Below are 55,460 nucleotides of genomic sequence, written 5' to 3'. Positions count from 1 at the left end.
GGGTTCATGGGGCGGATACGGTATAGATAGATTTAAAGCCTTTAGCTAGCGCGTTATTTCGCTGTAAGAGCTAAAGGCTTTAATGTTGAAGTGATATTTATAAAAGACAACTACTCAGAAGCGCCAAGCCCCTCTTTGGCTCGTTCAAAGTCATAATTATCTAACGCACTTTGAACATCTTTAAGAACAACAGAATGTGGATACTGTGCCAGTAACTCAGTCACATATTGAGTTGCATCGTTATCATACGCATCCAGCAGTGATAGCAACTGAGCATGCTGTTCTGACGTGATGCTCGGTGAGTCAGAGGTATCAGCAAGACTCACATCGGCTACTTCAGAACTTGTCGTATTAGATCCTTTGGCACCAGGCACATCAAAGCTGATCTCAACTGCTTTAATCAGTTCAATTAACCCAAGCTCACCTTGTTTAAGATCCTCTTCATCACACGCCTTGTTATGAGCTTTGCTTTCTAAATCACTGAGTAACTCTGCCAATCGCAACCCACCAATCGAAGCTGCCATGCTTTTTAAGGTATGTAGATTACGCTCTAACGTCTCCCATTCGCCTTGTACTAAGCTATCAAAAGCATCCGACATCATGTCTGGTGATCCTTTGCAGAACCTATCAAGCATTTTGGCTTGCAGTTTCACATCATGATAAGTCAGTTGCTCAAACCTCGACTGAGAGAAAACAGGCGGTTTTATGTGAGTATCAGAGTGTAATTCCGCACTCTCATCAGAATCACCTGTCTGTATCGCATCTGAATGCGTTCTACCTTCAACTAATACCTCAGGAACAATGTATCGAGTAATCAGAGACATCGCTTTATCAATAACAATAGGCTTGTCTAAGAAGTCCGTGACACCCGCTTCCCTCGCTCGTTGTTTCGCATCAGCAAAAACATTGGCTGACATTGCAATAATCGGTACATCTATATCGAATTCACGAATCAAACGGGTAGCTTCAAAGCCGTCCATAATCGGCATTTGAAGATCCATGAAGATTATTTCGTAGTCGTTGTTTTTAGCTAACTCCAGCGCTTCCTTTCCGTTTTCAGCAAGATCGGCATTTAATTTAGAGCGACTGAAAAATGCTAAGGCTAGATCTTGGTTCAGCTCATTGTCTTCAACCAATAACACTCTTTGGCCTTTGAACTCTATCTGGTAATCCAGTTGCAGTTCTTGGGCTTTGAAGTCGGCTAACGCATCCGAGCTTGATCGTGGCAATGTCAGTACAAAGGAGAACTCACTGCCTTGCCCGTAAACACTCTCCACCGTAATTTGACTGCCCATCGCATGAACTAATTTCTGGCTAATGTTGAGCCCAAGCCCTGTACCGCCAAACCGACGTGTCGTTGTGGTATCCGCTTGGCTAAAGGCTTCAAACAGCTTGTGACGGTTCTCATCCAAAATGCCTATCCCGGTATCCATCACACTCACTCTCATGGTTAGGCTGCTGTCGTTCGAGTCAACATGCTCCACCGTTAATGCTACGCTGCCTTGTTCCGTAAACTTAATCGCGTTGCCCACAAGGTTGAGTATGACTTGGAACAACCTCAAGGGATCGCCTTGCAGTGGCGTGTCTAACTCTGGGTCGATGACCATCGACAAATTGAGTTGTTTCTCAGCTGCTTTCGATTCCATCAACTCAATCACATCTTTAAAAGTCGTTGCGGGATCAAACGGGACGTTATCAATAACAAGTTGCCCAGCTTCTATCTTTGAAAAATCAAGGATGTCATTGATGATACCGAGTAACGAATGGCCAGAACGGTGCACTTTCTCAATATAATTTCGAGCGACAGGATTAGATATTTCGCCAATCGCCAGATAAGACAAGCCAATAATGGCGTTCATTGGGGTTCTTATCTCATGGCTCATATTGGCTAAGAATTCCGATTTAGCTTGGCTCGCCAAATCGGCTCTCTGTTTCTCTTCTTCCAATTGTTCGTTAAGGCGCTTCATTTCTGAAATATCGAATGCCCAAAATAGTGTGGCGACTTCACCATCAATCTCAAAAAGATAGTAACTGACCAAAGCAACAAATCGGGTTCCATCAGACTTTCTGAGTACTAACTCCCTATTTTCAACTTTACCGTTAAGGTCGAGCTCTTCATGCACGCCATCACGAACGCTCAGCGAGTCATGGATAGCGGCAACGTCGATAGAAGACAACGCCTGATCTTCCACGCCAAACAAACGTTTTGCCGTATCGTTCGCGTAACGAACCTCTTCTTCAAATACCACACTAGCTGCAATTGGAGAGCTATTTAGCATGTTGTAGAGTTGGTTCTGCGCCTTTTCCAGAGCTTCGGTCGCTTCCTTAGCAATACTGATCTGCTTCGCTAATTTACGATTCCAGAAAATAATAAGAAGAAGGATCACCAGAGAAAAAACCGAAATAGTGTAAACCAATTGATAATCAACTCTTTCTATCGCTTTGGGCGCCGCCCACTTCGCCGATATCTTTTGATGTTCTTCAGCAGAAATACTCTCAATCGCCTTATTCACAATCGAATAAAGCAAAGGTTCAGATTTGATGACATGCAGAGTTGGCGACAGGAAGAAGTCTAACCGGCCGATGATACCAACCCCTCGATAGCCAAATGAATCAATGAGGTAATTGAGGACATCAACAGTGTCGACCATGCCGTCTAAGGTTTTATCATCCAATCGGTTGAGCCCATCGGCCGTGGATTCTACCTCTACCCACTCAACGTTCGGGTACTTATCTAAAATCGCGTTAGTATTTGCCGCATTCTTCAATATACCGATTTTCCAACCATCAGCTTCTTCAAGTACCAAGCTACTAACGTCTCTTCTCGATGCAATGGCCAAACGACTTGAAAACAAGCTTTTAGCTGCTTTGACGTTATCTCCTAACGAACGATTCTCTTGAGCTGCTGAGACCAGTTCCACTTCATGATGATCAACCAAGCTTCGGGTCTCAGACCAATTCGCCACGTCAACATGCTGAATACTTAGCCCTGTTTTTTGTTCAATCAGCGTTAGATAATCATCAATCATCCCGATGTATTCACCGGTATTGGATACCGCTTCATAAGGTAACGAATTCGGATCGATACCTATACGTACATCCGGATTATCTTTAATCCACGCCCTCTCTTTTTGGCTTAGATTTAGGATCTCTCCAGTCAAGTTACTCGCTTGATAAACATCCGCAATATAGCGTTTCACCGCATCTCCGAATGAACTAAATTGTTCGACAGATGGAAAATAAACATGGTTCCGCTCTAACGAATTAACATCAAAGTAGAAAGTCATCGAACCAGAGTTGATACTCCCTCCCTTGGTCCTATAATTCGCCACCTTGGTGACTGATGAAAAGTGAGAGGTATTTTTCTTCTCTCCATATTGATCAACTAGGTTGCCTATGTACCAAGATTTGATCGGGCGACTATTGTTATCCGCTTGTGCGGTGATCACCTGAAAAGAACTGTCCGTGTCGAAAATTTCAAACACTTCCGTCAACTCTTCAAAGCGGTCGTTGACGATAAAATACGCAGATATTTGCGCGATAATATTCGCTTTTTTAAGGACTAGGCTTAAATCACTCTGAACCTGCATCTCGATAATTTGGTTTAAGCCGTCATCCTCCTGTTTAAGCCTTTTAATTGCGGCATTGAAGCTATCTCTGATTTCTTCACTCTTAAAGTCCACATAGATCGGATACTCAACTTTATACTCGTCATGTAGCGTTAGCTCTGCCATTTCAATAAAACGAGTGTTGGTGATAAACCACTCTAGCACTCTTCGTTCAACCATTAGCAGGTCAACATTTTGAGCCCTCAACTGCGAGAATGCTGATTCAAGATCTTCGTAATCTTCAATACGATCAATGTCTAACTTACTCTTCAGAACTTCAACAGAGTTTTTAATTGTGGATGTTTCGTCGAACAATAACGCCCCTAATGATAGGTCTTTTGGGGATTGAAGTTGGAGTTTGCGGCGAGTTAGTGAAACAGGAACAAACTCAACATTAAAAACGTTATCACTTAAAAAGTGCGCATTAGGATCATCAAACTGAACACCAGAAACAAAGGCTATAGAATTATTGTTATCGATGGCTTTTTTAGCGGCGCTAGGTGGAAGTGTGACAACGTCACCTAGTTTATATCCCATGTCATTCAGTGCACGCTGAAGAATGTCGTACTGTAGCCCGACTGCGGTGCTGTCTGGGTAAATATACGGAGGGTTACCAAAGCCAAACACGCCTTTTAGCGGCACTCGATAGGGGGAACTGTCTAGCCACTTCGATAAAATCTTGTTCTTGTTATCAACGTCGAAGGTTTCAATCTGTTTGTTGATTAGCGTCAGCAGTTCTGGTTCATCGGTTCGAATCACCATTGATGCTTCAAACCTTTTCCAATGCTCCAGAACATAATTTACCGCTAAATCATGAACGCCAATCTTTTTCGCAAGATCCATAGTGGTGATAGGTTCACCGACCATGCCTTCGACATCCCCGGCCCCTAACGCACGTACTGCATCAATAACGTTATCAAAATTCACTCGCTCAATAGAACTCAATTTGACACCGGCTCGCTCCAAATCGATATTTTCGTTAACCATCGCAATACGGCGTTTATTATTTTGATCTAGGTTTCCATCGAGTTTGTTGTCGATGGGAACAATCACTGCGACCTGATAAGGAATATAGGGAGCACTCGCAAGAAAACGGCCACCTTCACTTGGGTCGAACTGTTGGAATGGAAATACATCGCCTCGCCCGTCGACTAACGCGGCTTTAGCCTCGACACGCGAGTTAACTGTGACAAACCGAACATGAACACCAAAACGCTGTTCAAGATCTAATGTCCAATCTTTGATGATCCCAGAAACCTGCCCATCATCATCGATGAATGAGTAAGGATAATGGTTGGCCAAGACAACAAAAGTTACCGTTGGTTGGTTTCCCAACCACTGATTTAACTCAGTATCTGTTACCTCAGCAGCATTCGTAGATCGCATTAGCAGCGACCACACCACAAGTGTAATGACCAGAAAAACAACCAAACGATTTAGCGACAACATCAAGCCATCACTCATCTCTAAATTTCTCTTTAATTGCTAGAATCTCAGGTAACTTCAGAAAAAACACATCAACGATAGTTGGATCAAAATGTTTGCCTTTCTGTTCTTCAAACAAGTTCAGCGCCTCATCAATACTCCAAGCTTTTTTATAAGGGCGCTCTGCGGTCAGGGCATCAAACACATCAGCAACAGCCGCAATTCTTCCAACCAATGGGATACCTTCACCAGCTATCTGGTTTGGATAACCACTGCCATCCCATTTTTCGTGATGATATTGCGCCACCTGAATAGCCATACGCATCAGTTTGGAATCACTCTGCCTACCAAGTATATCAACACCATATTCGACATGCTTTTGCATAATTGTCCACTCGTCGGCGTCCAATTTACCCGGCTTGAGTAATACGCTATCAGGAATACCGATCTTGCCAATATCATGCATTGGTGCTGCATCACGCAACGTCTCGGCATCTTCGTCAGTCATTCCCAAGGCTTTAGCTAGCACTTCACAGTAGTGACTCATACGCTTAACGTGCATGCCTGTTTCATTGTCTTTAAATTCAGCAGCTCTACCCAGTATGTTCAGTGTTTCTAGCTTACCGAGATTGATCTCTTGAGTTTTCTCTTTTACCTGACTAAACAACGCGCGTTGTTGGTCATAAAGTGCGATATGCGTTTTCACACGCTGGAGTGCAATTGCAGGGGTTATCGGCTTGGTTAGGTAATCGACAGCCCCCAAGGAGAGTCCTTTTACTTCGGCTTCTGGACCAATTGTGGCGGTCACGAAAATGATAGGAATGTGAGCCGTATTCGGCTGAGCTTTAAGTTGGCGGCACACCTCGTAACCATCGATGTCAGGCATCATGATATCAAGGAGGATAAGGTCTGGCTGCGGCACCATCTTCGCGATCTTGATACCAATTGTGCCGTTAATCGCTACTTTCACTTGATAAGTATCTTTGAGTATTGCCGTTAACACATCCAAGTTACTTGGGGTGTCATCCACGACTAACACTATAGGTTTCCGACTCATTGATACCTCGTATACAAATCAAACAGTTATAACCCTAGTGTAGAACGATTTCCAGAGGTTAAGTAGAAAAAAAAGCAATTGATTTTCAAAAATGAAGAGTAGATCTGTGAGTGACTTCAAACTGGCGTTATTAGAAGTACGACCATTCAATATTACGTCAGTTAAGTTATTATTATACAAGGGGAATTACCTTTGCATTGTAACATTTCACTAACAACACAGATACTATCCGAAAACAAAAAGAGCTCCTCATATGGGAGCTCTTTTCGTTCAACGGCTAGAAAGCAAAACAACCGAGTTATTCAGTAATCTAACGACCAGAATAATACATACAGATTCGAACACCATCGAACTCACGAATCTCAAATGGGATCTCGTAGATAGACTCCATCACTGATTTTTCAACCACTTCCGAAACCTTACCCGACTTAACCACTTTGCCTTTCTTCATCGCAACAATGTTATCTGAGTAACAAGAAGCGAAGTTGATGTCATGAATCACGATAACGACCGCTTTATTGAACTCATGCGCTAAACGACGCAACGTCTTCATAATTTCGACCGAGTGTTTAATATCAAGATTGTTCAGAGGCTCATCTAAGAACACATAATCCGTATCTTGCGCCACAACCATCGCGATAAACGCCATTTGACGCTGACCGCCACTCAACTCATCAAGGTATTTGTTTTGGATGTCAGTAATGCCAAGGTGTTCTAGTGCTGTATCGACGATCTTATGATCTTCGTCTTTCAAGCGACCTTGAGAGTGTGGGAAACGACCAAAACAGACCAATTCACGAATCGTAAATCGCATGTTGATGTTATTTGATTGTCTTAACACGGCAAGGTGCTTCGCTAGCTCTTTGGTATCCCACTCAGCCAGTAACTTATCGCCAATGACCACTTCACCCGCGTCGCTGTCTGTTAAGCGGCTCGCCATTGAAAGCAGTGTACTTTTACCCGCACCATTTGGGCCAATGATAGAAGTCACTTCGCCTTTCGGGAACATAGCACTGGCATCATCAACCACGAGTGACTTGCCATACTTCTTAGTTAAACCTGTTAATTTAATCACTACTTACTACCTTTACTGAATTCTGGTGCGTAACAACAAGAACATAAAATACAAACCACCGACCAAGTTAATGATCACACTCACTGTGGTTTCAAACGCCATTACTTTTTCGATAAACCATTGGCCTGAAACCAATAGAACGACCGCTAACAAACTGCTTGCGATGATAAGCACACGATGTTGATAAGATTTGAATATCTGACGAGCTAAGCTCACGGTGATTAAACCAAAGAACAGCACTGGGCCAACCAAAGCAGTCGATACCGCGACCATCACTGACACAATCACCAAGGTAATCTGAGTCAGTCGTTTGGTGTTCACACCCAAGCTTGTTGCGTTATCAACACCAAGCCAAAGTACATCAAGCTTAGGCGCTAACAACCAAAGGCCAAGCAAGCTCAAACCCAAAGGAATAAGGCTGAGGTAAACCAACTCGCCTTTCACGTTATTGAAACTTGCGAACATCACATTCTGCAGCACCGCGAACTCGTTCGGGTCAATCAACATCGCCAAGAAGTTAGACAAACTCGAGAATACGCTGCCACACACGATGCCTATCAACAGCAGTGTGAATACGTTGTTTCGCTTGCTCTTAAAGTAGAAATGGAACAGAGCAAACGAGAACAAGATCATCACAGTCACAGACATCGAAAAGTTTGCGATCGAGTCAATCACCCAGAAGCTAGCACTGCCAAACACAAACAGAAGTACCGTTTGTACCAGCATATACAAGCTGTCAAAGCCCAAGATGGAGGGGGTTAGAATTCGGTTATTAGTAATGGTTTGGAAAACCAATGACGACGCCGAGATCGCTACCGCCGCCAACACAATCGACAGCAATTTTGGTAGGCGCAGAGACAAGAAGAACTCGTAGTTATCCCACGTCAGCCCCTGCCCGATGAATAGCGCTGTCATACCCAAAGACGCGATAGCCAGAATCGCAATTTTTACTGAATCACGCATTTGACTTGTCTCTCATGATTAGGTAAATAAAAATCATGCCACCAAAGATGCTGATTACCATCGAGATTGGAATCTCATAAGGGAAGATGACGATTCGAGCTAGCAGGTCACAAGCCAACACCAAGATCACCCCCCAGTAGGCAGTCCAAGGCAGAATCTTCTTCATGTTATCGCCCATCATCAGCGACACGATATTCGGCACGATAAGGCCAAGGAATGGAATAACACCAACAATCATCACCACAGAAGAGGCGCAGATAGCAACCAACGCAACACCAATGAAGACGATCTTCTGATAATTCAAACCGATGTTTTTCGCGAAGCTCTCACCGATGCTCGCCGCACTGAACTGGCTCGCGAAATAGTAAGCCAATACACAAGCAGGCACCGCGAGATAAAGGATTTCATAGCTGCCCTGCAACACGCTCGCAAAGTTCGCCATAGTCCATGCCGACATGGTTTGTACTAAGTCGTACTTATAAGCAATAAAGGTTGTTAGAGACGAAACAACGTTGCCATACATAATGCCAATCAAAGGCACCAATATCGCGTTCTTAAACTTGAGGTGTTGTAGGAAGCGAACCAATAGCATGGTGCCAAACACTGCAAACGCGAAGATAAAGCCTAAGTAGCTCCATTGCGCAGCATTGCCTAGCACTAGAATGCCGACTATGTAACCCAACATCGCACAGTCAATGGTGCCCATCGTCGAAGGCGCGGCAAACTTGTTCTGTACGATTTGCTGCATGATCAAGCCAGAAACACTCAATCCCGCTCCGGCAAGCACGATCGCGAGTAGTCGAGGAATCCGACTAACAATATAAATAGAATTGGCGTGTTGGTTGCCATTGAAGAAGTCACTAAAACTGATTTCAGCGACTCCAATCATCAATGACGCAACGCATAACACAACAAGAAATACAGCAGCTGCAATGGGTTTCAACATAGGAATAATACTAAAGATAGGTCTCGGGTAGCCCGTATAAAAAAGTGAAAAAGGGCTTATAAGAACACTCTTATAAGCCCGAAAATCTGATGGTTAGTAACTATTGAATCGTACGTTCAATGTCACTAAGCATTCTATGAATCGCTGTCACACCGCCACCAGCCAAATACCAAGCACTTGAATCAAGGTAAACGATATTGCCGTGCTGCGCTGCAGGTGTTGCCGCAACCAGTGGGTTATCAAACAGTTGTTGTGCGCGTCCTTCTGATTTACCAATCGCTTTTTCGCGGTCAAGCACGTAAAGCACTTCAGGTTTTGCATCAGCTATGTATTCAAAAGAGATTAGGTTGCCGTGTGTTCCTTTAATCGGAGCCACGGTTGCACTCTTTGATTCCACGAAACCAAAGTCATCAAAGATGATAGAGAAACGGCTGCCTTTGTTGAACATCGCAATGTTGTTGCCGTTGTTCATTAGCATCATTGCTGAAGTTTCGTCAGACGCTACTTTGTCGTTTACCGCTGTGATAGAAGCTTGAGTCTCTTTAATGATCGCTTCGACTTCAGCTTGCTTACCAAAGATGTCGCCTAGCACACGCCAGTTTTGCTGAGCATCAGCCCAGTACTTGTCGCCTTCAATAGAAAACATGACAGTAGGAGCAATTTGTGCCAGTTTGTCGTAAACCTTAAGCATGCGGTTTTCCGCGATGATGATGTCAGGCTTCAACATGTAGATAGCTTCAAAATCAGGTTCGCTTAAAGAGCCTGTATTTGCCGTCGTATCTTTGTACGAAGCTAGGTAATCAGGCAGCAAGCTATGAGGCGCGCCAACTGGCTGTACACCAATTTTATCGAGCACGTCTAAGCTACCGTGGCCTAGAACCACCACTCGCTGTGGTACTTCAGTAAACTGCGCTGTGCCTTTCACATGCTCAATGGTGACGGTTTCCGCATGCGCGGTCATCATGAATGATGATGCTAGAACGATGGCAAGCCCGCTCAATAACTGGCGAACTGAATTGATTGTTTTCTTCATGTTTCTTCCTTTGCCATTGATACAAACCACCACTCATGACAATGAAAGTCACATTACTCATAGACGAGCATGGGGCGTACACAACTGCTAAATAACGATAATTTAAAGTCTGTCATTGGATTGACAACAAACTTGTAACGCAAGTGAGAACTATTATCAATTATATTTGCACTAAATTGGCGATACAACAACTTTATTATTCAGAAACGTAAAAGTGAGTATTCATATTTTGCGTAGTCAGGAGAGGTATTAGGAATCAGAAATATCAAAAAGACGCGAAGAGGAAAATACTCATCAACCTGAAGAAAAAAACAGATGGGGAAAGCACCCAAAAACCCTGTAATTACAACGCTGAACCCCAAAATCATGGATTGTAATTTACAATGTAAAGATCATATACAACAGAGACTTAATCATCACCAAATTAGCTGATCAATTAAACCCACTAATGACAACGAATACGAACAGCTGAAAAGCCAAGACTCAGTCAGATATCATGATCAAATCCCTGACCTTCGCTCATTTAACCTTCAGTAACCGATGGTAAATCACCCAAAAATATTTTTGAATTTAATTGAAAATAGGGTTGTAATTTTGAAAACTAGGCGTATAGTTCGCCACCTGGCTCTAATCTATAGAGCTGTTAATGCTAAAGTAAGTCCAAGTTCCACATAGACAGTTCTCGATTCCCTCGTTACACCATCTCTGCGTCAGCTTTCACCCAGATAGTCATTCAATAGCTTTTAAATTCGATCCTACTACCGATCTATCGTCATTTGCTCTTTTGTCAGCGAAGTCAGAATAGATCGAGCACTTAAATACAAATGTAATAAACACAAGGCACAGTTATGTCACGCAGAACAACACGACAAACCCATTGGTATCAACTATCACGCGAAAAAACAGTCAATAAACTAAAAGGTAATAAATGCTCAAGATTAAAATAGATTTACACAAAGAAGAGATTTCATGGGTCACCGAGATTCGACAGCTCAATAGCGATATACTCCACCGCCACATATTGCCCAAGCTACAACATCACAGCTATCTCATCGACTTTGAATTTAATGAACGAGAAAGCATCGGAACTATCGTTTCAGGCAACGGAAACACCCTAGGACATTTCACACTCCTATAGCATTTCCCAAAGGCTACAAAAGAAACACCATCTAGTCCCAAAGATGTAAAAGATGTCACCCTCAATTCGCTCTAGCAGAACAAAATAGAGTAGAAGTAAAACAGATCTGAAACCTAGCCCTTTTTGCATTTCACACGCGGCTAACGCTAGCTAGGTTATCGTACTTCTATTGAAACCAACTTATATCAAACTCTAAATCACCATTGAGTCATTATCAGTGCATTCATGGACTAATAAGTTAACGGCATCGACCTTAACTTCTGATCAAGAGTATATAAGTGTTCTGCAGCTTGCATGTGTTGAGGGTAATCACTGAACTTCTCACGATTCTCCTCATTCATCTTACATGTCTCATCCACCAGCATTAACTTCCAATACAGCTTCGTTGTATGCAACATCGCCAGTAACGGTTTGAACACCTCTTTCTCATAAGCTTGAATCAACTCTTCAATCAACTCGTCACGTTCGTCTTCGCTTGCGATTGAACCCTCGGTTGCCGACAACACTTTTTGATACTTCAGGTTTTGTTGCAGCTTATCCATGACCGTTTGGTTTTCTTCCGCTAAGTCAACAAGCTTCGACTTAACGATGTTTACCCAATTCGCTTGGCTCAGTACTGTGTCATCAACGCTGGTAAAATCTTCTCGTATTTGTCGTTCAACATCTTTTTGAGCTTTCTTTAAAACCGCACGCACCTTTTGGAAAGGCAGCTGATACTCCTTACTTAGCTCGATAATCAGTTTATGAAAACCACCATTTGGAAGGTGTAAGTTTTCTTTAAACGTCGCCATTGCAGCTTCTTGCTGTTCGGTAAGGTGAGTCATTCTGTTTCCTATTCTTTATCACTTATGGTGCTGAGCCCGCGATCATACCATTATTACCCTCGTTTTTTCGGTAACTTGATCAGTTACACCTCGCTATGCCGTTAAATTCTCTCAGCCCTTTCTCTTTTGGCTAGTTATTAACCCACTTGGCATAAAATGGTAAATCTCTATCGGCGAAAGTTCGTACATTACGCGCTCAGGGGATATCGCCAGACAGGAGTCGTTACTTACATATGAAAGACAAGCGCGAGAAATGAGAAAACAGATGACCTATTCAGAATACAAAGAATCCGATTTGCATAAGTGCGTGAGCATTGGTTCAGAAGCAATGGTATCCATTGCCAAGTTTGCCTTTAAAGCCACTACCCTTTTATTTCGATTTTTCCGCTGGCTTGTCGTATCGGCTTATACCTACGTGATGAAGTAATTCTATATGGGAGTCGTTGTTTTCATTACGACTTATCTAAATACCCCAAAGCGCGCCCTATTAGGTCGCGCTTTTTTTGTGCCCAGCTTTATACCTAGCTTGATGCCAAAAGTCCGAGTGCATTTTATATCGTCAGTGGCGCTAAATGGTAAAACTGACCATCGAATAAAAACCATACTACACCTGTTCCAACGAAACAGACTTCTAACTTATACAGGTACTAAAATGAAAAAGATTGCACTTAAAATTGTAGGACTAACGGTTTTGGCTTCTGCGCTAACTGGTTGTATCGGCAGCAACGCCGTAACAGGGAAAGTGATGAAATTTAACGTTGAAGTTGTCGATAACCGCTATGCCCGTGCAGGTGTAAACTTCTTATTAGCGCCTGTATACGGTATTACTACCGCAGCAGACTATGTGGTATTCAACTCACTTGAATTCTGGACAGGTAAAAACCCTATCAGCGGTTCACCACACGTATTTGATACAAAAACAGACACGCACTTCAAAGTGAACGATGAGCTGGACCCAAGCCTGAAAGAAGCCCCTGTCGGCCCAATTTCTAACAATCGCACCATTGAAACGGGTGAGATGATTAAGATCGACGAAAACACGATTCAAATGGACATCGTCTATACATCTGGTGAAACAGCGACTCTAACGGGCATCAAAGACGGTCAAAACGTTACCTATTACATGGATGGTCAGCTTGTATCGCAAACAACTATCGCTGAATTAGAGAAGATTCAAGGCACTGAAGCTTAAGGTTCATCGCCCACACAGAGTTCAAACTTAAAGAGACTTTTGAGCTCATAAAATAGAACAAGCCCGGCGATTGCCGGGCTTGTTTGTATGTGCTCTATTATTTGTAAATGCTCTATTGGGACTGAGACTGTGCAAGTCGAATGCTCACCAAACTCGCCACCATGATAGCTAAGTAAAAGCTGCCGATAATGGATTCCATAAACACAAAGAATTGAGCAATAGGCAGAGCTGGTGATATGTCGCCGTAACCAACCGTAGTCAAGGTGATAAAGCTAAAGTACATCGCATTAAACAAGTTCGTCAGCCAGACTTGCTCTTCTAACCCGTTAAAGGCATTAGGAAAGATCTCTAAAATTAACAAGTAGATGGTCGACCAAGCAAACCCTAGCAACAAGTAAATACAGATGGAGCCGATGATGTGATTGGGTGTCACCGTTTTGGCTTTCATCACCTGCTTCAACGCCGAGTAAATGTGTGAAAACAAGAACACAGCCAACGCCGATAGCGTCACTATCGACAGGTTATAGCCTTCTAAAAATGAAAACACGCCAGACACGAGCGCCGTAATCAATAACAGCCCATACCAAGAGCGATACAAGGCTCGCTCTTTATGAATACCGGCAATTGAACTCGCCAACGTAATAATGATAAGAAATAGGATTGTTTTCTGGCCTTGCGGATAAAACTGCTGCATCACCGCGCAACCAAGAAACAACACCAACAGTGCATAGAATAAGAAGTAGAAGTTGTCGTCTTTAGAGACTGGCTTCATCTATTTTCCCTCGACCTCTGCAGGTTTTTTCTCAGTTTCTTGTTGGTTTTTCTCTTCAAGTCCAAGCCACGCCATCATCAGCTCATAGCTTAAACTCAGTATCACAGCACCGACAAACAGACCGACGATGCCTGACATCGCCATTCCGCCCAGTGCACCCAATAGAATTACCAACATTGGAATGTGAGAGCCACGGCTCAGCAATACTGGCTTTAAGATAGCGTCACTGCCGCTCACCAAAATACACCACACTAAGAACAAGCTCGCCGCCAGTGTCGATTCAACGCTGAACATGTAGATGATCGCCGGTAATAGAGCGAGAATCGGTGGAAGTTGGATTATCGCAATGAGCAGCACAGCTAGCGCCCAAAACGCAGCTGCTGGAACGCCTGCAATCACCAAACCGATTGCCGACATCATGGATTGAATCACAGCCACACCAATCACACCTTGCACAACGCTTCGCACGGTCGATTTAGAGAGCTCTACCAACTCTTCACCTTTACCGCCCGTTAAACGCGCCACTAAGTGAGTCACGCCGGTTTTGCATTTATCGGCATTACTCATGAATGCACCCGCAATGATGGTAGAGATGATGAACTGAATAAAGCCGCCACCTAACGAGCCAAGAACAGAAGCCGCTTTCGTCGCAAACTGTTTAAGTTCATCCGCATACTTTATGAAAGTGCCTTCAATATTGTTGGAGGCGGCAACCAAGGTTGAATAAACCTTCTCACCTATGAATGGAATATCTTGTAAGGACTCTTTCGGTTTAGGCAATGACAATGTGCCATCTTGAAGCCCTGTCATCAGGTCAGTCGCGCTGGTGTAGATACCAGAAGAAAGCGCCGCCAAAGGAATAAATAGAAGAATCACACCAATAAAGCTCAGCAATGCACTGGCTTTACCTTTCGACATCCCGGTTTTATTTGAAATTGCGACCGCCACTGGATACAACGCAGTCGCAATGATCGCACCCCATATCACCAAAAGAATGAATGGGCGCAAAATCGAAAAACACCAATACACGAGCATGGCAATCGCTGCGATCTTGATGGCAGCGTCTATCGCCTGTTTTGAAAAATCATCGGTTAACTTCATGAGACGTCCTTGTTAGACATAATTAAGACTGATTTTGTAGAAACTTCCAATTCCGTGTTTCTAGGAATAGAGAAGCCAAAATCATATATATGCCAATTAACACTAATTGGAATATGCGTATAAGAGTGTTGCTATCGATGTCACCGGAGCTCATCAACGTGCTACCAACCAGTACGAGCAACGTACTAAATGCAGTGGCGAAAATAGGTGCTTTTTCGGGAACCGTGTAGATCTTGGTAGCCATAAGTATGGCAATAAGTCCTATAAACAAAGAATAGAAGACAATGTTGGGTACTATAGAAAGAATTGAAAAAGCAGCAATCGCCAGCAATCCCCCGATACCGTTACTTATCACCAAAAAAGCGCTCAACTTTATCGACTTCTCTGACGTAATCATCAACGATAACAACGCAATGAACATCATTGTCAGTAAAGCTTCAGATATTTGAAAAATAAAGAAAAAGCACACCACAGGATAGGAGATAATCATCGCCCTAAAGGCCGCATACCAACGCTGTTTCTTTTCGAGTGGCGCAGCAGCGAAGCCTGAGAACGCCGATTTTGGCTCAGGGAAAAATACATGCACTAACGCAAAAAGCATGACTGAAACCACACCAGAGGTCGCTAAGCCAGAGGCCAGCATTACTGACACGCCGGGGTTATCAATCGCCATGAATGGCAACATCAAAACCGCAATCAACAGTATGGTGGCAAACAGGTTCCATTTTGGGTCGACAAACAAGTAGTAACCCCACAGCATCATTAACCCCACTAAAATCAGCAATGGGATTGGATAATGGGTAATTCCTCGCGACAGTAATAAACCTAACCCCATTGTCACCACAACGGCCAAGAGCAATTCGTAGACCGTTTCTTTATGGAGATTTGGTTTATCAATTAAGAACTTAGCTGTGAACACTGGCGCCACAAACGCAAGCGGCCAGTTTATCCACGCCGCCAAAAATACAGCCAACGTAACCCCGACCGTAAATCGCAGGATCCGTTGCTGTGTTTGTTGGTCGAGAATGGGCTTATCGGACATAAGACAATACGCTTATAAATCGAATCCACAATTTGCCTATCGCGTTGAATACAAAGTTATCGCCGCTATAAACAATCACATCCGCTTGGCCACCCACTCGGAGCATGCCTGTCACTTCTTCATTATCAAATTCAATGGTTATGGGAAGCATCTGTGTTTGGCGCAACCAACCCGTTTGTTGGCTAGCTTGAGCAAGCTTACCTGCATGGTCATTTTGCCCCCAATCAACACCCCAATCGATACTACTTACGCGCCCTTTTACCACTTTGCCCGGTGCGAAATCTAACGCCACTTCAACTTCATCACCGACCGTTACATTACCTAGGCTGTTCTCTCGATAATAAGCTTCAATCCAAATATCTTCGGTTGAAACAAAGGTCATGATTGCTTGCCCTGCTGATGCATAGAAACCTTCAGACAGGCTAAAGTTAGAGACACCACCTTGTGTCGGTGCAGTAATCACGGTGCGTTCTAGATTCAATTGAGCTTGTTCAAGTGCCAGCAACGCCGCTTTCACTTGGCTATTTTCTTCGCCTTCTTTACCCATTTGTTTCTTAGCACGGTCAAGGTCAGCTTCTGCATTCACAACCGCCGCACTAGAGGTCGCTAATGCTGCTCGCGCTTTATCTGCATCTGATTTAGAAACGACACCTTTATCGGACATCTCTAAAACACGCTTAGCTTGCAGTTTGGTATTTTGTCTTTCAACAATGGCTGAAGTGAGTTTCGCTTGAGCTGAAGCAATGCTCGCGGTTTGCGCGCCGACATTTTGGCCAGCAATCTCTAAATTTTGCTCGGCTTGTTGTACGGCTATTTGGTAATCAGACTCATCTAAAATGGCTAGCTTATCGCCTTGATTAACCAGTTGGTTAGGTTGAACAAGAATATCGAGCACTTTACCCGACACCTCAGGTTTGATTGGAACGATATAACCTTTGACACGAGCATTATCAGTAATAGGGATGATGCGGTCTGAAATGATACTGAAGATCAACATGAACGCTACGAACAACAATAAGTAGTTGGTGACCTTTCTTACTTTGTCTTTTCCATTTTCTTGCTGGCCAACTTCTTCCTTGGCTTCTTGCGCATTCCCGTTGACTTCTGACATGGGACTCCCTTCTAGATAACTAACATCAACAAAATTAATACTTTAAAAATAAGCCCGGTGATGGAAAACTCAAGTAAATAGGGTTAGATTTAGTAAACAAAACGTTGCAAATGATATGCACGTCTAATAGTGCGACAATATATACAGGATTGTATTCCAATGAGCTCTAGTCACTACCAAGTCCCGGTAATTCAAACGAACTACGCCAAAATTCTGGTTCAGGTTTTTTCTGACTATGGTCTCGACCTCCACCTTTTGCTCAAAGATTCTGGTTTACCGCCCGATCTCATTGAATCAGAAAGCGACTTTGTGCCATCAGAATCGATTAAACGTTTGATTTATCTGACATCCGCCCAACTTGGCGTATCTCGGTTCACCGATATTCTTGGACTCGCATTTCGACGTCGAATCATCCCAAATGTCTTGCATCAATTTACCGAATTCGAAACCATTGGCGATGCACTAAAACAGATCAATTCAATCTTTGCCTATGATTCACCAGGCAGCAAAGTCGAGTTTATCCAAGAACACGGTCAGAACTGGTTTTGCCGGACAGCCCCGGAAGACAACTCCCCTATGTTTCAATGGGGCGAAGCTTTCGCTGTTATTTATATCATCGAGTTAATAACCATTTTATCGCAATCACCATGGTTACCGACTAAAGTTCGCTTGCAAGGGCATGACATCGATGTCGTCAAAACACTGGTATCAAGTAACTGCCAACTGTTTGTTGATCATTCGTCGACTGCTGTGCAGATTCCTGATGAGATCTTACAACTCCCAATCCGTCTTACGTCTAAAGACCTCAGTACAAAACCGACACTTATTGAGTGGCATACCAGCTTTACCGATAGTATTTATGAGCTTCTAAAACCGTACATGAAAGAACAAGACCTCTCTCTTGAAGAGGCGGCAGAGCTGCTCAACTTTTCAGTGCGAACGTTCCAACGCAAACTCAAGAATGAAAACACCACTTATCGAAAGATCAAAGAGAACCTGATGTTTTCTGTAGCTTGCGAGCTGATGGAAGAAGGCCACACGCTGACCTACATTTCTAGCCAACTCGGTTACACCAACATCTCTCATTTTTCTCGTGCATTTAAGCGTGTGTCTGGCCTTACGCCGAAGATTTACCAACGCTCAATCTCGGGCTTAGGCTTCGCTCGATTGATTAACCAAGCACGGCCTACATCTAACCAAGGGCAATTGGAGTAGCACAGCCTGGGCTAGAGCTACACACTCTATTTCGCCCGTTACCTTTAGCGCGGTAAAGTGCCTTATCTGCACTGCGATAGGTCGCTTCGGCTTGCGCCTGTATTTCAGACACACCACTGCTCACGGTCAGGTTCAATGTTGTCCCTTTGGTAATCACTTCTTTCAGTCGATACATCGCCTCAAACGCTTCTGCCAAATTGGTTTCAGGCATCAAGATAGCGAACTCTTCTCCGCCTACTCGCGCGACGATATCAGTGTCTCGGCTGTTGTTTCTCAACAGTTCAGCGACCTCTTTCAGCGCTGAATCACCTTGGTCATGACCGTGATTATCATTGATAGCCTTGAAGTGATCTAAATCGATCAACGCCAAACAGGAATGTGTGTAACCATAACGCTCTGCCAGGTTAGAATAATGTTTTAAGTCGTTATCAAAGCGGCGTCGATTCCAGCACCCTGTCAGTGAATCCGTTTCCACCAGCATTCTTAATCGACGCTCCAATATCTTGCGTCGGCTAATATCCGTAAAGGTCACCACGTACTTGTTATTGTGCGGCAGAATTTCAGTTAGCTTTTCCACCACAACGTTTACGGTAAACTGCTCACCAAGTCGACTGACGCCACTCAACTCACCTTTCCATCTCTGGTTTTCCTTGAGTGAGCGAGTAATGGTCGTGATTAGGCTGCTGTTATTCATAAAACAGAGATCAGAAATCGGACGAGATTCGACTTGGTCAAAGGCATAACCTGAAACCCGAGAGAATTGTTGATTCACTTGTATGACCCTCAATTGACTATCGAGGATCATAAAACCAGCAACGCCATCAATGATCGCTTCAGACAAGCTATTCTTGCTTTGAGCCATTTCATGTCGATATAGGCGTGCGGTAATGAGGGTGCTGAGCAAAAACAACGCGCACACAGAAAAAGCCATGACTGCCGAAGAAGCCATACTCAATAACCACAAGCTAACTGCCATATTAAGGGCAAGTGTAGACACCACGTATAGCGGCATTTTTCGGTCAAAACTTAACTTATTCATAGTCTGCTCTAGTGATGGGCGAATGACTATGATGGCTAAGTTTTGATTAAGATATTTACCATTTTACGACACATACAAATTCAAATTACATATCGAACATTAAGCGCATAGGCTTATGCTAACTATTGATCAGAAGAAACGAGTTGTTTAATAGAAAGAGCTAGTTATTAATCGGGAACAACTAATTATTGAGTAAGAACAACAAGCTACCACCGCTCAACGAGCTGCCATAATTGAAGTTAATTCCAATCCCGAAGTTGTCAAAAAAGTAAGAGTCATAAGGCACATCAAATACTAATCCTGCCCCAAATTCATAGTAATAGTGCGTATCTAAAGGAGCCGTCAAATCACCCGCGACATCGATTCTTGTTAAGTTATAGTGGATTTGAGGGTTATTCAGCGACCAAGCATCGAGCGCTACATTTTGCCTAAACTCTAGTTCATTAATGAATCGCATCCCTTCTGGGTTACCGATATCACCATCGTTCGCTTCACCCCATCCAGCCCCATAGAAATAACGCACTCTAGAAGAGACATTCCAGCTTCCCCACTCTTGCTGCTTTAAATACTTGAGTTTGACCGACGGCTCACCTACCAATGCCCATGCTGAGGTATTTAGCGCGTAGCCGTCTAGCTGAGACTGAAATGCTTGAGAGTAGCTGTTGTTGTATTTATATTTATTGCGGTAATAGAGCAAGTGAGTGCCTAAGCCATACGCGATAGACCAACGTTGGGTTAAATGGTTTTGAACCCCGAAAAAGCCATACAGGCCCAATACTGAGTCTTTATTCGGATTCACACGACGGTCAGAGGTCACTTCCGGTGAGATTTCAATATCCTGTTCAGAAAGCGCATAAGACCCTCGCACAGACCAAATAAGGTCAAGATCAGGATCATCGGTGTTAATCACCGAAGAATAAGGAATGGAGCCCACACTCACTTGGCTTCGAGTATCGATGGTTTTATCGGAGCCAAAACCATTGTCGTTCAAATTGATAAACGAATTAGGATCAAAATCCACAAAGCCAATTGAAATGGCATCGCTGTCAGTCAGCGCAATTGACACAGAAAATATCTTCTCTAAGCGGTTCTGAATCAATTCATTGGATGCATAGGCCGAGGAAGAACTGAGGCCCATTAAGAGCAGAATAATAGAACGGGGATAGTGCGATAGGGGTGAAAGCATTAAGTTGACTCCATTCAAACTTATGCTTCAAGTGTAATTGGTAACTTAACTAATTCAATCAGAGAGTTAACGGTGTGGTTGATACTGCTCTCATTTGCAGCTGCGATTCTGCTACAACTCCTGCTCAAACTGTCTATTGGCTTAGAACATAAGCTCGCAGATTACTTCAAGTCTAAACCCGGCACTGCGCCTAAGATTTATCGTGGTTTATCCAGTTACGTCATCTTAGTCGGTTCTAAGTTTGTAATGCTGGAAGCCATCAATATCTTGTTTGGAGACAAGGTAGATTTCACAGGCCCTTGGAATGGTGTCGTAGCGTTCTTCGCTGTGGTATTCACGATCTTGGTCGCAGAGATTATTGTTTCAAAGATCTACTTCGCACTCGATGACACGCCCAAAGCCGAAAAAGCATAGCCGCTTTTGATACAGACCTAAGACAAAAAAAGTGAGCCGAACAGGCTCACTTTTTACATCTATTCTTTACGTTTCAGCGATTAACAAACAGAGAAGTTAGATAAAGACTCTCGCTCTAACACCAAACACCCAAGCGCTACTTTCATTGGAGAACGCAGGATCTTTAATGTATTGAATATCAGGTGTGACTTGGATGAAATCGTTGAGTTGCATGTTGTAGTAAATTTCAGCCGTCCATTGCTCTGTATTACCACTTATTGCTTTCGCATCAGCTGCAAAAGAATCACCATTCACTTCTGCCCAATTAAGTGCCACGCCTAAATTGTTGGTTGGTTTTCCTAATCCAAAGTAACCCATACCAACAGAGATTGATTTATCGTAAAGGGCAACATCACCTTCTGAGAAACCACCTCGCACAAACGGCATAACTTGCGGCGTGATAAACTGACTCCATGAGAAATTGACACCTGAGCCACCTTCAGTTGCAAGGCTATTACTGTGGCGAGTATCGTCACCAAAATCCCAGAACGTCACATGGAAGTTGTCTGTATAAATCAGGTCTTGTGAAGCCGTCCAACCTAATTCAAGTGTTGTAAAGTAAGACGCATCACTACCAAAAGCGCTATCAAAGCCATCAAAAATATCATCTGACTGACCATTTGCATCAGCGATACCACCGACCACATAAAAGTTTTCGCCTAGCATATGACCGGCAGAAAGGGCCAATACACCGTCATCCGGTAAGCCCATCGCACCTGAGCCTGTCGAGAATACCAAGTTAGTAAAACCAGACCACGGGCTTGCTAGAGCGTAAACATCCGCATAGTTCGTTACATCCTGCCAACCGACAATAATGGTGCCTTTGCCATCATTGATTTTTTGCTTCCAATTTAAGTCCGTAACACGAAACCCTTGGTCGCTGTATGCCGGACCAATTGCACCGACATAGCCAAGCGGGCCGAATGAATAGTCTTTTGGCGGAGTATCACCATAGGCATGCCTATGTTCCACCTTCCAAACTAAGCTACCTGAGTTCTGTGTGCCGTTTCCTAATAGATGCCATGAACCGTATAATCGTGCCACACCCGACGATGCATCAACGCTATCGCCGCCAACCCCATCCCCAGAGGTCAGCCCCAAAGCAAAGTAATCTGCACCAAATGTAAAACCATCTTCAGCTAATGAATCCCTCCAAGATTTCTTTTGTGCTTTCTGCTCTGCAATTGTATTTTCAACAGAATCTGGGCCTTCAAAGTTAGCGCCGTAAACAACGCCGCTCATTGGGCTAGCCGCCATCACAATAGCCATACTTACTTTAGAGAATCTTGAGTTCATCATGTCACCAGTGCTTTTTAAGTTAGTTTTATTTTATTCATTACTCACATTGAAAATTGTCATTTGATGACAACCATTAATTTTCTTTTTCATAATAGTCTTCAATCATCGAAGCCTTCATTTCATAACCCATGGTGAGGTTACTTTTGCCATCTACGAGGAAGACCTCTTCAGTCACTTTGTTCGAGCTAAAGTCACCTTCAACCCACACTGGGTACTGAACGTTCTGTACCTGAAAGCCTTCAGGGAAAGACACGCGCACAATCTGGTTTGCAGGTGGTGGCGGCATGTGGATACACGCACCCGCCACAGGCACTAACAGAAACTCTGTTGCAGTCATTCCCTCTGAGAACTCCAGTGGAACGATGAAACCGGGAACTCGTACTTTCTTGCCATCAAACTCTGTTGTAATAGCTTCGGCGTTTGCTTTCATGGTTTGCATGTATTCATCACGCAGTGCGATCATTTCGTCTGCGTCCACGCCCTGCTCTTTTAGCGTTTGTTTAAATAATAAAGCCTGTTGTTGAGCTTGCTTCTCCTCTGATGCACTCATTGCTATCACACCTTGTAATAGACGCATTTGTTGATCGGTGAGATCCGGCATTTCTACTTTCATTTCGTGAGACTCTGAGTTCAGGTCTTGCCACTCAAGATTCATCGCTGTTTCAGCAAAAGTAGGAAAAGCAACGGTCGTCAGTGATACCACCGACAGGATAAGAGAAAGCATTTTTTGCATAAGGAACACCTTGAAGAGAGGTGACCTACCCAAATAGGTCACCCATTAAGCTTAATTTTTAACTGAGTTGTCGAACTGAGTTACAGCGTGTTTTTGTAGACTTTGCCATCTTTCATGATGACTTTAATGGTGTCGATTTCAGGGCTGCGCGGCTCTGCATCAAACCATTTTTCGTTTGCCCCAATCACTGACAAGTCTTCAAGTGGGTTGCCTTCAACAATAATGATATCGGCGTATGCGCCCGCTTCAATCACGCCTAACTTACCCTCTGGGTATGGGTCCATCACGCCAGATAACTTAACGATCTCACCGTTTACCGATGTCATCCCTTTCAAAGTGAAGAAGTTGCCTAACTCTTTACCTGCAAGGAAGATCGTGTGGTCGGTTTGTTTGATACAAGAAACCACGTCACCGACACAGTCTGTGTGGAAACCCCATTTCGGTTGGTACTTGTTTACATTCGAGATGTAGTCTTTGAATGCTTTGGTTGCCGACTCCGCTTTACGCTTAGAGGCAGGGTTCGAGTTGATCGCTTCGATCTGCGTCAGGTAAGGTGAAAACGCGGTCATGTTAGTTGTGATGTAAGCGTCTTTATCTTCCATCTTGTCGGCGATATCGCCATCGAACATGAAACCGTGTTCGATTGTTTTAACACCCGCATCCAAGTTACGCATGATCGCTTTTTTACTGTAGGCGTGCGACATCACGTAAGAGCCATACGCATCAGCAATTTCCACGGCAGCTTCAATTTCTTCCGCAGACATCGCATTCAGCTGCCAAGGGTCAAATGTTGAAGCCACACCACCCGAAGACATGATCTTAATTTGAGTATTGCCTTGCTTGAAGTTTTGACGAGCAGCGGCTTTGATTTCTGTAATACCATCGGCATTAAAGCTCACGCTATTTCGAGCCATACTGGTCGATGAACCAAAGAAGTGTTGGTTAGCCGTGGTTAGGTTACTGAAATCGGCATGCGAACCCGTCGGGCCAATAAATGCGCCTGATGTGTAAAGTCGTGGGCCCGGCAACATGCCAGAATCGATTGTTTTACGTAAGCCAGTATTCAAGCCACCAGCATCACGCCACGTGGTGAAACCTGATTGAAACGCGGCGTTCGCGTTCACTGTTGCTCGAGCAGCCAGTTCTTCAATCGTACGGTTGTTTTCGTGGTCACTTAGATTACCGCCATTCAGCAACAAGTGACCATGGCCTTCGATTAAACCCGGCATTAACGTTTTGCCTTCGCCGTCAATCACTACAGCATCACCAGCCTCTATCGGGCTTGCAGAGATTTGTTTGATAAGATTATCTTCGACTAATACATGATGGTCTTCGTACAATTTGTTTTCAGTACCATTGAATACATCGACGTTAGTAAATAGCGTTGATGCAGCATTTGCAGAAAGAGCAAATGAACACGAAAGAGCAACAACAGAGAGTTTTAAGCCTGCATTTTTCATTTATACACCTTGATTCCGTTTATGAGTGGAGTCCACTTCCCATAACGATTCCGTAACTACTAATGAGTGTCATGAGGTTTCAAAGGTGTTTTTGTCAGCCGCGATAATCACAAAAATCTAATCAAAATTCCGGGAAAAAATCGAGGCAAAAACAACTCATCAACATTCAATAACTTAGTAGTGATACTGCCAGTGTTCAAGGTTGATAAATGGCCATTTGGTGACAATAAATAATTATGCGTTCAGGCTCCGGTTTCTGCTTACTGGCTGGAGTTTTTACTTACTGGCTAGAGTTTCGCTGCGGAGCTGTTATTGCCGAAGCTCTTACTGGTAGCTTTGTACTGCTGCTTACCGAGGTTAGCTGTGCTCTTTTCGATACTGTCTTGGCGTCATGTTCATCTGTCGTTTAAAGGCTCGGGTAAAGTGGGAAGAATCGGAATAGCCCATTTTCGCACCTACTTGCGTGATCGATAGATCTGACTGCTTAAGCAATTCTAAAACCTGCTCAAGAACCATCTCTTCAATCAAGGTTTTGTAGACCACCCCTTCACTTTCCAACCGACGCTGGATTGTTCTGATATGAATATTCAGAATCTCAGAAGCTAAGCTAATTGGGAGTTTCCCCATCGTGAGATAAGGTTTAATAACAAGCTTAAAAGCGCTCAAGAATGAGCTAGGTAAAGGCTTAGTGAGATCTGATACTTGAGCAATTTTGGGTAAAACAATCGGTGCAAGCATGATGTCTTCAGGGATCTCAAAGGCAGTGACCGGTCTATGCGTATAAAACTGAGCACTGCCCATTTGTGGTAGAGATTGAAAACATTCGAGATCGCCATTTTGAATTCCGACCTCAGACGGCTTCCAACGACCTTGTGTTAATACTGAAAGTAGCTCGTTGATGAAAATAACAGAGAACAGTTCAGCGAACTTAAACCACGGTGCGTTAGTAAACGGCTTCTCGCGAACCAACCACCACTTGCCTCCGGATTGCTTGGTATAGACATTCGCACCATTGGATACGAGCTTCAATTGCTCACCAAATTGGTCTAGCGCGTTTTTCAATGAATCCTGCTGGCTTAGCTTAGCCACAAACCTTGGCACATAGGTTTGCTTGCAAAAACTCCACATAAACAGCGAAAACTCTTCTCTCGACGCAGATTCCCCCATAATCTTGACCACGTTCTTAACCGTTGTCTCAGGGAGATAATCGTAATGGTCATTACTGGTGAGAATATCATTAGGGATTTGGGCACTGCGTAGTAAGGTGTAGATTTCACCATCAATATGTTTGAACAGTTCCGCGAACAATTCGACTTCTTTCTTATCGACAACTGTCATTATCTGAGGGGTATTTGGCATCCTTTCCCTTATCTATTCGTTCACGAACTCAAATTATCACCTTTTTTAAGATAGCAGAACAAACGCCGCGTTACCTAGACCTACTAACCGGATGTCTCCGTCAAAATAACTAATAAACAAACGGTTAGTAGCCAAACTCGTGTTTACTGACTTGGTAGATTACTGAACGGCTAAGTCCGCTCTGCGTACCCAGAATGCTCGTATATGATCATAAATCAGATTAAACACAAACGCGTAAATGGTAATAAAAATGGTCACGCCGATATCCATTAAAAATGCCTGCCAAATCCCCACATCAAGTAAGTAAGCCATAACTGGGATCGTCGCCACCAGCAAGCCTGCCTCAAATAGCACGACATGAAAAACACGTAACTTGAGCGAACGCTTTGATTTTTCACCCGTGAAGTAGCGATCAAAAATGCGGTTGAAACAGTAGTTCCAAATCATCGCGATAGTCGCAACAACTATCATGGTTCCTGATAAGGCATTCACATCGTGATCAGTAAATATCGCTAAACCTATAATTGACAGTGTGACGGCCAATACTTCAAACAACACCGAGTGGAAAACTCTCTCTAACGTACTCATACATTCCTATAGCAATTTATAACATGGTGGACTTACCGAAATTATGTCACCGAAAACAATAAGAGAAAGTTAACAGCCATCACGTTTAGTGATAGCTTAAGTATAAGTACCCCCTTTGGTATTGAGCGAGAGATAACATGTACAGTTTTGAGCAATTAAAAGTCTTCGTCACTGTGTGTGAAAGTGGCTCTTTCTCTGCCGCCGCTCGCAAACTGAAACGCGCTCAGTCTGGAGTCAGCCAGTCGATCGCCAACCTAGAAATTGCCATCGACCAAGAGCTATTTAACCGAGAGAAAAACATCCCCGTTTTGACCAACACAGGTAAAGCGTTATTACCTGTCGCTAAGTCGATTCTCGACCAACAAAAGTACTTCGACCAAAAAGTAGAATCGCTCACACAAGAAGATGAGCACGAACTGATCATTGCGGTTGATGAAAGCATCATAGATAAGAATTTCATTAAGATAATCAGCTCACTGGCCGATCAGTTCCCAATCACGCACTTCGATATTATTACGGCCTCAACCTTCGATGTGGAAGACCTCGTAAGACGCGGCAAAGCGCAGATTGGCATCATCTATGCGGATGGTGAACTTAAAGTGGATATGGACTTCTTCTTACTGGGCCAAGCCCGCTTTCTTACAGTTAGCTCCGCCACTCACGAACTCAGCCAAATGTCGGTAGTACAAGACTCAGATCTAAAGCGTTATCGCCAATGTGTGCATCGCAGTTCAAAGCAGCGCGAACTGTGGTTCACCTACGGTATTAGCTCGATGCTTTGGTATGCCAACAACCACAAAACGATCATCGATCTCGTTGAACAGAACGTAGGGTGGGCAAATGTGCCTGAAATGATGGTGCTGGAAGGGATTCAGAAAGGCGATCTCGTAGCACTGCCAGTGGCACACGAGCATGGTGGTTGGATTACTCCAGTGGGTTGCTTAGTGTCTCGCAGCCATATCAATGGCCCAGTGTTAACAAGTTTACTTGAAAAACTAAAAGGCCACTCATTAGAGAACAATCAATGGCAAGCCAACTAATCTCCCCCAATTCTTGAGTTCAGCCTATTTTAGCAACTGAATCCTAAGTCAATGACGGTGGTGTTTTCTCCAGCACTACCTCATTTCCGCTTGTCGTGCCGATAAATATCTTTGTCGTGTGGATAAAACACCTTAGTTGATGTCCAAAAGTGACCTAACTACACTGCGATCCCAACCGGGTGTGTCTTTTCAAACGAATTTAGACAGACCCAAATCGCTCTTTAACACCACTGACCCAACTTCAAATCTCCCAGATAAACGCTCTGTCTTGCAGTCGCTTATGCCGGTTTCAAATAGATCACTTTTGAATATTGATTCGTACCCAGTTTATGAGCGCTCTTCGAGTGCTTTTTTATATCTAAATGAACCTTTTGGAAAATTTGTCGTGAACGTTTTAAGAAATATTTGCCCTGAGAAAATGGGTAAAGAGCGTAACAAACGAGAGTATGATTTACGCGTACTTAATTGTGTCAGTGAAAGCGAGTATGAATCGCGTATGGCAGTTTGGAATAGCTTAACTTTGGTTGCTACTCCGTCTGTTTCAGAAACAAAAGGCTTCATCGATGAGGCTTTCAACAAACTTCAGCATGACTTGAAAGAAGCGAGCCGTGAGTTATCGATTAACTACACAGACTTCATTGCAATGGCGCATGAAGAGCTCAACTATATTAAGGTGTTTGTTGCTGATAAGACCGCACAATACGGTTGGTATGCCGCGATCGTTATTATGATCATCGGTACTGTTGCTTTATGCGCTCAGTAAACCAAACTGTGTATTAAATAAATTGCCTTAAAAGCTCAAGCGATAGGCCAATTTAGCCTTTCTATGAGGCTGTTGTTTAACTAGAAAACAAATGGTTAACCTCATTTGTTTTCTAGTTCTACTCCCCTTCAATCTCCCATCAGAGATAGCAGATCCTGCGTCGCTTGTTTTGGGCTTTCAGCGTGACATATCGCTGAGACCAAGGCTAATCCATGAATACCTGTGTTAACCAACTGCGGAATGTTCGACTCGTTGATTCCACCGATACCCACAATCGGCAATTTCGTTGTTTTCAAAGCCATTTGAATACCTTCGTAACCCCAGTGTTTCTTGAGGTTTGTCTTGGTCGGTGTCGCAAACAGCGCACTAAGGCCAATGTAATCAATCGGCAAACTATCTGCTTGTTGTAGCTGCTGTTCAGTTTCAATTGATAACCCAAGAATCTTGTCTGAACCAATCAGCTTACGTGCTAACTCTGCAGGCATATCCGATTGCCCCAGATGCAAACCATCGGCATCAACGGCTAATGCCACATCGACTCGATCATTAATGATCAGCGGCACACCCGTTCCAGCTAAAACCGATTTAACGGCCTCTGCACGCTCAATGAACGCTCTTACGTCCCCATGTTTTTCTCTTACTTGAACCATAGTGACGCCACCAGCAACCGCTTGTTCAACCACGAATTTAAGCGTTTCTAGATCTTGTTGGTCGTCAGTCACCAGATAAAGTTTATAAGGGTTCATCGCGTACCTTTGAAGTCGATTTCTAAAATTGGTTTTCTGCCATTTTACCGACAAATCACATCCTATGCATGGAAGTTAGCACTTAATTCCTTAAGTTAGGCGGTTGAATTCAAATACGCAACTCGTTGAAAGCATGTCGAAAAACCCGATTTTTCTAACAAAAGCGTTACTTATTACACAAACTATTCGCTTTAGCATGCCCAGAATGCTGTTTTATGAAATACTCCCCTATGAAGGAATCAGGTAAATATAGGGATAGTTATGCGTCACCTTTCTATAGCGCTCAAGATCAAGCTGGGTTATGCCATCTGCTTGCTCTTTTTCGTCATTTCAGGCCTTGTGAGTTACAAAGGTATTCAAACCTTGTCGAACGGCTTTAGCCAGTACAGTGAACTCAGCCACAAGGCGACATTGTCAGGCAACATTCAAGTGCACTTTCTTCAGATGCGTTTAGCTTCTGAACGTTACTTAGAGTCATTGGATGATCAATACGAAGCGAATTATCAATCGAGCAAACTTGCGATTGATGAACTGCTGAACAACTTAATCCAAACCACCACCAATACTGATAGCTTGTCGAGCCTGCAATTAGTGCAAGACAGCGTTGCAGCTTTTGATGCGGCTTATGGATCAATGAAACAGAGCCAACTGCTCATTGACCAGTTAGTGAACGTGGAGATGGTCACACGAGAAACTAACGCACTAAAAGCCGCGCAGAGCTTGTTGTATGAGTCTTACAACAACAACGATCCAAACGCGAGCTTATATGCGGGCATGTTGATGGAGAACTTCCTCGCCGCCAAGATCACTGTACTGAGTTACTCGAACAACAACGACCTCAAAACCTACGAAGCCGGTAAAGACATCTTTGAATATGCTCTGCCAGGTATCGAGGGCGATATTGAGTCTCTTAAATCATCTCCTTATCAAAGTGAATTGATTGAAGATTTCTCTAACCAACGGGAAGCGTACGCGAAGGGCTTTGAGCAAGTTCATCAACAGATGATTGAGAACACGCAAAGAACCGCTACCCTCGCCTCTATTGGTGACAGCTTAGCGATTTCGGTAGCTGATGCTCAGAGCATTCTAGAACAACAGAAACAAGCATTAACACCAGAACTGCAAGCCAGCGAAAAGCGCTCGATTCAAATCATCATATTGCTGACGGGTGTGGCTTTAGTTATTGGCATGACGAGCGCCGTGTTGGTGACTCGCTCTATTACTAAAGGCATCGCACAAGTTAAACAGATCACCAACGAGCTTTCTCAGGGCAACCTGAATGTGGAAGTGAACATTGAGAGCAAAAATGAGATTGGCGAACTGCTGACTAATATGGAGATCACCATTGAATCTCTGCGCGATATTGTTGGCCAAGTGAACCGTTCTAGCGTGCGTATTGGTGAGATGTCGGAGTCACTCAATCAAGTGACCAATAACAGCTCGACCAACGCAACACAATTGAATAGCGAGATGATAAATATCTCTTCTGCCGTTGATCAATTGGCTTCCAGCACATCAGAAATTGCTGCAAGTGCTAACCACGCGTCTCAAGTTGCTAACCAAGCAACCGAGAATGTGGCGATGGGACTCAAAGAAGTAGACAAAACACTGCATGAAATTGGCAGCGCCGATGAAAGCATGCAGGTCAGCAGCCAGAAAGTGACTGACCTACACAAAGAGTCGATGAACATTGGTGCCATTCTTGAAGTAATCAAAGGCGTTTCTGAGCAGACCAACCTGTTGGCATTGAATGCGGCTATTGAAGCTGCGCGCGCAGGTGAACAAGGTCGCGGATTTGCAGTAGTAGCCGATGAAGTAAGAACGCTCGCTAAACGTACCCAAGACTCTGCTAGCCAGATTGATGAGCTCATCACCTCACTACAACGTGGCGCTAAAGATGCGTTAGAGTCTATCAAAGAGAGCCACAGCACGGTTTCAGACGCTTCAACGCAGGCGCAGCAAGCTTCTCAGAATTTACATGTGATTAATCAACACATCCAAGACCTGAACCAAGCCAACAGCCAAATCGCAGTGTCAGTTGATGAGCAGGATCGTCTCACTAAATCACTCGGTGAGAACGCGCAAGGTGCAAACACCATCGCGCAAAGTAACCAAGAGTCAGTCAGCAGCATTTCTGGTGCCGCGAGTGACTTAACCGAGGTTGCTCATCATCTAGAGAGCCAAGTAAATCGATTTAGAACCTAGCCAGCTAGTCCATACACAGCTGGCACAGTTCCAAAGCAATAATAAAAAGCCCCCAGCACATAAGTGTCGGGGGCTTTTCTTTATCTAAAGAGATTTAAGTTAGGCTTGTGGCTTAGAGTTCGGTTAACCCTACTGAATCTTCAATCGTTGAATCAGAGTCTCTTCATCTAACTGGTACAACTCATCAAGCAAGTTCATTTGCAGGCTACCCGGGCCGCGTGAGTTTTCAGCTGCGATTTCACCAACCACACCTAATACCGCTGCTGCCGCCAAACCACTGTCATCACCAATAGCAGCAAATGCGCCCGTCAATGCTGTTAAAGTACAGCCCATGCCTGTCACATACGGCATCATTGGATGACCATTGTTTAACGTCACAACACTGTCTTTCGTGACAACGTAATCCGTCTCACCAGAAATCACCACATTTGCGCCATATTCAGCCACTAAGCATTGCGCTGCGCCTAATGCAGCATCACTGCTATCTAGTGCATCAACGCCTTTGCTCTGCGCTTGTTCGCCCGCTAACGCGATAATCTCAGACGCGTTACCACGAATGATCAACTTATCGGCTAAGCGTGCAATTTCACGAGAAGTCTCGGTACGCAACGTACTTGCCCCACAACCCACAGGGTCAAGAACCACAACCTTGTTGTTCGCGTTCGCTTGCTCAACAGCAAAACACATTCTTGGCGTCCAAACACTGTCGAGCGTGCCGATGTTAATCACCAAAGCACCAGAGAAAGACATCATCTCTGCCAGTTCTTGTTGCGAGTGCGCCATAATAGGCGAAGCGCCAATCGCCAATAACGCGTTGGCCGTGTTGTTCATCACTACATAGTTAGTGATGTTCACAACCAGTGGTTTTTGCTCTCGTACTGCGCGTAGCGATTGAATAATTTGTTCAGTAAGCATGGGTAAATCCTTATTCGTGAAAGTCGCTTTTAAGCCGCTGTTGAATCATCAAGAGCGTTCAGCCCTTGCTGCCAAAAAGCCACTTCCATACGCGTTGCGGTTTTGAAGATATGAACGATGTTCTGACCGCGTTCGCTGTTGATATCAATTTCAGCAAGCAATTGATTGAAGTATTCCGCGCCCGTTGCTACGCCAGACTGGAACTCTTCACTGCCATACAGTTGCAGCCAGCTTGCGTATGGGTTGCCTTCCAAAACAGTATCACTGCTTTCTAACAGCGCTTTACCAATCACGGCATAACCGATTGAACACGGAGCCAGTGCCGCATATAAGTCGACAAGATCACCCGTCATACCCGCATCTAGAACGTAGCGCGTGTAGGCAACAGTGCCGAAATCTTCAGGCTCGTTTTCTAAATCCGATTCGGTTAAACCCCACTGACCACAGTAAGTCACATGGTGAGAGATTTCAGAATCTAGCAACGCATGAACACTTGGCAGTGCACGACGCATATCAGCCAAGGTTTTAGCCTTGTAAATTGCCAATGCATAAGCGCGGGCATACTGCTTTAAAAACAGAAAATCTTGCTTCAAGTAATGCAGAAAACACGGCTGAGCGAGTGTGCCGTTTGCCAGCGTTTTAACAAAATCATGCTCGGTGTAGTCTTGCCAATCTTGTTGACAGGCTTGGATTAAGTCTTGGTATTTCATGAGATTCCTTAGTCAAAAGTCGGTACGTAGTCAGCGGCTTTCGGTAGTGATTTGATAATGCCTTTGTCAAACATGAACTGTGCGTAATCGTCGTAACGCTTCATATCTACAGCAGAAGGACGAAGTGCAAAACGAGTCAGCGTGTCGTTCCATGCGCGTTGGTTAAGCTCGCTATTCAACGTATCTGGTGAATACGCCACAAACTCACTCCATGACTCTTGGGGGTGGTTCACAATGTAAGTCGTTGCTTGTTCCAATGCTTTGTTGAACGCTTTGATCGCTTCATCATCGTGTTTCTTTGCGTTCGCAACAAAGATAAGCTCGTCGTAAGCGGGTACGCCGTGCTCTTCTGGGAAGAATGCTTTCGCTTTAAAACCTTCAAGTGCTAACTGGTTGGTTTCGAAGTTCCGTAAGCCACCCCAGATTGCGTCTACCTTGCCCGATGCCAATGAAGATGAAAGTGCCCAACCGACATTGATGGTTTGCACATCTGTAAATGCAACATTTTCTTGCGCTAACATAGTGCCGATAGTCGCTTCTTCGTTACCCGCAATCGCAATACCGATCTTCTTGCCTTTCAGATCCGCTAGCGAATCGTTCTTGCCGTTATCCAGTACCATTAGTGTGTTCAGTGGCGTCGCGATAAGGGTTGATGCACGAACTAAAGGAAGACCCGCTGCCACATCCATGGTTAAACTTGGTTGGTAAGTTACCGCTAAATCGACCTTACCTGCCGCGACCAATTTTGCTGGCGTGCTTGGGTCTGCTGGTTCTTGGATTTCAACCTCTAAGCCTTGGTCAGCAAAGTAACCACGCTCTTGAGCAATCACAATCGGGCCGTGGTTCGGGTTTACAAACCAATCCAACATCAATGTCAGTTTCTTTTGTTCAGAGTCCGCTAGAGCATGACCTGAAACTAACGAAGCAAGCAGTGCCACTGCACCTACCAATTTGGTATTTTTCATAGTTAACCTTTCCTTTTGAATATTATTATTGTGTTTATAGAGCTCATTTTTAACGAGCTATTGTTGAGATAAATAGCGTTGAGCGAAGCCTTATTAAACAAAGTGTTATTGAGCAAGCCATTACTGGTTCTCCCAAGGGATAGCTTTTTTGAGTAACTTGTCTATGATGAAGTAGAGCGAGATAGACAGCACCGCCAAGATGAACAAGGCAGCAAACATCTCATCAATGATCATGCGCGCGTTGGCCTGCAGCATTAAGTAACCCAGCCCCTCACTCGAACCAACCCACTCGCCGACAACCGCTCCAATTGGCGCAATCACCACAGCCACACGAATGCCAGACGCTAATGTTGGCAGCGCAGCAGGCAGTTGGATATAACGCAGCAATTGCCATTTCGATGCGCCCATCGTTTTGGCAAGATCGAGATAGCCTGTCGGAGTATTACGTAAGCCGTCGTAACAACAAGTGGTTACTGGGAAGAAGATAATGATCGCCGCCATCACCACTTTTGAGGCGATGCCGTAACCAAGCCACAGCATCAATACTGGCGCGATCGCAAATACAGGGATAGCTTGGCTGGCAATTAAGATAGGCAATAACCAACGTTTTAACGGATCAAACATCAACATCTGCAGAGCGAAAAATAGCCCCATAGACAATCCGAGTAACAAGCCAAGTAGGATCTCTTGCGCAGTCACCCATGTGTGTTTGAGTAACACATCGTAACGTTCAATCAGCTTTAAAAAGACTTCTGCTGGCGTGGGCAGAATGAAGCTCGGCATCTCGAAGATAACCACAACTAACTGCCATAAACCGAGAATCACAGCACTGCTGATAAGCAAACGAACAACAGGATTCATCTGACGAGGGCGTGTAGTGGCAGCCTGTCCGTTAGTTGAATGAGCTACAGCTCCACTTCGCGTTAGATCATTCATAATCACGCTCCAACTGATCTAAGATCGCTTGTTGCAACTCGGCACACTCACCATCGAGCACTCGTGGTGTTGATGTGAGAGGCACAGATAAAGACTGAGCATTCGCAGGTGTGCCTTGCAACACATACAAATTGTCCGCCAAACGCACCGCTTCTTGTGGGTCATGGGTGATCAACACAACGGTTTTATCTCTCAACAGCTCACACGCTAAGCTCTGTAGTTTGTGTCTCGTTACCGCATCCAGCGCAGAGAACGGCTCATCCATCAGCACCACTGGCTTGTCTTGCATTAAAGTTCGAGCCAAAGCGACACGTTGACGCATACCACCAGACAACTGATCCGGCGTAGTATCCGCGTAATCGGCCAAACCAACTGAAGCGAGTAACTCGAACGCTCGGTTCCTTTGCTCTGCGTTTTGATGCTTGTTCGTGGTGTTCTGGAAGCGATGGCTCAGGCATACATTGTCGATAACCGATAGCCATGGCAGTAACAAATCTTGCTGTGCCATGTATGCGATACGATCAGTTAGAGGCAGTTCATCAGACGTTGCCAATGTACCCTGCCACTCCACCTTGTCTTCCAACAAACCTGCCAAATAACACAATACCGTCGTTTTCCCACAACCACTGCGTCCAAGTAGCACTGTCCACTTACCTGCGCTTAAGTTAAGTGACAGCCCCGACAGGGTCGCGTGCTCGCTATCTCGGTAACGCAACGTCGCATTGCTAAGTTGAACGCCAACCGTATTAACGGACATTACCGTGCCCAGCGAAAAAGTGATTTACTGGGCCATGACCTTGACCGACTTTCAACTCGTCAGCATGGGCAATCGCGCGTGAAATGTATTGTTTACCCAGGTCTACAGCCTCTGGGAGCGTGTTGCCTTGAGCCAAGAAAGAAGCAATAGCAGAAGAGAGCGTGCAGCCCGTGCCATGAGTGTTTTTGGTAGGAAAACGCTTCGCGCTAATCACAGCAGATGCAGTTGGTAGAATCAGTAAGTCATTGCTGTTTTCATCTTTCTCTAGATGACCACCTTTTAGCAGAACGGCTTTAGCACCTAAAGCGCGCAGATCTTCAATCATGTCCTGCATTTCGGCTTCGCTTTCAGGTACCGGCTTGCCTGTTAACGCCGCGCCTTCAGGTAAGTTAGGGGTAATAATGTCGGCGAGCGGAATCAGCTCTTGTTTTAGCGTAGTGATAGCAGAGTTTTCTAGAAGAAGGTCGCCGCTTGTCGCGACCATTACAGGGTCAATTACCAAGTGTTTTGGTTGGTATTGTTTGATTTTGTCTGCAACGACTTTGATGATTTGCGAATCCGCCAACATACCAACTTTTACCGCCACGATATTCAGATCGGTGAACACCGCATCTAACTGGCTAGCAACATGCTCAAGTGGGATTGGAAAAATGGCTGATACGCCTTGGGTATTCTGAGAGGTAATCGCAGTAATCACCGAACAAGCGAAGCTACCCGTTGCAGACATGGCTTTAATATCCGCTTGAATACCTGCGCCGCCGCCACTGTCAGAACCAGCGATCGTCAATACAATCGGAGTGTTTGTTCGAATCGAACCATCAGCAGAGTGCTGCGAAACTGAGGCTTTTAGCGTTAAATCTTTTGAATTAGAACTGTGTGTCATTGTCGCTCCTACTATCTTACAAGACGTAGGAGAACGAACACCGATCGAAGGAGAAGTCGCAATAAACACATGAAAGTTTTCATGGGTGCAGACGCAGATCGAGTGCTTATAGTTCCCTACGCCAGTGTTAACTGAATCAGGTTCAACGGGTCTCGATTAACGATCTCAGCAAACACCAAATAAGGTATATGCCCCCCGACTATTGATAGCGATAGTAACAGCACTCTCACAACTGAGATACTGATTTTATTCAATTATAAGAATTACACATGAAAAAATTTCAATTAGGCAAAACAAAACAAATACTTATAACGTTCCTTTAGATGGCTTCGACTGTATAAACAAGCACAACACAATCAGAGACATACCTAACCAGCCTGTAAAAGGAATCAGCTCACCGACAACACAGACGGCAAGCACCGCTGCAACTACTGGTTCAAACAGAGTCAGCAAATTGGCGCTACTCGCGGTCACGTGGCGTAAACCAAAACTGAACGCGATATAGCCCAAGCATTGTGGGATTAACGTCAGATAACTGATGACTAATACGTTAATCTGCGAGGAAAACAGGTTCTCCCCCGTAAACCAGAGCGTTGGCAGCAACAGCATCGCACCCAGGCCAAAAATACTGCCCATCGCCGCTTGTGACTTAATCCCTTTGTCGATCAGTGCTTTGGTCGCCCAAGAATAAATGGCGTAACACAACCCAGCGAGCAAACCTAAAGCAATACCGAACAGCTTGAGATCATCACCGGATTCATTCGTCGATGAAGATTCTGAAAACACCAACAACCCAATACCCACCACACCAATCGCAAAGCTAGTGAGCCAACGTTTGTTGATATTATTCTTTTTGCTAATAAGACACTCTAACAGAGCAGAAAAGAAAGGTGCGGTAGCAATCGAAACCACTGTACCAATCGCCACGCCAGATAATTTCATTGAAGAATAGAAAGCTAAAGGATAGATCGCTAAAGCCAAAGCGCTCACCGTCAACAGCTTCTTGTTCTGCAAAAGCTTGTCGAAAGCGAATAGGATTTTTCGATACGCCAATCCCGCTTGCATTAGGCCACCGACGCCCATAGAGAAAGCACCAATCGCTAATGGGCTTAGATCAGGCGCAAAACTTGCGGCGGTGCCTGTCGTGCCCCATAAAATAGAAGCAAACAAGATGGCTAAAGTGCCCGTTTGGAATTCGTTAACGCGATTGATGGCAAGATTCATTTCTATTACCCAATTTTCAGTTCTGAAATAGATAATAGTGAACATATACTAAGTTGAGCTTGCCAAAAGGACGCTATTCTTGTTTTGGAAGACTCTCTTTCATCGAGCCCAAAAACGCCCTTGGAGACATGCCAAAGTGCTGAGAGAAGCGTCGACTGAATGCAGACAAGTCACTATAACCCACATTTTCTGCGACCAATTGAACGGGTAAATCGGTATGGCTAAGCAAGGCTTGAGCTTTCTCCATACGATAGCGAGTGATATACTTAAGCGCACTGATTCCAATGCACTCTTTAAAGCGCTTCTTAAATTGAGTGGGGCTCAAGCAAGCCGTTTCTGCAAGCTGAGAAATAGAGAGAGGCTGGGCGTAATTATCCGCAATGAGCCTTTGGACCGCTCGAATACGAGGGTCGATGCTCTTGCTGACTTTTTGTTGCTCTAATAACAGTGAAAACACATCCAAGATGGATGATTCAATGCCACTGTCCACTTGGTATTCCAACTGCTTTTCAACAAACAGCAAGAAGCTCATTAAGGGTGGCGTGATAGTAAACACCGAGAGCTCAGGCTCTAACAAGTGCTGCGGTAACTCTGCCATATCTGCGACAATAAACCGCGCTGCTTCATCCGCCTTAAACGCATGCGCTGTGGTTACCGGAATCACCACGCATTCGCCCACGGCCACCTTGCCGACATATCCCACCATTTCAATACTAATACTCCCTTGAATAGGCAGCACGAGTTGATGGTAGCCATCATGGGCATGAGTATTAAATTGCTTGGTGTAAGATCGAATGCTTAGGCTAGATTTCATGAGCAACGCCGGAATTCAGTTTATTGAAACATGAGTGTTAAAAAGAAATTACATGATTTAAGCGAGGGAGTCACATCGGACTAGTATTTTTGTCGTATCTCTTTCTAGCCTTTCTAAGTCGGATCAAAAAAGCCGTTTAAGTATTGATACTCAAACGGCTTTTTACTAGAGTCTAATTAGCGCTGCCAAGAACAGTTAGCCAAACCAGCTATCGCTCATGAGCTCAATCGCTATATCACACTCGGTTATTTTTGAAGTTGCTCTTTAGCGGCTTCAACCTTAGAAAAATCTAGGCCAAGCTCTTCAACTGCTTCTTTGATTAGCGCAGGGTTTTGCATTACCTGGCCCATCAGCATTTGAAGTTTATCTTGTGGTAAGCCAAGTTGGCTGATCGTCGCCATTGCTGCAAGAGGGTTCTCGGTCAACGTCTTGAATAGCTCGCTGATCTGCTCGTCGCTAATATTGTTCTCTTTCAACATTGCTAAAATCGGGTTCATTTTTTTGCCTTTGAAACACTAAATTAAGTAGGAGCACAGCATACCATCTAGCTGTGCTCGATTGTACTAGCAACTTATACTTTGCCTACTGTGAAGTAACCCTAAGCCTAGCGAGACTCTAATGGGTAAGAGCGGTAGCTCCACATACCATAGGTTCTAAGCGCATCTCGGTAGATACCTAGTAGCTCACCATCACTCGCCTTCTTAAGATCTGCGAGTGGCTTGTCTGGGTAAGAAACCGTATCAAAAGTAATGCCCTGAGGGCCGGTTTGCCAGCTAGCGATTTCAAACAGAGTTTGACCACGACGAACATGGCTTGCCGAGCTAATAATGGTCGCGTGCTTAATATCATGGCGAGCAAGTGCGTAGCTACTGAATAAGGCATTGCCTACCGTGCTGGTCGCGTAATTCTCTTCGATGATGCGATCTTTGCTTACCCCTTTCTCGATAAGCCAATCCGCCATTAACTTACCTTCAGTCTTGTGGTTCTTGGGCACGCCACCCGTTAACACGATCATCGCATCTGAGTTCGCCTTAGCCATCGCCAATGTTGTCTCAAGACGCTCAATCAAAATTTGATGCATAGAGCCGTCTGGATTAAGCGCATAGCCCAAAGTGACAATCGCGCCATGATGATCAAGCAAGCCTTTATCCGCAGACTCTTTCAACGGTGTTTCTAACACGCGGTCGACCGTAGCAAAAATGCGTTTGATGTCTTCTGCTTTACCTTTGTTCAGGCTTTCCAGTTTCTCCATGTGCTTATTGGATTCACTTTCATTGCCTTCAAATCGCTGCCAAACCGCAAGGTAAGCATGAAGGTCAACATCGTCTGGTGCAACCGTCAGCGCTTGCTCAAACAGCTCAATAGCGCGCTCTGCATTCTTGTTGTAGATCTGAGCGTTCGCTGCCGAGATAAGCAAATCAGTACGGTAAGGTTCTAGTTGGTAAGCTTCTAACAATCGGTTAGTCACAATTTCCATGTTGCTTGGCATTTTAGCCGTAAAGCCCGCGTGAGAAATTCTTGCCGGAGACTTAAACGCCTGCAACGCATCAAGAAGTAATTGGTCGACAACTTGTCGCTTAGTCACCAACTGCGCGTAATCCGCAGAAGCCTGTACTGCGCCGTCGTTAGCAGCAAAAGAATAAGGTGTTGCGCCAAAAGCCAGCATGCCACCAAGAGCGAGGGCGATAATGTTCTTTTTCATGAAAAGATCCTGTGTCGTTAAGTGTTCACATCAGATTTGCTCACCAATGTAAGTCCCTAAGATTAAAAAACCGTGAAGCACACCTTAATCTCTAACGTTTATATTCATTTGTTGCATAAGGTGTGGCAGCAGATCACGATTTTGAACTTACCAATAAGCCTGTGCATCCAGATAATTCTGGTTTGAACCAGTGCTCAACGTTTTTGTTGGAATATCTGACTGCGGATTTCATACGCCCTATCCCGCCAAAAACCACCCATCACAAATCCGAACTCCGCATAAAGCAACGAATCAAAAAAATCACTTTAAGCTCATTTTTTCAACAACTTAAAATCCAACACACTGAATCGCGCGATTTTACCCCTCGCTCAAATAACGAGGTCTTCAACACATAGAGTTGGAATGCGAGTCAGAAGATCTTCAAATAATTCAAAATCAACCATTGAACGATCGTTCAAGTGGTGCTTTAATAAATGACCAATACAAGGAGTTACCCCATGCTTAAGTTCTATTTTCACCAAACACCAAACCCAATGAAGATCGCTCTGTTTTTGGAAGAGACAGGCCTAGATTTTGAACTTGTTCCTGTCGATACCTTAAAGGGTGAGCAGCATTCACCGGAATATCGTTTGATCAATCCAAATGGCAAAACGCCTGCGATTGAAGACGAAGGACAACGTGTATTCGACTCTAACGCTATCCTGCTCTACCTATCTGAGAAAACAGGCAAGCTAGCCGGTCAGCCAGAAGACAGAGCTGAACTGTTATCTTGGATGATGTTTATCGCAAGCGGACTTGGCCCATACTCTGGCCAATCGGTACACTTCCGCCATGCTGCACCAGCAGGCTTAGACTACGCTGTGAACCGATACCTACGTGAAGCACAACGTCACTACGAAGTGTTAGAGAAGCATATGGAAGGTCGTGAATTTATCGTAGGAAATGAGTACACCATTGTCGATGTCGCTGCATGGGGTTGGATTGACAAAGCACCAGTCGTGCTTGGTGAAGAAGGCCTAGAACCTTACCCGAACTTGAAGCGTTGGTTTAACGCAATCAACACTCGCCCTGGTGCACTGCGTGCTCGCGAAATCGGCAAAGGCATTGAGTTTAAAACCGAACGTGATGAAGAAGCGAAACGAGCACTGTTTCCTTCGAATTATGCGAAGTAGAAAAATTGAAAGTTAACGCTCTACTGAGTAATAGCTAGAATTAAACATAACAAGTTGATACTTTTTGCGGATTGATGCGAAAGTTCAATATTCGTAATTATCCACTCCATAATAAGTGGCTCTTAGATCAACTAGACACTAGCCTCTACGAGAACTGGAGCCACAATTGTACTCTCTATCCTTTGTTCAACTTCGCTGTAAATATCAACATCTACATTTGGAACATTAAGTGAAACTAATAACGAGTATCTAGCTTTTGAGTCTGTTCTCTGTTGAGAGTTCCTCGTTTTCCACCAACCACTGGCTGGATAGATTGCAATTTTCCCTCGAGCAGCCAAATCCGCGGCACTACCACGCCAGATATCTTTGTGTATTGAGCCTCTGTGTCGCTGACTGACGCCTAGCATCCAATTCGAATCATTGTGAGAATCAGGCCTCTCACCGTCAGCCGCTGCGTTTATGCGTCTCATAAATTCAGAATCTGACTCATCTTGATGCTTAACATCGAACCTTAGTTGATGGCTAGCATAACTATACTTGCTTAATACATTCTTACTTGTTGGGTTAGGCTCTATAAAATAGGACAAAGTAATTGTTAGCTCAACGTCTGCCTCTCCAATTTTTTGAAGTTCTTCAATAGGCCAAGGCAAATCATGCAAATGCATGTCCTTAGTTTTTGGTTGCGCTCCTGTCGGCTTAACATAAGGTTGTAATTCATCCTCTACGACTAAAGATAATGAGTTACTTGCACTGTTTAATGCTCTAGTCAGATTAGGAACACCAAAACCTACCTTTCGAATTAACTTAGCCATGTTTGCTTTAGTAATCGAACGGTCTGTTCTCGTGGCCCCAATGAGAGAATACATTTTATCAGTCCAATCTGCAGAATGAACCATCAAAGCTCTGACTGTTTCAGGCCATAAGTTCTTATATTGAGATTGTATCTGAGCGGAAAATCTTGCTGCCAGCGCTGTCGCTGAACTAGTAGCATTTGTACACTGGAAGTGCCTTTGCGTGAAGTCTTTGTATGTTGTCAGCAATTGAAGATCTTGAAGGCCAGCACAACCTAACTCATCGCGACCAACATTACCGCCTTCAAATACGATCTCAGGTTTGATAGGTGAATTTCGTCGGTCCCACTCTAATGACGTCGTGCTATATGGAGATATGCCCCCCTTATCAGCTAATGGCGAGTACCCACTCGACTCTGTCAGTGTGTTCTTTTCAGTATATGCGCCAACAGTAATGGCATTCCACGCTTGAGCTGGGTCATGAATTTCCTGTCTATAGTTATAATCCGGATAATCCATAACAGATTCAATAGCGGCATTACCTGCACAGATCGTGAATAATCGAGGGGTAAGTCCTTCGCCAAGGTAGTCTACAGAAAGTGAATCTAGAGCACTTGACCAAGAAGAGGGACGTCCACGATTAGTTCCTTTCCCTGAAGACAAAGACATAGAAAATGTTCTGGATCTCTCGAAGTTGTTTAACTCAACAGTGGAGATAGCATTTGAAGTCACTAACCCAAGTGATTTCCCTGCATTATCACCATTTCGATTAAGCGTTTTAACAGATTCAAGTCTATGCTGCACCACATGGTTATCAGTCGATTCAAGAACTTTAGTAAGATCTCCCCACATAGCTAAACCAGCCATACTAGTACCATGACCGTTTTGATCTGTTGGATCGTTATCTTCCATGATAGTGAGTTGGTCACTTACAGTAGAAAAAGGGGCTAATAGCGGGTGTTGTACGTTTACACCTGTATCAATGATACAAATGTATGGTGAATCAGAATCACCAGGTTCACTAGGCTGTTCTAAACGTGATAGGGCATCTTCTGTCCATTCTACCTGCTCTGTACTGTTCATCGAATCAAAAAACTCAGCCGTTACCTGAGGAAAACGGATTTCAGATACGCGAGTCAATAAAGCTAGATTTTCTTCAAGCTGACTCTGACTAGCTTTTAGTTGAATGATTGTGTGTTCAGGGAACCTTAAGGTATCTTCCGATACTTCCAAATTTGCTTTTGCGGCTAACTTACGAAAATCTGAGATGATAGAACGATATACTTGTTCTGTATCACGAGCTTTTTTAGGAGTTGAAATCCAAAACTCCCACCAAACTTGCTGCTCTTTATCTTCTGGTAGTAGCTCTAAATCGTCTGACCACATTGAAGAAAAAGTTATTGGGCTAATAGACATTATTGAGTCAATCAACTTCTGATGATCATTCGGAGCACCATTGCGATTTGTTTTTCGGTTTACATATGCCTCTAACTTTTTTTCGTAGAAATCTAGCTTGCCATCTGGGACGTAAGCTGTAGCAACTAATGTTTTTTGCCCTTCATCTTGAATAGTTTTGACGTTGTGAAGCTCAATACCTTGTGGAGCGTTTGCTAGACTAGTCACGGCCATGTCTACATCGGGATGGCTGACGAATTCAACTTGTATACCAATACCTGTATCTAAACTGATATCAGATGTGGTTTCTTTTAGACTATCGAGACGACTTGCTACGCTTGCTAAGTCACCGCGAAGTTTCTGAGACTGTCTAGCTCTATCGAGTTGAGGAACGGTTGATGCACCACCGCCACCAGTCCTAGGTGAAGTAAAGTTATGAGCAATTGCTGACGAAGGTAAGAAAAAATGAGGCTTATTATAAGTGTTTGTTGCCATTTAGCGTTAAAATCCCTGTTTGCCTAATAGGTGCCGGTTTATGTTTTGTCTATCTTGGATTGCTCTTGTGAGCATAGATATTGTAATCGAGTCTAAATCATGAATTAGCATTTCTTTTATTGCGTCGTTCGACGCTAGAGTAATCTCAGCATTACTCAAGCCTTGAGAAATTTCTGGTAGCTTTTTCCAAGAGAAGTTTTTCGCTACGTAGTTAAGAAGACGCGATTTGAACAACTGGATTATTTCATCATCCGTAGGTAGTTCGTATCGAATTACGTCATCGAAGCGCCTAAACAGCGCATAGTCTAAAGATTCAATGTGGTTTGTTGCACAGATAATAACGCTATTAGAATCGTCTTGCTCAATCATTTGAAGAAAGCTGTTGAGTATACGACGAGCTTCCCCCACGTCATTATTAGAGCTTCTAGTAGTGCCTAATGCATCAAATTCGTCGAAGAAATATACTCCACGTACTTCTCTTATAGTATCAAAAATCTGTCGTAACTTAGCTGATGATTCACCTAGATATTTTGTTATCACAGCATCCAAACGTACTTCAAAAAGAGGGAAATCTAACTCTCCAGCTAATATTGAGGCTGTATAAGTTTTTCCAGTCCCTGGCATACCTGCAAGCAACATTTTCCTTCTTGGAGACAAGCCATGATTCTTCAAAACTGTTAGGTGCTTTTGTTCTTTAACTAATCGCATCAGTCTATCTTTGATTTCAGATGTAACAATAAGATCAGAGAATCGAAGTTGGGGATAACTAGTTGTAAGTAAACCAGTTGAATCTTTTACACCACTCGCTATTGATACAGGTAGGTTTTTAGATGTATTTTTCTTAGCTTTTTCAATAAGAACTTTTAATTCTTGAGCAAGTTTACCATGGCCATTTCTTGCTTCATGAGCCGCAACCTGAAGCGCGACAGATAGAAATCTATCGTCGTCTTGATCTATGTGCGATTGCATTAAAGCTTTGATTTGAGTGGAGCTTGCCATGGGAATATGTTCTTTTTTAGAGTGTTGATAACTTAATTATAATAACTTACTTGAGGAATTACCGCTATTACTCTCGTCGAGAAACGCTAAGGAACGTTTCTTATAACCGTTGATTTGTGTCGAATTTACCCTCGTGATACAACACGGGTATTCAAAACGAACAGCATTAGAAGAACGGGTAATTTTTAGTAGAGAAAAAACTCTTGAACAGGATGCGAATGAGTAAAAGGTCTAAGCAACTTTGGGGCAATAATGGTTTGCAAGTCCCAAAACAAAAAGAGCCGCTAAAAAGCGGCTCTTGATTTTCAAACTATTCGAATCCGTTCAGATTACTCTTTACCGAATACGTTGTTTTCTTGTTCTTGTACACGAATGAAAGTCGTACGCTTAGTTAGCTCTTTAAGCTTTGCTGCGCCTACGTATGTACAAGTTGAACGTACACCACCAAGGATGTCCGAAATTGTGTTGTGAACTGAACCACGGAACGGAAGTAAAACAGTTTTACCTTCCGCAGCACGGTACTTAGCAACACCACCTGAGTGCTTGTCCATAGCCGACTGTGACGACATTCCATAGAACTTCATGAATTGCTTACCGTCTTGCTCTACAACTTCGCCGCCTGACTCAGAGTGACCTGCTAGCATGCCGCCTAGCATTACGAAGTCAGCACCGCCGCCGAACGCTTTAGATACGTCACCCGCACATGAACAGCCACCGTCACCGATGATCATGCCGCCAAGGCCGTGTGCTGCGTCGCCACACTCGATGATTGCAGAAAGTTGAGGGTAACCTACGCCTGTTTTAACACGTGTAGTACAAACAGAACCAGGGCCGATACCAACCTTAACGATGTCTGCGCCAGCTAGGATTAGCTCTTCAACCATGTCACCCGTTACAACGTTACCAGCAGAGATAACTTTAGTCGGGAATTCAGTACGTACTTTTTGTACATACTCAACTAGGTGCTCTGAGTAGCCGTTAGCGATATCAATACAGATAAATACGAATTCGTCGCTAAGCGCCATGATTTGCTTAGTTTTCTCAAACTCAGCTTCAGAAGTACCTGTTGAAACAAATACGTTGTTCAGCGTTTTCTTGTCTGCTGTTTTTGCGAACTCAGCCCACTGCTCTACTGTGTAGTGCTTGTGTACTGCAGTCATAACACCGTGCTCTGCTAGAGCCGCTGCCATTTCAAAGCTTGCTACCGAATCCATGTTCGCTGCAATTACTGGAGTACCAGACCATTGACGACCGCTATGCTTGAATGTAAAATCGCGGGTTAATTCAACTTGAGAACGGCTTTTAAGGGTAGAACGCTTCGGACGGAAGAGTACATCTTTGAAACCTAACTTAAGTTCTTGTTCGATACGCATGATAATTTGTCCTGTAATCATATTACGTGTCGTGCGTTTTCGGTAAGCGTTGGCAGACGCTTTACTGAGTTTCGGACACAAAAAAACCGGAGCGTTGGCAGACGCTCCGGTTTTCAGCATTATAGGCTGTGATTTACTAACAGCAAGTCTGATATTTCATTTTTTTTTGTGCTATCCTCTCGAAGATTCCATATCTGGTAAAAGCTTCCCGCCCGTCATTTCCTACTAAATTCATATTAATTAATAACTTAACAACATATTCACGCAAACGCTGTCGGTTTATTGCGCAAACGTTTCCCTTGCAAATTCGGCGAAAAAATCTTCGATAAGGCAAATTTGTGAAAAAAGTGCCCTTTAATCACATAAAAATCACACTTTTCTTGAATCAAAAAATGCGTTTTTTCTTAAATAATTTCATTTTTTTCTGACTTTTTTCGCTTCGAGTGCCGATCTCAGCTCTCTTTCATTAGCCCTGAAATTTATAAAGTACAAAGGCAAGATCGGTTAGCACGTTCGAAACTTGGATGAGCGGGGTAAAGTCCACAAAATATGGCAGGTTAGATGCGCTTATTTATGAGAACCCAGCGGATACAAGCCGCTGTTGATAGAGCCTAACAACAACTCGACTAAAGTTAACGAACACGGAACGCCTTTCTTTAGTTCGAACTCATTACTACAGGATCAGATACAAAAATGGCCAAGGGGATTAACCTTGGCCATTTTTATTTGGTTTTCAGAGTGCTCTTATAAGGCGATTCAATTTTCACCTTAAGGTACGTCAAGCCTTTTTCTGAGACATCAGAGCTTCAGCAGTCGCATCTTGAATCGACAAGAACAAGGATGTCACTTGCCCCGTTGGAGAACGCATCGGGTTAAGCGTGACGTTCTGATACATAAAGTCGGCTTGCTGAGTTACTGGCCTCACGTTGCGGCACTTAAACAGATAAGGCCTTTGTTGCCATGTAATGAAGCTACGGCAGCCTAGATCGTAGACTGGCTTGGTTTTCAGCCTAAACCACTCTTCAGGAATTTCAGGGAATAACTCAAAGATCGACTTACCGATCGCATCATGCGATTGCTTACCACTATGGTGCGTCATGAAACCATTCCAGACTTGTACCTGAAAATCACGGTTAATAACCACCAGCCCCATATCGACGTTTTGAACCATGTCGACCATCCAGTGGAACTGTTCAAATTCAGCAGGAAGATTCAACATATTAAAACTCCTCCATTAGGTAGGCCAATTTGTTATCTAGAAGAGGCAGAGACTCATCAACAAACATAAATAGAAGGTCACAACGGATGGACGTGCCGTCGATGTTGTAGCTGACTTCGAACGTCATGGTCTTTTTAAATGAGCCGCTGGTATTTTCAATCACCGAATCAATCGAGATGTGTTGACCTAGCAGCACAGGAGAGCTCTGGAAGAAACGAACTTCTGATTGCTCCCCTAACCCATTCAAGAAAGAGCCGACTAAGATGTTCGATACATCCATCAACAACTCTAATTCTTCTAGCTGCTCGCTTTCTGTTGGCACCTTCATGAGCTTCTTAAGATCGCTCACACTGGAATCACTCAACAAAACTAGCGCTTCACCTGCAATGCCTTCTCCACTAAAGCCTTGGCAAACACCCGACACTTGGTCGTTATCCGCTAGGTCACGAAGTGCCATGTGCAATTCACTCACTTCGAAGATGTTAACGTTCGGCAGCGGTAGGTGAACAAACACATTAAAGTGACGAGCCAGTGCATCAGCGGCACGGCCTATCGCTACGTTCGCGACTTCCATATAGATATCGCGTCTGCGAAGTATTGGCAGTTCTAAAGCGGTTGGGGTAATGATTTGAGGTTGTTTTGGCGGCTCGACATGCTCACGTAAAATGGCTTTTAGCGCTTCTTTATCGATCGGCTTTTGCAAAAATGCTTTGGCGCCAAGATCCAGCACCTTCTGTTGTGCTTTTGGTTGTATGTCACCAGAAACAACGACAACTGGCGTGGTATCGCCTAAACGTTGCATCTCTTCCAATGTGCCATAGCCGTCTAATTCCGGCATGGTTAGGTCGAGGAACATCAATTTGAATTGGTTTTTAGCGAGCTCTTCAAGTGCATTAAGCCCATGAACAGCAAAAGTTATATCTGCATTTAGAGAACTAGGCAGTGACCGAGCCATCTGCTTCCTTGCTAACGCAGAATCATCACATATAAGAACTGGGAACGACATAAATGCACCACTGACAAATTAAAGCTAATTCGACCGAGTGTAACAGAACATTATGGTATCAGGTACGGGGTGAATGGATTTATGTGCAGATTATTAGTAAGAATGATGAAACAGGTGGGTAAGCTATTATTTCGCATTATTCTTCATGAAAAACAATATGCTACAAAGGTAATAGCCAATCCTTGCTGTTGAGTAATAGCACTATTATATTTAACAGCAGCCTTAACAAGCGGGTTTATTAAGGCTCGACTGACTCATTCATTGAACGGCTTTATGTAGCCATGATAGAGAGCTATCCAACAAAGCTAATGCAAGAGAACTAGAACTGATATGAAGGCCATAAAATCAGTAATGCGAAACGTATGATCACAGCAAATACCAACAACGCGATCCCCAGGCGATACCATTTGTATTCGGCGATGTTCATTGGGATACGCTTGTAGAACATCGTAATCACGCCTTTCCAATCGCTACTGCGTCTTCCGTACTGCATCATGCTCGTCAAAACAAACAGTGCGCCAAGCACTAACATTCCTTTTTCAGCCCAGAACAATCCAACTTCCATTTGTGTATTCCTTGATAAAACGGTGAGCAACTCAAATCATTCTAGTCACCTTTTAGCTCGGTTTCTGTAAGACCAAGGTCTAAATTACGAAGTACGCAATTCAGGGCTTATAGGTCATTGTTGGTAATTGATAGTTCTCGGTCAGCAATACAACGTTTATCGTTCAAGGTTCCATGGTAAAGGCGAGCATCACAAGCAAATCACGTATAAGCATGATTCGACAAATCTGGAGATTGGTTGTTCTTTTGAATGACACGCATCAATTGGATAAGCAGCAGAATACCTGTCACGCCTAAGCCAACACCGATTCCGCCCCAAATCCCTGCCAATTCGAACTTAGGCATCAAATACCAAGCCGCAGGCAAGCCAAATACCCAGTAACCGATGGCAGTCATCACGGTTGGCATAGAGACAATCTTCATGCCTCTTAGCAGGTTAATCGCCAGTAGTTGCCAAGCATCAACAATAAAGCACAAAGCAACGACCCAAATCACAGAAGCCAGCAGTGAAGTCATAGCACCCGTGCCATCGTCTAACTTGAAGATAGAAGCGATCATCTCAGGCCATATAATGAACACGGCCGACAACGCCACACTCAACACCGACACCAATATGAAGCTTTGAATCGAGGTTCTTTTTATTCCTTCGTAGTTACCCGCACCGAAATCACGGCCAACCAAAATCGCCGCAGCTTGTGAGAAACCAAAATTGAAGTTCCAAGTAAAGCTTAAACATTGCAGCAAGATTTGGTGCAAGGCTAACGAAGCAATACTGATCGTGCCCGCCATCAAGGTGCCACCGTAAATCAAGCCATGCTCAAGTAAAGCAGCCAAGCCGATAGGTAGACCCATCAACAACAATGGGCTCATCAACTTGATTGAATACTCTTCTGTATTTAGCCAAGGGGTGAACTGCTTAAACTCGTCACGCTTAAATACCCAAACCGTATATCCAACCATCACGATAAATGCCGCGATAGCCGTACCAAGCCCTAAACCTGTTAAGCCCATGTCTAATTGGAAGGTGAGAAAGTAGCTCACTGGCACATTCAGAATTACGGTGATAATCGACATCACAAGAATGGAGCGCACGTTGCCAAACGCACTGGTTAAGCCACGAAGTACCAACAAGATAAGCGAAGGCAACATTACCCACTTCAAAGCATGGACATATTCCATGGCTAAAGTGATCACTTCTGGTGGCTGTTTGGCTGCTTCTAATACCAACGGAGCAAACCAGAAGCTGGCCATTAAGGTCACGCTGAGCACGAATGCCAACATGGTTGCGCCTTTCACCGCCAATCTAATTTGAGTATTACCAAACTCAGGGCGAGCTACTCGCTGACCATAAGCGATCGCAATCAAATTCGCGACACAACCCACGGTGCTGCTCGCAATAATGAAGATGAAAAAGTAGATTGAGGCACCTAAGCCACCAGCCGCAAGGGCTGACACACTGATACGCGACATCATCCAAACATCAGTAAGGACTAAAGCCATAGAGATCAGCTGTGAAATGATCAAAGGGAATGCAAGAGTGAGTATTTTTTTCATGAGCGCCTCAGGTAATTTCGCCCAAAATACGATCGATGAGGCTAGCGTTCAATTGATAAATTTGCGACTCTAACATTCCATAAACTCATGCGAACGAATTATGACCCCATATCCTAGCTTGCCATCATCACATAATGGCTTAAAAGCCTTTGAAGCTGCCGCAAGGCTGATGAGCTTTACTCTGGCTGCCGAAGAGCTGCATGTGACACAAAGTGCGATCAGCCGACAGATCAAACAGCTTGAAGATGAGTTAAACGCATCACTGGTTATTCGTAAGCATCGAGCCATAGAATTAACGGTACAAGGTCATGATTTGTATGTCGCTTTGCGAGAAAGCTACGGTAATATCGAAGCTGTTATCGCCTCTTGGAGTGAGCCCAAGCAGAAGCGTATCGTGATCAAAGCGACTCTGAGTTTCGCGACGCGAGTATTGATCTCCAAAGTTCGGGAATTAAACGAGCGTTATCAAGATCATGAGATAGTCATTGTTCCTGTGATTGAGGAAGACGAATCGATTAATAGTAGTGAGTATGATCTACTGATCTTCCACACGCGTTTCAAAAAACGCTATGACAAGGCACCTGACATTACCTTCTTGCGTGAAGAGTTCATGGCGCCGGTTTGCTCTACTAGTTTAACCACCAAAGACACCGACCTTGATTCAATCTTAACCTTGCCAAGGCTGCATCCAACCTTAGATCATCACGACTGGAAAGTGTGGCTGGCCGATGTTGAATTCCCACCAAAGAAACCTGTCAGAAATACCAGCTTCTTGTCTTTAGATATGGCGCTCAGTGCCTGTCTATCCGGTGAAGGGGTTACGGTCACGGATCTGTTGTTAGTTCAACAAGATCTCCAACGAGGCTTCTTGTACTGCCCTAGAAATGCAAAAATCCAACACAGTGCTTGGACTTACTTCATGCACCAGCGTAGTCACACGCCTATCATCAACGACCTTATTGAATGGCTTAGAGAAGAGACAACAAAAGAGATCGAGTTGCTGAAAGTACTCGCACAGCAATATCAATGGTTTGGTGTAATAGAACAGGACAAAGACTTTGGTCGGCTCTTCTAAACTAAGTTATGATTCCTGTTCCCTCAACCGATTGATATTTTTATGTCTTCTTTCTCTTTTTCACAAATCCCTGTTGGGGTTCGATTCATGATCCTCTCCGCTTTTGGATTCGCACTGATGTCAGCTTGTGTGAAATACATCAGCAATTATGGCATTCCTGTATTCGAAATTGTTGCAGCAAGGGCTTTGGTGTCTTTGATCATCAGTTATATCGACGTTAAGCGAAAAGGCATTTCGATCTGGGGAAATAACAAACCTTTGTTGTTTGTTCGAGGCGCAGTTGGTACAGCAGCCTTGATGTGTGTTTACTACGCTGTGACCACTTTGCCATTAGCCGAAGCGACCATTCTACAATACGTTCATCCTGTATTTACCGCCCTACTTGGCGTGTTATTTCTGAAAGAACGCGTCCAAAAATCGACCATGATCTGCATTGCGTTCTGCCTAGCTGGGCTATTAGTGATGGTACAACCAAGTATGAACAGTGGCGCGAGCAGCGAGTTACCGCTATTTAGCATTATGGTGGCGTTATGTGGCGCATTTGGTAGCTCAATTGCTTATGTGATTGTGAGAAAACTTAGCCAAACGGAAGACAGCTCTGTCATCATCTTCTACTTCCCACTGGTTGCTCTGCCAATATCGACAGTCCTTATTTGGAACGACTTTGTATGGCCAAGTCTATTCTTAACCGTGATGCTCGTGTTAGTCGGTATTTTCACTCAGATAGGCCAATACGGTTTGACCAAAGCGATGCAGACTCAAGCGGCGGGTAAAGCTTCGGCTTACTCATACGTCCAGATTGTCTTCTCGGCACTGTTAGGCGTGTGGATCTTTAATGAAATTCCATCGGTTTGGACTTATCTAGGCGGTGGCCTGATTGTGACTGGCGCGCTGATTAATGTGTTTGGCAAACAACTGTTGGTGCCTTTTAAGGCTAAATAAACAACCCAACAACTGAGCTAAACATCAGCTAAATAATCAGCTATTGCATAGACCTAAAAAGGGCATTGCGGATTATTCCACAATGCCCTTTTCTATAAATGTTCTCTAACGTGTTTTCATGCCGCTAACCAACTTTAATAAAGCGGCGTATTACGTGATTAACTTGTGGCATTTCGTAACTTGGGATCATCACTCAAATACTCAACAAACTCGATTTCAAAACCTGCCGGATCCACAAAATAGACGTTTTTTCGATAAGGTTCTTCGGCGCCGGGTTTGGCAATTGGGAAGCCCGCATCAACAAGGCGCTGAGTGACACTTTCGATATTATTGGTCACATAAGCGAAGTGCGCGAGGCCAACAGAATGCCCAGCCAAATCTCTATTTTCACCTTCACCGTGATCACTTATTGCTATGTATTGGTACTCGTCGCCAAAATGCAGCCAGTTACGTGGCTTACCTGACCACTCCCCTTTTCCCTCATCACGGACATACCAATGAGGGAACGCCGCTTTATAGAAAGCCAGCATTTCTGGGATATCTTTTACCACTAAATTCACATGTTCAAGTTGGATCATTCTTCTCTCCTTAAAGTATTCTCGTAAGCAACGTTGCATATCCTAATACCTCAAGTTAAGTTGAGGTAAAGCACTAATTTGCATTTATTTCGAGAACGTTTTTAGAGCCCAAATTGTCGTATTTTGAAGCGATACAAGCTTTAAGTTTAGACGACCTAATCCAATGTTACTCAACTCAACCACAAGAGTTAGCAAACCCATGGTGTATCACTGAGATAAGACGACCCAACAACTGCTTCTTGCTCAATATATACACACATTAATATCCCCTTACTGACCGATACATCAAGTTACAATTCGATTTCATATTAGCCAACAACACTGATCTGGGTTAATAAACTAGTTTCACAATAACCTTATTTTTATTGGGGTCAGATAATTAATAAAAAGGAAGTTAAAGTGAAAAAATTATTAGCACTTGGTATCGCAGCGGTAATCTCGGCTCCAGCAGTAGCCGACCACAACACAATCAATGGTATGGATTTTGGTCCACTCGCAAAGTTAGTCGGCACATGGAAATCAGTCGAAACTGGCGGCGTTGATATTTCTCCAGGCCAAGAAGGCACAGAAGTGGGTGCAGGTGGTCCCGCGGTTTCACCATTCTATGAAGTAATGACGTTTGAGGTTGCGGCAGATGCAACCAATGCCAGCGATCAATATCTGGTTGCTCTGTACTACAAACAAGAAGTATTCAGAAAGGCCGACGACTCTAAGTTCCACGATCAACGTGGCTACTTCATCTACGACCAAAAAAATCAGGTCGTCTACAACTCTTACTGCGTACCACGCACCACATGTGTCACCGCAGAAGGCCCTGCTGGCGATACAATGACGTTAGTTGCGTCTAAGCGTGGCATCGCTGAGTCCGAATACATGACGGACAACGCAACCACCACGGGCTTCACGATGAACATTAGCATTTCAGACGATACGCTGACGTACTCTCAAACAACAGGCTTAGAGATCTACGACAACGCATTTGCTCATACAGATTCAAGCACTCTAATTAAAGTGAAGTAGATTCAAATACAAACGCCTTTCACAGCGAAGTGAAAGGCGTTTTTCTGTTGTACTTGTAACAACAAACAAGTTTAACTAGATTGTGTATCAACCTTGGCGTAACGGTTGGCTAGCACTGCACAGTAAAAGATCTGAATCGGGTGATAAAGCATGATTGGTAGTAATATCATCCCTAGATTAGGGTTGTGAGCAAAGATCACCTTAGCCATAGGAATACCTGCCGCTAAGGTCTTCTTAGTACCACAGAATACTGCCGCGACTTCATCTTGATGATTGAATCCAACCTTTCGGGCACTCCATTGAATGCCGTGTACCATCACCATCAATACCACTAAACAAATCACCGCTGACAGCAACAACAGCATTGGTGAAAAGTCGCTCCAAATACCGTGTTCAATAGAGTCACAGAAAGCACTGTAGACGATCAGAAGTATCACGTATTTATCTAACTTATTGACCACTGACTTGTGTTTCTGAGTCCATTCAAAAAGTAACGGGCGCATCAACTGGCCGACAATCATTGGCAATAGCAGCATTTTAGATATAGAGATCACCGATTCCATCAGGTTTAGCTCTGCACCTTCCAACCCCATAAAGAGCTGGATCAGTAGAGGCGTAATGAACACGCCTAAAATACTAGAAAGTGATGCATTGAATATCGCACCCGGTAGGTTTCCTTTTCCAATCACCGTCATCGCGACCGAAGACGAAATCGTACTCGGTAATACGAAGAGGTAACAGAAACCAAAGGCCAGAGCTGCTGGCATATAAGCGACAAAGCCTTGCCCGAATATCACCCAAAGCAGTGGGTAAACTAAGAATGTCGCGCTTTGTACAAAAACATGCAGCTTCCAATTCGAAAGCCCCTCAAGAATGGCTTTGGGAGACAAACCCAAACCGTGTAAGAAAAACACCAAAGCGATGCCGAGAACAGTCACCGTATCGAGATGAAGTACCCCACCCGATTTGCCCCAATCCGGTATATGGAATCCACGTAT

48 protein-coding genes, 2 pseudogenes and 1 riboswitch are annotated in these 55,460 nt (G+C 44.1%); of the genes and pseudogenes, 12 read left to right on the top strand and 38 right to left on the bottom strand.

Features of this window, described 5'->3' with window-relative positions:
- Nucleotides 1-110: 110 nt before the first annotated feature.
- The 6 genes from AB4167_RS17970 to AB4167_RS17945 all read right to left on the bottom strand — a co-directional run bounded on the left by AB4167_RS17970 (nt 111) and on the right by AB4167_RS17945 (nt 10,107).
- Nucleotides 111-4,994, bottom strand: a complete 4,884-nt coding sequence (locus AB4167_RS17970; protein WP_372136864.1) for an ATP-binding protein — start codon at nt 4,992-4,994, stop codon at nt 111-113.
- Nucleotides 4,995-5,064: 70 nt separating this feature from the next.
- Entirely contained in the window at nt 5,065-6,090 is a 1,026-nt protein-coding gene (locus tag AB4167_RS17965) for an HD-GYP domain-containing protein (RefSeq protein WP_029235511.1), read from the bottom strand.
- A gap of 310 nt (nt 6,091-6,400) precedes the next feature.
- Nucleotides 6,401-7,165, bottom strand: a complete 765-nt coding sequence (locus tag AB4167_RS17960) for an ABC transporter ATP-binding protein (protein ID WP_372136863.1) — start codon at nt 7,163-7,165, stop codon at nt 6,401-6,403.
- A 12-nt stretch (nt 7,166-7,177) separates the two neighbouring features.
- Nucleotides 7,178-8,128 (bottom strand): iron chelate uptake ABC transporter family permease subunit, encoded by a 951-nt coding sequence (locus tag AB4167_RS17955; protein ID WP_017068462.1) that lies wholly within the window; start codon nt 8,126-8,128, stop codon nt 7,178-7,180.
- Complete coding sequence (locus AB4167_RS17950) at nt 8,121-9,074, bottom strand: ABC transporter permease (RefSeq protein ID WP_372136862.1); 954 nt, start codon at nt 9,072-9,074, stop codon at nt 8,121-8,123. The genes AB4167_RS17955 and AB4167_RS17950 overlap by 8 nt, the downstream gene beginning before the upstream one ends.
- A gap of 100 nt (nt 9,075-9,174) precedes the next feature.
- The gene (locus tag AB4167_RS17945; RefSeq protein ID WP_017061897.1) at nt 9,175-10,107 is read right to left on the bottom strand and encodes a siderophore ABC transporter substrate-binding protein; all 933 of its coding nucleotides are present in this window, start codon (nt 10,105-10,107) and stop codon (nt 9,175-9,177) included.
- A 928-nt stretch (nt 10,108-11,035) separates the two neighbouring features.
- Here AB4167_RS17945 and AB4167_RS17940 point away from each other — a divergent pair.
- A complete protein-coding gene (locus AB4167_RS17940) occupies nt 11,036-11,245 on the top strand; it encodes a hypothetical protein (protein WP_004731601.1) in 210 nt (69 codons plus the stop codon).
- A gap of 230 nt (nt 11,246-11,475) precedes the next feature.
- On the opposite strand, the gene AB4167_RS17935 is transcribed toward AB4167_RS17940, so the two are convergent.
- Nucleotides 11,476-12,069 carry a hypothetical protein gene (locus tag AB4167_RS17935; protein ID WP_372136861.1) on the bottom strand — a complete coding sequence of 198 codons (594 nt, stop codon included), beginning with the start codon at nt 12,067-12,069 and terminating at the stop codon, nt 11,476-11,478.
- A gap of 265 nt (nt 12,070-12,334) precedes the next feature.
- On the opposite strand from AB4167_RS17935, the gene AB4167_RS17930 reads away from it, so the two are divergent.
- A complete protein-coding gene (locus AB4167_RS17930) occupies nt 12,335-12,496 on the top strand; it encodes a hypothetical protein (RefSeq protein ID WP_170962358.1) in 162 nt (53 codons plus the stop codon).
- Between the two features lie 225 nt (nt 12,497-12,721).
- Nucleotides 12,722-13,261 carry a DUF3332 domain-containing protein gene (locus tag AB4167_RS17925; RefSeq protein ID WP_017061899.1) on the top strand — a complete coding sequence of 180 codons (540 nt, stop codon included), beginning with the start codon at nt 12,722-12,724 and terminating at the stop codon, nt 13,259-13,261.
- A 112-nt stretch (nt 13,262-13,373) separates the two neighbouring features.
- On the opposite strand, the gene AB4167_RS17920 is transcribed toward AB4167_RS17925, so the two are convergent.
- The 4 genes from AB4167_RS17920 to AB4167_RS17905 are packed head-to-tail and all read right to left on the bottom strand — an operon-like array spanning nt 13,374 to nt 17,287.
- Nucleotides 13,374-14,033, bottom strand: a complete 660-nt coding sequence (locus AB4167_RS17920) for a potassium channel family protein (protein WP_017061900.1) — start codon at nt 14,031-14,033, stop codon at nt 13,374-13,376.
- A complete protein-coding gene (locus AB4167_RS17915) occupies nt 14,034-15,134 on the bottom strand; it encodes an AI-2E family transporter (protein WP_017068458.1) in 1,101 nt (366 codons plus the stop codon).
- Between the two features lie 22 nt (nt 15,135-15,156).
- Nucleotides 15,157-16,176, bottom strand: coding sequence for a DUF2955 domain-containing protein (locus tag AB4167_RS17910; RefSeq protein ID WP_372102967.1), 1,020 nt, complete (start codon nt 16,174-16,176; stop codon nt 15,157-15,159).
- The gene (locus AB4167_RS17905; protein ID WP_372136860.1) at nt 16,166-17,287 is read right to left on the bottom strand and encodes an HlyD family secretion protein; all 1,122 of its coding nucleotides are present in this window, start codon (nt 17,285-17,287) and stop codon (nt 16,166-16,168) included. The genes AB4167_RS17910 and AB4167_RS17905 overlap by 11 nt, the downstream gene beginning before the upstream one ends.
- Before the next feature lie 159 nt (nt 17,288-17,446).
- Here AB4167_RS17905 and AB4167_RS17900 point away from each other — a divergent pair, with 159 nt between their 5' ends.
- Nucleotides 17,447-18,502 (top strand): helix-turn-helix domain-containing protein, encoded by a 1,056-nt coding sequence (locus AB4167_RS17900; RefSeq protein WP_372102964.1) that lies wholly within the window; start codon nt 17,447-17,449, stop codon nt 18,500-18,502.
- Here the strand turns inward: AB4167_RS17900 and AB4167_RS17895 are convergent.
- Together AB4167_RS17895 and AB4167_RS17890 are read right to left on the bottom strand one after the other, a co-directional pair.
- Nucleotides 18,480-19,541 carry a sensor domain-containing diguanylate cyclase gene (locus AB4167_RS17895; protein ID WP_017072268.1) on the bottom strand — a complete coding sequence of 354 codons (1,062 nt, stop codon included), beginning with the start codon at nt 19,539-19,541 and terminating at the stop codon, nt 18,480-18,482. The genes AB4167_RS17900 and AB4167_RS17895 overlap by 23 nt on opposite strands.
- A gap of 181 nt (nt 19,542-19,722) precedes the next feature.
- The gene (locus AB4167_RS17890; RefSeq protein WP_372136859.1) at nt 19,723-20,727 is read right to left on the bottom strand and encodes a Solitary outer membrane autotransporter beta-barrel domain; all 1,005 of its coding nucleotides are present in this window, start codon (nt 20,725-20,727) and stop codon (nt 19,723-19,725) included.
- A gap of 87 nt (nt 20,728-20,814) precedes the next feature.
- Here AB4167_RS17890 and AB4167_RS17885 point away from each other — a divergent pair.
- A pseudogene (locus AB4167_RS17885) lies at nt 20,815-21,141 on the top strand (hypothetical protein); the annotation flags it as partial.
- 96 nt (nt 21,142-21,237) lie between these two features.
- Here the strand turns inward: AB4167_RS17885 and AB4167_RS17880 are convergent.
- The 5 genes from AB4167_RS17880 to AB4167_RS17860 form a co-directional block, all read right to left on the bottom strand.
- A complete protein-coding gene (locus AB4167_RS17880) occupies nt 21,238-22,479 on the bottom strand; it encodes a carbohydrate porin (RefSeq protein WP_372102958.1) in 1,242 nt (413 codons plus the stop codon).
- A 73-nt stretch (nt 22,480-22,552) separates the two neighbouring features.
- Nucleotides 22,553-23,212 (bottom strand): DUF3299 domain-containing protein, encoded by a 660-nt coding sequence (locus AB4167_RS17875; RefSeq protein WP_136989419.1) that lies wholly within the window; start codon nt 23,210-23,212, stop codon nt 22,553-22,555.
- Between the two features lie 80 nt (nt 23,213-23,292).
- A complete protein-coding gene (locus AB4167_RS17870; protein ID WP_017071981.1) occupies nt 23,293-24,672 on the bottom strand; it encodes an amidohydrolase family protein in 1,380 nt (459 codons plus the stop codon).
- A gap of 357 nt (nt 24,673-25,029) precedes the next feature.
- A complete protein-coding gene (locus AB4167_RS17865; RefSeq protein WP_371694162.1) occupies nt 25,030-26,010 on the bottom strand; it encodes a helix-turn-helix domain-containing protein in 981 nt (326 codons plus the stop codon).
- 180 nt (nt 26,011-26,190) lie between these two features.
- On the bottom strand, nt 26,191-26,619 hold the full coding sequence (locus tag AB4167_RS17860; protein ID WP_017077482.1) for a PACE efflux transporter: 429 nt from the start codon (nt 26,617-26,619) through the stop codon (nt 26,191-26,193).
- Nucleotides 26,620-26,756: 137 nt separating this feature from the next.
- On the opposite strand from AB4167_RS17860, the gene AB4167_RS17855 reads away from it, so the two are divergent.
- Together AB4167_RS17855 and AB4167_RS17850 are read left to right on the top strand one after the other, a co-directional pair.
- Nucleotides 26,757-27,659: a LysR family transcriptional regulator gene (locus AB4167_RS17855; protein WP_102483004.1), complete on the top strand. Its 903-nt coding sequence runs from the start codon at nt 26,757-26,759 to the stop codon at nt 27,657-27,659.
- Between the two features lie 418 nt (nt 27,660-28,077).
- Nucleotides 28,078-28,422 (top strand): thiamine-phosphate diphosphorylase, encoded by a 345-nt coding sequence (locus AB4167_RS17850; protein ID WP_065605451.1) that lies wholly within the window; start codon nt 28,078-28,080, stop codon nt 28,420-28,422.
- A gap of 128 nt (nt 28,423-28,550) precedes the next feature.
- On the opposite strand, the gene thiE is transcribed toward AB4167_RS17850, so the two are convergent.
- The gene (gene thiE, locus AB4167_RS17845; RefSeq protein ID WP_136982616.1) at nt 28,551-29,168 is read right to left on the bottom strand and encodes a thiamine phosphate synthase; all 618 of its coding nucleotides are present in this window, start codon (nt 29,166-29,168) and stop codon (nt 28,551-28,553) included.
- A 261-nt stretch (nt 29,169-29,429) separates the two neighbouring features.
- On the opposite strand from thiE, the gene AB4167_RS17840 reads away from it, so the two are divergent.
- On the top strand, nt 29,430-31,373 hold the full coding sequence (locus AB4167_RS17840) for a methyl-accepting chemotaxis protein (protein WP_102428987.1): 1,944 nt from the start codon (nt 29,430-29,432) through the stop codon (nt 31,371-31,373).
- Between the two features lie 129 nt (nt 31,374-31,502).
- Here the strand turns inward: AB4167_RS17840 and thiM are convergent, their stop codons facing one another.
- The 10 genes and pseudogenes from thiM to AB4167_RS17790 form a co-directional block, all read right to left on the bottom strand.
- Nucleotides 31,503-32,288, bottom strand: a complete 786-nt coding sequence (thiM, locus tag AB4167_RS17835) for a hydroxyethylthiazole kinase (RefSeq protein ID WP_136982617.1) — start codon at nt 32,286-32,288, stop codon at nt 31,503-31,505.
- A gap of 29 nt (nt 32,289-32,317) precedes the next feature.
- Entirely contained in the window at nt 32,318-32,998 is a 681-nt protein-coding gene (gene tenA, locus AB4167_RS17830) for a thiaminase II (RefSeq protein ID WP_017061912.1), read from the bottom strand.
- An 8-nt stretch (nt 32,999-33,006) separates the two neighbouring features.
- Nucleotides 33,007-33,963, bottom strand: coding sequence for an ABC transporter substrate-binding protein (locus AB4167_RS17825; RefSeq protein ID WP_372074291.1), 957 nt, complete (start codon nt 33,961-33,963; stop codon nt 33,007-33,009).
- Between the two features lie 120 nt (nt 33,964-34,083).
- A pseudogene (locus AB4167_RS17820) lies at nt 34,084-34,818 on the bottom strand (ABC transporter permease); the annotation flags it as partial.
- 73 nt (nt 34,819-34,891) lie between these two features.
- Nucleotides 34,892-35,656: an ABC transporter ATP-binding protein gene (locus tag AB4167_RS17815; RefSeq protein ID WP_372127540.1), complete on the bottom strand. Its 765-nt coding sequence runs from the start codon at nt 35,654-35,656 to the stop codon at nt 34,892-34,894.
- Entirely contained in the window at nt 35,646-36,539 is an 894-nt protein-coding gene (gene thiD, locus AB4167_RS17810; RefSeq protein WP_170964257.1) for a bifunctional hydroxymethylpyrimidine kinase/phosphomethylpyrimidine kinase, read from the bottom strand. The genes AB4167_RS17815 and thiD overlap by 11 nt, the downstream gene beginning before the upstream one ends.
- Nucleotides 36,540-36,635: 96 nt before the next feature.
- Nucleotides 36,636-36,747, bottom strand: a riboswitch (TPP riboswitch).
- A gap of 98 nt (nt 36,748-36,845) precedes the next feature.
- Entirely contained in the window at nt 36,846-37,763 is a 918-nt protein-coding gene (locus tag AB4167_RS17805) for a DMT family transporter (RefSeq protein WP_102394458.1), read from the bottom strand.
- 73 nt (nt 37,764-37,836) lie between these two features.
- Nucleotides 37,837-38,577, bottom strand: a complete 741-nt coding sequence (locus AB4167_RS17800; protein ID WP_372136858.1) for a helix-turn-helix domain-containing protein — start codon at nt 38,575-38,577, stop codon at nt 37,837-37,839.
- A 245-nt stretch (nt 38,578-38,822) separates the two neighbouring features.
- A complete protein-coding gene (locus AB4167_RS17795; protein WP_004731647.1) occupies nt 38,823-39,074 on the bottom strand; it encodes a DUF2999 family protein in 252 nt (83 codons plus the stop codon).
- A 107-nt stretch (nt 39,075-39,181) separates the two neighbouring features.
- Nucleotides 39,182-40,279, bottom strand: coding sequence for a YdcF family protein (locus AB4167_RS17790; protein WP_017061919.1), 1,098 nt, complete (start codon nt 40,277-40,279; stop codon nt 39,182-39,184).
- Between the two features lie 497 nt (nt 40,280-40,776).
- Here AB4167_RS17790 and AB4167_RS17785 point away from each other — a divergent pair, with 497 nt between their 5' ends.
- Entirely contained in the window at nt 40,777-41,451 is a 675-nt protein-coding gene (locus AB4167_RS17785; protein ID WP_372136857.1) for a glutathione S-transferase family protein, read from the top strand.
- 131 nt (nt 41,452-41,582) lie between these two features.
- On the opposite strand, the gene AB4167_RS17780 is transcribed toward AB4167_RS17785, so the two are convergent.
- The 7 genes from AB4167_RS17780 to AB4167_RS17750 all read right to left on the bottom strand — a co-directional run bounded on the left by AB4167_RS17780 (nt 41,583) and on the right by AB4167_RS17750 (nt 50,847).
- On the bottom strand, nt 41,583-44,132 hold the full coding sequence (locus AB4167_RS17780; RefSeq protein ID WP_372136856.1) for a S8 family peptidase: 2,550 nt from the start codon (nt 44,130-44,132) through the stop codon (nt 41,583-41,585).
- 6 nt (nt 44,133-44,138) lie between these two features.
- Nucleotides 44,139-45,131 carry an AAA family ATPase gene (locus AB4167_RS17775; protein ID WP_372136855.1) on the bottom strand — a complete coding sequence of 331 codons (993 nt, stop codon included), beginning with the start codon at nt 45,129-45,131 and terminating at the stop codon, nt 44,139-44,141.
- Between the two features lie 329 nt (nt 45,132-45,460).
- Nucleotides 45,461-46,504, bottom strand: coding sequence for a GMP reductase (locus tag AB4167_RS17770; RefSeq protein WP_372136854.1), 1,044 nt, complete (start codon nt 46,502-46,504; stop codon nt 45,461-45,463).
- A gap of 778 nt (nt 46,505-47,282) precedes the next feature.
- Nucleotides 47,283-47,723, bottom strand: coding sequence for a PAS domain-containing protein (locus AB4167_RS17765; RefSeq protein ID WP_017062430.1), 441 nt, complete (start codon nt 47,721-47,723; stop codon nt 47,283-47,285).
- 1 nt (nt 47,724) lies between these two features.
- Complete coding sequence (locus AB4167_RS17760; protein WP_029236531.1) at nt 47,725-48,729, bottom strand: response regulator; 1,005 nt, start codon at nt 48,727-48,729, stop codon at nt 47,725-47,727.
- A gap of 319 nt (nt 48,730-49,048) precedes the next feature.
- Nucleotides 49,049-49,294, bottom strand: a complete 246-nt coding sequence (locus tag AB4167_RS17755) for a hypothetical protein (RefSeq protein ID WP_010430578.1) — start codon at nt 49,292-49,294, stop codon at nt 49,049-49,051.
- A 200-nt stretch (nt 49,295-49,494) separates the two neighbouring features.
- A complete protein-coding gene (locus AB4167_RS17750; RefSeq protein ID WP_372136853.1) occupies nt 49,495-50,847 on the bottom strand; it encodes an MATE family efflux transporter in 1,353 nt (450 codons plus the stop codon).
- Nucleotides 50,848-50,947: 100 nt separating this feature from the next.
- Between AB4167_RS17750 and AB4167_RS17745 the strand changes: the two genes are divergently transcribed.
- Complete coding sequence (locus tag AB4167_RS17745) at nt 50,948-51,922, top strand: LysR family transcriptional regulator (protein WP_017068435.1); 975 nt, start codon at nt 50,948-50,950, stop codon at nt 51,920-51,922.
- 42 nt (nt 51,923-51,964) lie between these two features.
- Nucleotides 51,965-52,864 (top strand): DMT family transporter, encoded by a 900-nt coding sequence (locus AB4167_RS17740; RefSeq protein WP_017068434.1) that lies wholly within the window; start codon nt 51,965-51,967, stop codon nt 52,862-52,864.
- A 158-nt stretch (nt 52,865-53,022) separates the two neighbouring features.
- Here AB4167_RS17740 and AB4167_RS17735 read toward each other — a convergent pair whose 3' ends face one another.
- Nucleotides 53,023-53,442, bottom strand: a complete 420-nt coding sequence (locus AB4167_RS17735) for a VOC family protein (RefSeq protein WP_017072063.1) — start codon at nt 53,440-53,442, stop codon at nt 53,023-53,025.
- Between the two features lie 399 nt (nt 53,443-53,841).
- On the opposite strand from AB4167_RS17735, the gene AB4167_RS17730 reads away from it, so the two are divergent.
- Nucleotides 53,842-54,462 carry a heme-binding beta-barrel domain-containing protein gene (locus AB4167_RS17730; RefSeq protein WP_372136852.1) on the top strand — a complete coding sequence of 207 codons (621 nt, stop codon included), beginning with the start codon at nt 53,842-53,844 and terminating at the stop codon, nt 54,460-54,462.
- A gap of 71 nt (nt 54,463-54,533) precedes the next feature.
- On the opposite strand, the gene AB4167_RS17725 is transcribed toward AB4167_RS17730, so the two are convergent.
- A complete protein-coding gene (locus AB4167_RS17725) occupies nt 54,534-55,460 on the bottom strand; it encodes a bile acid:sodium symporter family protein (RefSeq protein WP_372136851.1) in 927 nt (308 codons plus the stop codon).

Source organism: Vibrio sp. 10N.286.49.E11 (assembly GCF_041469505.1).
GTDB classification, from domain to species: domain Bacteria; phylum Pseudomonadota; class Gammaproteobacteria; order Enterobacterales; family Vibrionaceae; genus Vibrio; species Vibrio crassostreae_C.
Note: the sequence above shows the minus strand (reverse complement) of the source record. Positions and strands in the feature narration are given on the sequence as shown.

What these genes read in the sequence shown, in the direction of transcription:
- AB4167_RS17970 (WP_372136864.1), bottom strand. Translation starts at nt 4,994, where the DNA reads ATGCGATCTACGAATGCTGCTGAGGTAACAGATACTGAGTTAAATCAG.
- AB4167_RS17965 (WP_029235511.1), bottom strand. Translation starts at nt 6,090, where the DNA reads ATGAGTCGGAAACCTATAGTGTTAGTCGTGGATGACACCCCAAGTAAC.
- AB4167_RS17955 (WP_017068462.1), bottom strand. Translation starts at nt 8,128, where the DNA reads ATGCGTGATTCAGTAAAAATTGCGATTCTGGCTATCGCGTCTTTGGGT.
- AB4167_RS17950 (WP_372136862.1), bottom strand. Translation starts at nt 9,074, where the DNA reads ATGTTGAAACCCATTGCAGCTGCTGTATTTCTTGTTGTGTTATGCGTT.
- AB4167_RS17945 (WP_017061897.1), bottom strand. Translation starts at nt 10,107, where the DNA reads ATGAAGAAAACAATCAATTCAGTTCGCCAGTTATTGAGCGGGCTTGCC.
- AB4167_RS17940 (WP_004731601.1), top strand. Translation starts at nt 11,036, where the DNA reads ATGCTCAAGATTAAAATAGATTTACACAAAGAAGAGATTTCATGGGTC.
- AB4167_RS17935 (WP_372136861.1), bottom strand. Translation starts at nt 12,069, where the DNA reads ATGACTCACCTTACCGAACAGCAAGAAGCTGCAATGGCGACGTTTAAA.
- AB4167_RS17930 (WP_170962358.1), top strand. Translation starts at nt 12,335, where the DNA reads ATGACCTATTCAGAATACAAAGAATCCGATTTGCATAAGTGCGTGAGC.
- AB4167_RS17925 (WP_017061899.1), top strand. Translation starts at nt 12,722, where the DNA reads ATGAAAAAGATTGCACTTAAAATTGTAGGACTAACGGTTTTGGCTTCT.
- AB4167_RS17920 (WP_017061900.1), bottom strand. Translation starts at nt 14,033, where the DNA reads ATGAAGCCAGTCTCTAAAGACGACAACTTCTACTTCTTATTCTATGCA.
- AB4167_RS17915 (WP_017068458.1), bottom strand. Translation starts at nt 15,134, where the DNA reads ATGAAGTTAACCGATGATTTTTCAAAACAGGCGATAGACGCTGCCATC.
- AB4167_RS17910 (WP_372102967.1), bottom strand. Translation starts at nt 16,176, where the DNA reads ATGTCCGATAAGCCCATTCTCGACCAACAAACACAGCAACGGATCCTG.
- AB4167_RS17905 (WP_372136860.1), bottom strand. Translation starts at nt 17,287, where the DNA reads ATGTCAGAAGTCAACGGGAATGCGCAAGAAGCCAAGGAAGAAGTTGGC.
- AB4167_RS17900 (WP_372102964.1), top strand. Translation starts at nt 17,447, where the DNA reads ATGAGCTCTAGTCACTACCAAGTCCCGGTAATTCAAACGAACTACGCC.
- AB4167_RS17895 (WP_017072268.1), bottom strand. Translation starts at nt 19,541, where the DNA reads ATGAATAAGTTAAGTTTTGACCGAAAAATGCCGCTATACGTGGTGTCT.
- AB4167_RS17890 (WP_372136859.1), bottom strand. Translation starts at nt 20,727, where the DNA reads ATGCTTTCACCCCTATCGCACTATCCCCGTTCTATTATTCTGCTCTTA.
- AB4167_RS17880 (WP_372102958.1), bottom strand. Translation starts at nt 22,479, where the DNA reads ATGATGAACTCAAGATTCTCTAAAGTAAGTATGGCTATTGTGATGGCG.
- AB4167_RS17875 (WP_136989419.1), bottom strand. Translation starts at nt 23,212, where the DNA reads ATGCAAAAAATGCTTTCTCTTATCCTGTCGGTGGTATCACTGACGACC.
- AB4167_RS17870 (WP_017071981.1), bottom strand. Translation starts at nt 24,672, where the DNA reads ATGAAAAATGCAGGCTTAAAACTCTCTGTTGTTGCTCTTTCGTGTTCA.
- AB4167_RS17865 (WP_371694162.1), bottom strand. Translation starts at nt 26,010, where the DNA reads ATGACAGTTGTCGATAAGAAAGAAGTCGAATTGTTCGCGGAACTGTTC.
- AB4167_RS17860 (WP_017077482.1), bottom strand. Translation starts at nt 26,619, where the DNA reads ATGAGTACGTTAGAGAGAGTTTTCCACTCGGTGTTGTTTGAAGTATTG.
- AB4167_RS17855 (WP_102483004.1), top strand. Translation starts at nt 26,757, where the DNA reads ATGTACAGTTTTGAGCAATTAAAAGTCTTCGTCACTGTGTGTGAAAGT.
- AB4167_RS17850 (WP_065605451.1), top strand. Translation starts at nt 28,078, where the DNA reads ATGGGTAAAGAGCGTAACAAACGAGAGTATGATTTACGCGTACTTAAT.
- thiE (WP_136982616.1), bottom strand. Translation starts at nt 29,168, where the DNA reads ATGAACCCTTATAAACTTTATCTGGTGACTGACGACCAACAAGATCTA.
- AB4167_RS17840 (WP_102428987.1), top strand. Translation starts at nt 29,430, where the DNA reads ATGCGTCACCTTTCTATAGCGCTCAAGATCAAGCTGGGTTATGCCATC.
- thiM (WP_136982617.1), bottom strand. Translation starts at nt 32,288, where the DNA reads ATGCTTACTGAACAAATTATTCAATCGCTACGCGCAGTACGAGAGCAA.
- tenA (WP_017061912.1), bottom strand. Translation starts at nt 32,998, where the DNA reads ATGAAATACCAAGACTTAATCCAAGCCTGTCAACAAGATTGGCAAGAC.
- AB4167_RS17825 (WP_372074291.1), bottom strand. Translation starts at nt 33,963, where the DNA reads ATGAAAAATACCAAATTGGTAGGTGCAGTGGCACTGCTTGCTTCGTTA.
- AB4167_RS17815 (WP_372127540.1), bottom strand. Translation starts at nt 35,656, where the DNA reads ATGTCCGTTAATACGGTTGGCGTTCAACTTAGCAATGCGACGTTGCGT.
- thiD (WP_170964257.1), bottom strand. Translation starts at nt 36,539, where the DNA reads ATGACACACAGTTCTAATTCAAAAGATTTAACGCTAAAAGCCTCAGTT.
- AB4167_RS17805 (WP_102394458.1), bottom strand. Translation starts at nt 37,763, where the DNA reads ATGAATCTTGCCATCAATCGCGTTAACGAATTCCAAACGGGCACTTTA.
- AB4167_RS17800 (WP_372136858.1), bottom strand. Translation starts at nt 38,577, where the DNA reads ATGAAATCTAGCCTAAGCATTCGATCTTACACCAAGCAATTTAATACT.
- AB4167_RS17795 (WP_004731647.1), bottom strand. Translation starts at nt 39,074, where the DNA reads ATGAACCCGATTTTAGCAATGTTGAAAGAGAACAATATTAGCGACGAG.
- AB4167_RS17790 (WP_017061919.1), bottom strand. Translation starts at nt 40,279, where the DNA reads ATGAAAAAGAACATTATCGCCCTCGCTCTTGGTGGCATGCTGGCTTTT.
- AB4167_RS17785 (WP_372136857.1), top strand. Translation starts at nt 40,777, where the DNA reads ATGCTTAAGTTCTATTTTCACCAAACACCAAACCCAATGAAGATCGCT.
- AB4167_RS17780 (WP_372136856.1), bottom strand. Translation starts at nt 44,132, where the DNA reads ATGGCAACAAACACTTATAATAAGCCTCATTTTTTCTTACCTTCGTCA.
- AB4167_RS17775 (WP_372136855.1), bottom strand. Translation starts at nt 45,131, where the DNA reads ATGGCAAGCTCCACTCAAATCAAAGCTTTAATGCAATCGCACATAGAT.
- AB4167_RS17770 (WP_372136854.1), bottom strand. Translation starts at nt 46,504, where the DNA reads ATGCGTATCGAACAAGAACTTAAGTTAGGTTTCAAAGATGTACTCTTC.
- AB4167_RS17765 (WP_017062430.1), bottom strand. Translation starts at nt 47,723, where the DNA reads ATGTTGAATCTTCCTGCTGAATTTGAACAGTTCCACTGGATGGTCGAC.
- AB4167_RS17760 (WP_029236531.1), bottom strand. Translation starts at nt 48,729, where the DNA reads ATGTCGTTCCCAGTTCTTATATGTGATGATTCTGCGTTAGCAAGGAAG.
- AB4167_RS17755 (WP_010430578.1), bottom strand. Translation starts at nt 49,294, where the DNA reads ATGGAAGTTGGATTGTTCTGGGCTGAAAAAGGAATGTTAGTGCTTGGC.
- AB4167_RS17750 (WP_372136853.1), bottom strand. Translation starts at nt 50,847, where the DNA reads ATGAAAAAAATACTCACTCTTGCATTCCCTTTGATCATTTCACAGCTG.
- AB4167_RS17745 (WP_017068435.1), top strand. Translation starts at nt 50,948, where the DNA reads ATGACCCCATATCCTAGCTTGCCATCATCACATAATGGCTTAAAAGCC.
- AB4167_RS17740 (WP_017068434.1), top strand. Translation starts at nt 51,965, where the DNA reads ATGTCTTCTTTCTCTTTTTCACAAATCCCTGTTGGGGTTCGATTCATG.
- AB4167_RS17735 (WP_017072063.1), bottom strand. Translation starts at nt 53,442, where the DNA reads ATGATCCAACTTGAACATGTGAATTTAGTGGTAAAAGATATCCCAGAA.